Consider the following 44,048-nt stretch of genomic DNA (forward strand, 5'->3'; position numbering starts at 1 on the left):
TATCAAAGAGATCGTTGAGCTTGCTTTGATGGCACGGCGGGACGGATTGCTCTCTTTGGAGAAAAAAGTGGCCGAACTCGACAATGCCTTTCTAAAGCAGGGACTTAGCATGGCGGTAGACGGAAACGAGATCGAAACGATCGAAGCAACCCTTGAGGCCGTTATCGAAGAGACGGAAGAGTATTGGCACGGTTGCGCCCATTATTGGATACTCGCTGGGGAGACTTCCCCCGTTATGGGGCTTGTCGGGGCCGTTTTGGGGCTTATTTTAGCCCTTCAAAAGTTGGACAACCCTGCTGAAATGGCACAGGGTATCGCCGGTGCGTTTACCGCAACCGTAACGGGGATTTTCGGTGCATACGTTCTTATCGGGCCGATGGGAAATAAAATGAAGGCGAAATCGCATCACATTGTCAAAGAACAAAAGTTGATGCTAGAGGGGATTATCGGAATTGTTCATGGGGATAATCCCCGTACCCTTGAGGCTAAACTCCTTAATTTTCTTTCGCCTGCGGAAGAAAAACATAGCCAATTTACATAATGGTCGGTTGAATGGGCAAGAAAAAATGCAAAAAATGTCCAGAGTGCCCGGCAGGGGAAAAATGGGCAGTCCCTACCGCTGACTTTTTCAGTTTGCTTCTGGCCTTGTTTATTGCCCTGTATGCACTTGCTTCAGTCAATAAAGAGAAGTTGCAGTCGGTCAAAGAGGAATTTGTTAAAATTTACGATTACGCCCCGGCTCCGGAGACTATTTCTCCGGTCGTGAAGATGGAGAGTGAATCCAAACCGACACCGGAAGCGACCGGGGCCCCGAGCGGACAAGCTCCGGTTGCGGATGGGGGGGCACTTTTGGTAGGGGCACCTCCTACTCCGAGCGCCCCCGCCGGTGCCATCACTAAAATACAGCAGGATATGCAAGATGCCTCGATGGGTGAGGGACCTTTGGATCAGAGCCTGGAAGGGGTATTGTTAAAACTTCCGGCAACGATTCAGTTTCGAGGTGCCAATACGACGATTGATGATGAAAATATGCATCTGTTTATTAAGCGGATAGCGGATATCATCAATACCCTTCCTCCGAGCGTCGATATTTCGGTGCGCGGATACACCGACGATCTTCCGACCCGAAGCGCTCCGTACCGGGATAATATGGAACTCTCAAGTGCCCGTGCCGCGACGGTTGTTCGAGAATTGATCAAAAACGGTGTTTCTCCTGAACGGTTGTCTTCTGCCGGATTCGGTTCATCCAAGCCGATTGTATCGAATACGAATGAATCCAATCGTGAAAAAAATCGGCGCGTAGAGTTTTACATGTTTGTTTCAAACGATAAGCCGCTGGATACGAAAAAGCAGCAAAACATTCTGGATGCCCTCTCTAAAATGACAAAATGATTTTTTTAACTGATGTTACGCACTTTCTGGGCAAAGCCCATAAAGTGGCAGGGACAGATGTCCCTACAACCCCCTAAAGCTACCCGTATCTTTCGGATACGGGAGATTGACTCCCCTTGAAGTACCCGTTAAGGCAAGACGCGTAAGGTCAGTTTGTAACTGATGTTACGCACTTTCTGGGCGAAGCCCAGAAAGTGGCAGGGGATAGTTTAACCCCCAAAACAAGCGAAGCGCTCCCGAAGGGATGTTTCCTGAAACGCTACCCGTATCTTTCGGATACGGGAGATTGACTCCCCTTGAAGTACCCGTTAAGGCAAGACGCGTAAGATCAGTTTTCAAGATAGGCTGAGGTTTTGATAAGGGCAATGAGGGAGTCTGGATTCTAGGTTTGCCTCAAATGAGGCAAAATTTAGGGGAGAAGTGTTGCTTTAATGATTTTTTGTGTCTGAAGAGGGCGGTCTCCGCCGTTTTGACCGTTGGTTGGAACTTTATTCAGTTTTGCCAATACGCCCATTCCCGATACGACACGTCCAAAGATCGTATGGTATCCGTTTAGCCACGGTGTCGCGGCCGTAGTGATAAAAAATTGGCTTCCGTTGGTGCGAGGCCCTGCATTGGCCATGGCCAAAATCCCTTCCTGATCAAAAACAACTCCCGATTTGAATTCGTCTTTAAACGGTTTTTTCCAGATGGATTCGCCGCCGGCACCGGTACCGGTCGGATCGCCCCCTTGAATCATGAAATTTTTGATAATACGATGGAAGGTCAGTCCGTCATAATAGCCGTTTTTGACATGGGTAGTAAAGTTTTCTACCGCTAAAGGGGCTACATCTTCGTACAATTCAAGGGTAAGATCCCCTTGCGTTGTTTGAAGGGTGACACGCGGATGGGAAGCCGCAAAACTAAGAACGGATGTTAAAAGCAACGTGATGAGGTAACGCATTAAGACTCCTGATTTCGTGGTGTAAAGATGAGACAAACGGAATTGATGCAATAGCGAAGCCCTGTCGGAGGAGGACCATCCGTAAAGAGATGTCCCAGATGGGCATCACAGGCTGCACACAGCACTTCGACACGAATCATACCATGTGTAGCGTCACGTTTCTCTTCAAGCGCTGAAACCGATACCGGAGAATAAAAACTTGGCCATCCTGTTTCGGAATCAAACTTTGTCGCAGAATCGAATAGCGGGGTGCCGCAGCATACGCATTGATAAACACCGTCTTCTTTGAATGAGGCATATTGACCGCTAAAGGGGGGCTCTGTACCGTGTTGTCGTGTTACCCGATACGCGTCGGGAGCAAGGAGCTCCTGCCACTCTTGGTCAGTTTTCGTAATTTTCATCGGATATATCCTTGCGGATTGAATTTTTATCGGTGATTATAGTAAGGGATTCTGATGCACGGCTTAGTGCGATAGAATAGTTGGGATCCATCGGATCGCATCCAAGCAAGAGGACATGTTCTCTGCAAAGGGGGGCAATCGCGTCCGTAGTCGCGATAATAATGGAATCGAGGTCTTGGTATTGCAAACTGGACGAAAGGGTAATCGGACGGCAGTTAAGATGAAAATAGGTATCAATCGCCTCTTTTACGGTGTTTAATACTTCCTGTGAAGGAACGATAATCAAGAGTTCCGAGGGGATCGAAGAGAGCAGTTGCCGTCGCACATGTATGAGCAAGGTGAGGAGTAAACGGCTCTCTTTGGAATAAATGAGCTTCGGGGTAATTAAATGGCGAAAATGATCCGAAAGGGTAAATGCCGTTTCGTTTAGAACCGGCAGAATTGTGCTCATCAATAGCCACCGCTTTGTCTGATGGTGCTGAAGTTTTTGAAGTAGATGTGCTTCAAGAAGATGGCTGTCGTCGCATAAAATAATGGAAGCATCCTGAAAACCTTTTAGATCTTCGATCCGATTATTGTTGTCTGCATTGCTGCAATAAGGGGTATAAAAAGAGAGGGCTCCGATATCGATACGAACCGCTCCGTATTCAAGAAGGGAGATGAGTTCATTTCGCAAGAGCTCTCCTCCCAACCGAGTCGGCGTAATAATCATTATTCTCTCTTGCGGATTTGCAAGGAGAAGGGAGAGCGCTTTTCGAATCAACAGGGTACTTTTCCCGCTTCCCTCACCTCCGGAAAGGGTTGTAACTCCTTGAAACCGGGATGCAAGAAAGAGGTTTTGCTGAGGGGTAAGGAGCGCTCCGGAGGGATTAAGCGGTGAGGGGAGGATGAGGGTATGGGAATTTAAAGCGCCGATGATTTTCAGAAAGGAGTAGGGCTCAGATTGATAGTCGCCGATAGCATACACTTTTGTCTGAACGGATTCGGGTGTCTCATCGCTGAAGAGCAGATGGCTTTTGGGTAAAAATTGATGAAACGAGGGGTCGAGAGTATCAAACTCTTTTTCAGTGATGTTCTGCAGCCAGATAAAACGGTAAATCGGGGTTGTGTCAAAAGAGAGAACATCTTCAAGTTTGCGTCGGACCCGGGATTCGATGGCTTCAAAACGGGTCGCGGAGGGGCGTTTGATTTGTCGTGACGCACGCTGTACGGTCGCATTTTTTAATTCTGAAGGGTGCCAGGAGATTCTTTCCCCTAAAAAAATACCAAAATTCGGAAGAAAAATCAACAGATGAATGGGGGTGATATTGTTGTTATGAAAAAGGTGAAAATCCGAATAGATTTCTCCCCCTTCATTACGGACAAATGTTTCCAACACAAGATTGGCGGCCGTTTCGGGCTGATGGTGTTGTTGCGGTTGTGAAGAGGTTAATCGAGTAAAAAAAGAGGACAACACCCATGTAGCCTTTAGACGCTATTATAGTTTATTGCGTTAATTATAGCGAAGGGGAGATAAAGATCAATGAAAAAAGGCCGAGGAAATCCTCGGACTTCAAGGGGAAAGATTAGTGACCGGCAGCGATACTGTCTTTAAGACTTTTGCCCGGCTTGAATTTAGGAACCATTTTGTCTTCAGTACTGTATGTTTTACTGGTTCCCGGAACTTTACCGCTTTTCCCTTTTTGAAGAGATGCCGCAAAACTTCCAAACCCTACCAATGAAACTTCTTCTTTAGCGACAAGAGCCGTTGTTACTGCATCGGTGAAAGCTTTGATAGCCGCTTCAGCTTCCACTTTTGTTTTGTAATTGCCACTTTTTTGAACCAATTCGACGAATTGTGCTTTATTCATTTAATTCCCTTACGATTATATGCGAAGTACACCCAAACCTCTCGTTCTCGATAAGTTTAGAGGGGTATAAGTTCAGCCAAGAATACTTTAATATCTCTTAGCTTAATTTTTTCTTCTTTTTTGTGTTTTAATGAACTGTTTAGTCGTTTTAGGACTATTTAGGCCACTATTCACCTCTATACGGGTTTTTGAAGGGGTTGCGAAAATGGCGTTGATTAAGAATGATGAGAAAAAACGATGGCAGCTGCCCAATCGTCGAAACATATTTCTGGATTGAGATATGGATAAAAAAGCTTCTTCAAGACCGATACGTTCCTGCTCTGTCAAACTACTCATGGTTTCTCTCATCTAAGGTATTTATTTTACGAACGACTCTAACGATTTCATCATCTTCAAGCATTCCAAGCATCTGAATGACCGCTTTAGCCGCTTGAGGTTTGGCATTTCCAAGCTTCCAATCCTGATAGGTACGCATGGAGATTCCTAATGTTTGAGCGAGCTCTTTTTGGGAAATCTTCTTACCGTTATTTTGTGCCTCAACGGCATTGTGCAGAAGATTAAAGAGATCACTCATTTCCATTGCTCCATTGTAATATTCATTTCTTGATATAAACATTAAAGTGTATAAAATATACGTAATTAATAGTAAAATATAAACAAATATGTATAGTTTGTAAACAAAAATGTATAAAGCATTATTTGTACCAGTATTTATATCTAATAATATGTATGTAATATACAGAATACCGTATATATTATTTTGAAATAGTTGTTGAATAGGAAAATGGGGTGGGAAGCTTCAGGGGGGTGCAGGGGACAAATTGTCCCCTGCCACTTTACGGGCTTTGCCCGTAAAGTGTGTAACATTAAATCGGTTATTTCTCACGCATCCGAAAGATGTGGGAAGCTTCAGGGGGGTGCAGGGGACAAATTGTCCCCGCCACTTTACGGGCTTTGCCCGGAAAGTGTGTAACATCAAAGCGTTATACTAAAAGATCGGTGTAGTCGTATTTGGCGAGGTCAACAAAAAATTCTCCCTCTTTTTGGATGATGCGGACATCCTCACCGAAGGCAGCTTCAAAACGGCGTTTGACCTCTTTTCTTTGGTAAGAATCCATACCGATAAACTTGAGATAACGTTTAAGCTCAATGATTCCACTGGCGAGGGTGGTTATCGGATTTGCTTCAGTAGTTGTGACGTCAACGTCATGAATTTTCTGATCATTCGAGAGGAGGAGTTTGGTGTTGATGACTTCAAGGATATTTTTGAGCTGTTCGTCTTTGGCAAGATAAATCGCTTCAACCCGTTGACGTTCGGCAATCAGCATTTGCTCTTTATCGTGGACCAAGGAGTCTACTTTGGCTTCAAGCTCTTTAATTTTTAATTTGAGATGGTGATTCTCTTTTTGATAGAGGGAGATGATCATCCCCACCGTCGATTTCGGGCTTTGAGTTGCCGGAGCGGACGGGGTGAGATTTTTTTTGGCTTCATCGGCGAGCTCTTTGCGTTTCTCTTCGTCCAATGAGCTTCGGGGGACGATAATATAGGTGACTCCCCCTTCTATAATATAATTGAGCCGTTTGGTCCGAATTTTATTCTGAATCATCTCTTTTGACATTTTAAATGTTTTTGCATATTCATCAATACTAAAACGCATCCATTTTTCTCCTCTGAAAGTTCATTCGTTCCGGTTTCGGAGGGGGGATAATCCCCCCCTTGCGCATCCATATCAGATAACCGTGGCGTTCGATATGGTGTTTGTCTTGAAAGGTGTGCAGCGAACTGTGCCGAAGCTCACATTTATGAAGCAACTCTTCAAAATCGGGGTAAAGCTGTAAAAATGAGTTGAGCGATTCGAATGCTTTGTCGGAAATAATAACCGTGCTGATAATAAGATTTTTAATTTCAATGTAGCGGGCACACTCATTGAGACCGTCTCCGACAAAATTTTCATTTCCCAGAATATCTTCAAAGCGGTGTACCCTTCCGGTATGGACCGCAACACGGATTCCCCGAAAATAAGGGTACTCTTTTGCGATTAAATCGGAAAAATGGATAAAAGAGAGCCCCAGTATCGGACCGAAACCGCGTAAATTCGGATGTAAAATACAATAAAAACCGTCTCCCGTCGGGATGATTCCACGCAGCATTTCATTCATCGGAATACCTGAAGTTTTAAGCATTTTATGGATCATTTTTTTATAGGTAACGGAGAGATAGGTAATGATCTCAAGTTGTTCATCCATTGCAAGGCGTGAAAAGTCGATCACATCGATTAATACGATATCGGTTTCGATGACTTGATTCATACGTGAATGGACTCCCTTGCAGAATATAGTTCCATATTGTATACGAGATGAACTCTGAAAAGACTGAGGTGATTAAAATATCTTACGTAAACGGTTTAAAAACAGAACGAAACTGTGTTAGTATTTCCGAAAATAATGAGTGTGCACTATACTACGCATAGAGGATGAGAATATGCAAAAACGGACCAAAATTTTAGCTACCGTAGGGCCTGCATCCGACAGTATTGAAATATTATCGTCGATGATCCAAGCCGGAGTGAACGTGTTTCGACTCAATTTTAGCCATGGGACACACGAGTATCATGCAGAAGTACTTGCCAATATCCGCGCCGCAATGGGCAAAACAGGATTGCTTGTCGGAGTATTACAAGATATCTGCGGTCCCAAAATTCGTATCGGGAAACTGAAAGAGGATTTTGATCTTGAGACCGGCGATCGGCTTGATTTTGTTTATGACGCGATAGAGGGGGAAAAGATTGCGGAGGGACATTATCGCCTCTCTCTTAACCAAAGCACGATATTAAAACTTCTAAACGTCGGAGATGCGGTTTATCTGCATGACGGCAATATCTGTGCTCGGATTGTAGCATCCGATCCTACGGCGGTTCAGGCAGTGATTGAAAATAATGGAAAATTGACGTCCAATAAAGGGGTTAATTTCCCCAATACCCGGTTGGGAATTGACGTATTAACCCCTAAAGATAAAGAAGATATGGCGTGGGGAGTTGCACATGGAGTTGATTTTATGGCCATCTCCTTTGTCCAAAACGGCAACGATATGATTCAGGCTCGCGAGGTTATCCGTGCATACGGCGGAGAGGTTCAGTTGTATGCCAAAATTGAAAAATTTGATGCGGTTGAGAATATTGACGAAATTTTACGTAATTCGGACGGTATTATGGTTGCACGGGGGGACTTGGGGATAGAAATTCCTTATTACCGGGTTCCTACCATTCAAAAAATGTTGATCCAAAAAGCGAATGAACACTCCAAACCGGTTATTACAGCGACGCAAATGCTATTGTCAATGACCGAAAAAGAGCACGCGACGCGTGCGGAGATCAGCGATGTGGCCAATGCCGTATTGGACGGCACCGACGCGGTGATGCTTTCCGAAGAGAGTGCCGTCGGACATAACCCGGTATTGGTGGTGGAGACGATGGTCAATACGATTCAGGCGATTGAGGAGATTTATCCTTTCGGTAAATTTACCGAATTCGGCTACGACGATACGATGGATGTCGTCAATGAATCGGCTGTACGGTTGGGAGATTCGCTTCAGGCTGAGGGGATTATCGCCATGACCACCTCCGGAGCATCGGCGAAAAAGCTTTCACGCTACCGCCCCAGAATGACGATTTATGCCGCTACTCATGAAGAACGGATCGCACGTCTTCTTACCATGTCATGGGGGGTCGTCCCGGCCTATCTCGTTAAAAAAGGGCGTCTTGAAGAGATGTTGAGCGATATTATCCACAGTGGACTCAGACGTCGTATTATGGATCCGAAGCGAACCTATATTTTTACGGCGGGATATCCGATCGGGACCCCGGGAACTACCAATGTGATCCGTATTTTGCGTGAAAATGAGATGGCTTTTTTTGGTGAAACAAAACCGCAAACCGCAAAAAGTAAAAAAAACGAGGAACAAGTCCCCACTTTATTCTAAAAATGGACCGAAAAATGCTTATTAAGCGGTGAGAGATCGTGTGTTTATTGTTTTGTCGCATTAAACCTCTCTCAACTCTTCTCCTTTACGCTACAATTTCACCATGATGACCGATACCGTATTTACCAAACCGATTTCCAAGCAGTTCGAATTTGATGCCGAAGTAGCGGCTGTTTTTGATGATATGCTAATCCGTTCCGTCCCTTTCTATAAAGAATCGCAGGCGTTGACGCGACGATTTGCCCTTAATGCCCTTCACAGCGGGGGGAGTGTTTATGATCTTGGATGTTCTACGGCTTCATTGTTGCTTGAAATCGAACGTGCTCTGGATAAGCGCGAAGATATTAAATTGATCGGAATTGATAACTCATCCGCCATGATTGAGCATGCCCGAAAAAAAATTGAGGCGTATGGGTCCCGTATTGAATTGGTCGAGGGGGATATCCTTACGTTTCCCTATACAAAAGCGGAAGTTTTTGTCAGTAATTATACGTTGCAGTTTATCCGACCGATTGTTCGGGATACGTTGGTCCGGACAATATCGGAGGCTCTGGAAGAGGGAGGGGTGTTCATTTTTAGCGAGAAAGTGGTGTGTGAAGATCCAAAATTAAGTAAAGAATTGATTGACTGCTATTACGACTTTAAAAAAGAGCAGGGGTACAGCGAGTATGAAATCGTACAAAAACGCGAAGCCCTCGAAAATGTTCTCGTCCCCTATACGATGAACGAAAATATCCAAATGGCAAAAAACAGCGGGTTCAAAACGTGTGACGTCCTCTTCCGGTGGGCGAATTTTGCAACGTTCATAGCCCTAAAATAGCCTTTTTACCATACCTGACCGTAATTCGCGTTTTGAGGCGGCTGAATACTCTCTTTGATCTCTTTATAATCGACAAGGTTCTTATCGCATTTCTTGTGATAATATCCTTGTATATCATAATACTCTTCACAATTGTTATAGTAACGGAGACTGACGCCCCGATCATTGAAGCATCCGCTTAAGAAGATTGGCAAGAGGGTGAGGAGGATTTTTGTCTTCATTAGGAGATTGTAGCTTATCTGGGTTTAAAGCTCTCCGTAGTTTTGCAAAAGAGTTTTAAAAAACACTCCGTTTCACATTTTGGATTTTTGGCCGTACAGATATAGCGTCCGAAGAGGACCAGCCCTTGATGGAGTTGATGGAGATTGGTTTTGAATTTTTTAACCAATGTCGCTTCGGTTGCCGTGGCACTCAGATCATCGCTAAGGCCAAGACGATGACTGACCCGGAAAACATGAGTATCAACTGCCATGAGATTGGCTTGTGTATACTCGATCAAAACGACGTGCGCGGTTTTTTGTCCTACCCCGGCGAGGGTCGTGAGCTCTTTTTCATTGAGGGGGACTTCCCCCCCGTATACGTCTACAATCCGTTTAGCCATCGCAATCAGATTAATCGCTTTGTTATTGAAAAATGAACAGCTTTGAATGTGCCGTTTTACCGCTTCAAGATCGGCTTTGGCCATGGCTTCGGGTGTAGGATAGGCCGCGAAGAGAGAGGGGGTGATGAGGTTGACCCGTTTATCGGTGCATTGTGCGGAGAGGGCAACCGCAACAACCAGCTCATACACGTTGGTATAGTGCAGCTCGGTAACGGCTTCGCTATAGCGTTCCAAAAACATAGACTTAATCGCTTCAATCTCGGTTTTGGTTGTTTTTTTCATACAAAAGCTCATCTTTTTAATTCGTATTGTATCATTAAGCGGTATAAAGATTAGATTATGAAATATGTGATACAATAGCCTATTTTTAAACTGAAGTAGTTATTTTAAGTGTGGGAGTTTGGCGTGGGGTTAAAAAGTATTATTAAAAAGTTATTCGGTGCAAAAGATGAACATTTTGCTCAGGAGAGTGAGCAAAGTATTAATAAAGAACTTTTTTATAAAGTACTTGATACCGATCCTTCAGCCCTTTTGTTTTTTACCAAAGAGAATGGGTGGATCGGTGCCAATAAAGCTTTTTTCAATTTGGTTCCGCTTCAAAATATTGAGCAGTTGCGTACACAGCATGAAAGTATTCGTGAACTGTTCGATCACGAAGATGAAGAAGTTTTTACCGAAATGGATAAGAGCTGGCTTGATTATATCCGTACCCACTGTCCGAATGGGTACGGTCTTGGAATCCTTGATCCGCAGGGGAAAATGCATTCCCTAATGGCAACCTGCACCATTCTGAATCAGGGGGGAAGTGATCTCTACCTGCTTCGGCTGGAGGATCAGAGCAAATTGGTAGCATTAAAAGCCGAAGTGGTTCAGGTAGAAGAGTTTAAGAGCAAATTTTTGGCCAATATCGGACATGAATTTCGCACTCCGATGAACGGTATCTTAGGGTTTCTCGGACTCCTTTCCAAAACATCGCCGACCGATACGCAGATGGAATACATCAATTCGGTCCAAGGTTCGGCCCGAAATTTAATGTCCAATATCGAAAATTTGCTGGATTTGGCACAAATGCAAAACGGCCGCCTCACCATCAGTAAATCTGAATTTAATATTGTAACCGAGATGGAAGAACAGGCCCGAGGATGTGTCTCTTTAGGAAATGATAAAGGGGTCGGGGTACTGTTCTTTATTGATCCCAAGCTCCCTACCAATATTACCGGAGATATCCGTAAGATTAAACAGGTAATCAACAACCTCTACAGCAATGCGTTAAAATTCACTGAACACGGCGGACGGATTACCATTGAAGTAAAACTTCTCAAGCGTAATACGATAGGGACGTGTAATATCGGTTTTACGGTCAAAGATACCGGAAAAGGGATCAGCAAATCGGAACTGAGCTATATCACCCGTCCGTTTGTCTCCGGAGATCATGCAGATAATCGCCTGGGGGTCGGATTAAGCCTTTCGCATGGTTTGATAGCTTTGATGGGTGGAGAGCTTAAAATTACAAGCGATGAGGGGAAAGGGTCCTCGTTTAGTTTCGCATTAACGTTGGAAGGCTCTTCGGATCAGGCCATGCGGATGATTAACGCGCATGTCGTTAAAGTCATATTGCTGGATGATAAGCGATTGGATGATGCGAACCATCTTACCAACTATCTCCGAAGTTTCGGTGTCAATGTAACCAAAACGCAGACGGTTGATGAATCGATTTTCTTGGATACAGAGGTCGTTTATCTGATTGCGTCTCAAGACAAACCGGATTGGATAACGCAACTTGCATCGATGAAACGTACGTGTAAAACCGTGTTGTTATTGGAGCAAAACGAGCGGCTGCAGGCGCGAATGCTTCATGTGGTTGATTCGGCACTTTCAAAACCGTTGTTGCCTACCCCGTTGTTGAATCATTTGATTGAAATGTTTGATTTAACGAAAGAGCCGGATACGCTTGCACCGAAATTACAGGGTAACATTAGTGCCTTGGTCGTTGAAGACAATCTGATCAATCAACGGCTTATTAACATATTGCTTAAAGAGTACGGTATCCATGTAACGGCCGTCTCTAACGGAAATGAAGCGGTTGAAATGTGCCGTACGGATAATTTTGATATTGTTTTTATGGATATCGATATGCCGATTAAAGACGGTATACTTGCTACCCAAGAGATTAAAGCGGAAGAGGGTCCTTTACGTGTAGGACGGATGCCGATTATTGCGTTAACGGCATTGGCGATGGAAGGGGATCGGGAATATATTTTAGGAAGAGGATTGGATGATTATCTTTCAAAGCCTTTAACACGCGAAAAGCTTGAATATGTCCTTCATAAATATTTGCAAGTACCATTATAGGGGGCGAAAATGCTCTATCTGGAAAGTTTTGAGAAACATGTTTCACCCATAGCGGGCTTACTCACCTCCTGTGCTAATCTGCACAGTGATCCGATGATGTATGCGGAGAAAAACGGAAACATCGTCGGATGCAATGAGCAGCTTCTGGAACTGTTTAATGTCACTTCACTCCTTGAGATGGACCCTTTAACAGTATGGTTCAGTACTCAGGAGGTTGAACTGCCGTTTTTATTGACCCATCCCGGTACCTATCAGGGGAAAATACGTAGCGGTGAGAAGGAATATGACGTAGCGGTCAAATCCGAACTTTTGGGATGGGAAGAGCAATCGTTTATTGCCTTGGTTTTTCGGGATAACTCGGAAATTGAACGTGCACGCGCGGCTGAGCGTTATTTTGAACTCTTGAAAAAGAAATTTTTAACCAACATATCGCATGAATTTCGTACGCCGATGAATGCCATTATCGGATTTAGCGATTTGCTTAAAAGTACTCCGTTGAATGTTTCACAGGAAGAGTACGTTGAAATGACCAGCCGAAGCGCCGTATCGATGATGCGCAATATTGAAAATCTTTTGGAATTGATGCAAGTGGAGAGTGGCAGTGTCCACACCAATGCGACACTGTTTAATCCGTTGGAAATTTATGAAGATATGTCGATCCAATTTGAAGATTTTGCACGAAGCAAAGAGATCGGATTGATGTTTTTAATTGATCCGCATCTCCCTAAAACCATGATGGGAGATCAGGATAAAATTATTGCCGTATTGCGTAATCTTATCCAAAACGGGATCAAATTCACCGAGGAAAAAGGGCGGGTTCTTGTCGAAATCCTGATTGTTCATGAAGAAGGAAATTTTGTCGAGGTTGAATATGCGGTGAGTGACACGGGCATCGGCATTGAAAGTGAACGGGTCAAAACGCTTCTTCGTCCCTTCGCATCAGCGTGGGAAAACCAGCGTGCAGGCAAAGATGGGCTTGGAATCGGGCTGAGTCTCAGTCACAAATACGTCGATATGATGGATTCGCATCTGATGCTGGCTTCCGAATACGGTAAAGGGTCCCGTTTTTCCTTTCGAATTGTCCATCAGATTAATGAAGGGTGCCAATTTGAATTTATACAAGGAAAGCGGGCCGCCATTTACAGCGAGGGGAATCTTCTTTCATCGCAAGGGGCGTTGCTGCAAAAATATCTTGAAATATTTCAGATGAAACCTTTTGTGACCCATAACTTAACCGATACGGCTTTATACGAATGTGACCTTCTTTTTTTGGATACCCGTCACAGTTCCGATGCACAAATAGAATCCTTACACTCAACGTACTCAAATCTATTGATTGTCCCGATTCTGGAAGGGGATGAGGATATCAGTGCTGCAGATGCTACGATACAATTACCTATTTTGCCAGGGAAACTTTATAAAACGCTTTCTATTTTTCGTCATCAAACACTCAAAGAGGGTACTGTTGCTTCGCCGGTAGTGGTGCGGTTTGCACGGCAAGAAAATGTCAAGATTTTGGTTGCCGAGGATAATTTGATAAATCTGAAACTTCTGGAGACGATTTTACTGCAGCAACATTTTCGTGTTATTTCGGTTGAAAACGGTCAACAGGCGGTTGATGCCTATCTGAAAGAGCCTTTCGATCTTGTATTGATGGATATTGATATGCCGGTGATGGACGGATTGATGGCCAATCGTCTTATCAAAGAGATCGATAAGCGGGCGGATCGCGGTTACGTACCGGTCATTGCGCTGACGGCACATGCCTTGATCGGCGATCGGGAACGGATTGTTGCGGCAGGATTGGACGGTCATCTTGCGAAACCGATTGATAAAAACTTTTTGTTGCAGACGATTGACCGCTATTTGAAAATTGCCCAGCAAAAACGGCAGCAACCTTCTATTTAATTTCTATTATTTATTGCGTACTATACTCACAATTATATTATAATGCCGAATTCAAAATCCCCTTGAAACGGGGAAACATATAAGGAATGCAATGAAGCAACAATTTACCGCTTGGGTTTTAGGTCTGTTATTGAGTGCTCCAATAGTTTCAGCGGCTGTATTGGCAACGGTAAACGGCGATGAGATCACCTCTGAAGAGGTGACAAAAGTATTAATGGAAGGGACTCAGGGACGCTTTGATTCACTTCCGGCAGATAAACAAAATGAATTGCGGCAGCGGATTATCGAAGGGATGATCTCTCAAGAGCTTGTCTATGATGATGCACAGCGCAGCGGTGTGTTGGAGTCCAAAGAGTACAAGCAGGAGCTTCAACTTTTGATGGATCGAATGAAAGTACAGCTTGCAGCAAAAGTGTGGGAGCAAAACCAATTTGAAGCAATTAAAGTTGATCTGAAAGAGGTTAAGGCCTATTACGATACCAATACGGACGAATTTGTAGACAAGGAAAAAATTCATGCGCGTCATATTCTGGTAAAAACTGAAGCTGAAGCAGATGCAATTATCAAAAGCATGAAAGCGCTTAGCGGTGAAAAACTAAAAAATGAATTTATCGCTCAGGCAAAATCCAAATCAACGGGTCCGAGTGCAGCAAAAGGGGGTGATCTTGGGTATTTCCCGCGCGGACAGATGGTTCCCTCCTTTAATGATGCGGCATTTGCGATGAAAGAGGGGACCATCTCTTCTGCTCCGGTCCAAAGCCAATTCGGATACCATGTTATTTATGTAGAGGATAAAAAAGCGGCCAAAAAACTCGGATTTGATGAAGTTAAAAACTTTATTGAACAGCGTTTGAAAATGGATAAGTTTAAAGCATACATGGAAAAGAAAATGAACGATCTCCGTTCCCATGCAAAAATCACGTATACGAATAAATAATTTTTCTTCTTTCCCGCATTGAGCGGGAGTTCCCTCTCGCATTATTTTTTTAGCACTTTCACGCCACGAATTGATATTTTCCCCCATTCCCAACGTTGGGAATGCGTACTACCCATTCATGCACTACGCCTGCAAAGAAGGCTATTCACAGCATGTAATAGCTGTATGTCTGGGATTTTCTCAGCCTTATATCTATAAAATCGTTAAGAAGAGGGGAGATAGTGAGTTATAGGTATCACCTGACCCCCATGCAGTAGACACTTGTAAATTCGTTAATTTTGTCGATAATAATTGACTTTAAAATACAATTAGAGGTATAATTATCCATATAATTATCGGATAAGGTGTTGTGATGAATAAATATGTCAATGTAACCAAAATGAGTATCACCCTCGATAACAGCGTTGCAGATGAGTTGAATGCAATAGCAAAAGAGCTTAATGAGAAAAAGAGTCATTTGATAGAAAATGCCCTTATGCTCTATTTCGATATGTTGGATGAGAAACTTTCTGACAAACGATTGCGAGAGGCAGAGGAGGGTTCTGTAGCGCCGATCAGTGCCGAAGAGGTATGGAAAGAACTGGGAATATAAACAATGTATGCGATTGAATTTTTGCCCTCTGCAAAAAAAGAGCTTTCGCAATTGGATCGTGTCATCCAAAAACAACTCAAAGAAAAAATTATTTTACTCGCAACGGATCCCGATAAGCTCAAAAATAATATCAAAGCATTAAAAGGGGAATACAGCGGCAAATTTCGCTTGCGGGTGCGGGATTATCGGGTGATTTTTCGGATTACGGAAGAAAAAATTCTCATTACGATCATCCGTATCGGACATCGCAAAGAGATTTATTAGAATTCTAAATTAATTTCTATCAATTGCATTCAAATCGCTGAATGCAGTTTTGACACGTGCTACAAGGGTTTTCTGTCCGTCACGGAGCCATTTTCTCGGATCGTAGTATTTTTTATTCGGTTTGTCTTCCCCCTCAGGGTTTCCGATCTGACCTTGGAGATAGTCTTTGTACTTTTCGTAATACTCTTTGACCCCTTCCCATGTTGCCCATTGGGTGTCGGTATCGATATTCATTTTAATGACACCGTATCCGATTGCCTCTCGGATCTCATCGAGGCTTGAACCTGATCCGCCGTGGAAAACAAAGTTGACCGGCTTGGCCGATGCGGTGTTGAACTTTTGCTGAATGTAGTGTTGGGAATTATTTAAGATGATCGGGGTAAGAACGACATTCCCCGGTTTGTACACGCCGTGGACGTTTCCGAACGATGCGGCAATCGTAAAGCGGCTGCTTACTTCGGAGAGTTTTTCATAAGCGTAAGCGACCTCTTCGGGTTGTGTATACAACAGCGCGTTGTCGACATTGGTATTGTCGACACCATCCTCTTCGCCTCCCGTAACACCCAGTTCGATCTCCAGCGTCATTCCTATTTTGTCCATCCGTTTCAGGTACTCTACACAGGTCGCCACGTTTTCTTCCAGAGACTCTTCGGAAAGATCAAGCATATGAGAGCTAAAAAGAGGTTTGCCATGCGTCTTGAAATGTTTTTCCCCGGCATCGAGCAGTGCGTCAATCCACGGGAGAAACTCGCGTCCCGCATGGTCGGTATGAAGAATGACGGGAATACCGTAGGCTTCCGCCATCATATGGACGTGATGGGCTCCGCTGATCGCTCCGGCAATGGCCGCTTTTTCATTGTCGTTGCTCAACCCTTTTCCTGCATAATAGCTGGCACCGCCGTTTGAAAATTGGATAACGACCGGAGAATTGACCAGTTTTGCCGCTTCAAGAACGCCGTTGATGGAGTCGGTCCCGACTACATTGACTGCGGGAAGAGCATATCCCTCTTCTTTAGCAATATCAAAAAGTTTTTGGACATCGTCTCCGAACAAGACACCGGGTTTCATCACTTCTAAAATGCGTTTGGACATAGTTTACCCCACAGTTGAAATTGCCGATATTATATCCTTAGAGCAATAATGATAGAATTAAACGGCTATAAAAAGAGGGAGAAGAGACTCATTGTTACGAATAGCGTTAATCGTATCGTTTGTCGTTAGTACGCTTTTGTGTGCGCCGCTAGATCTGCCTTTTCAAACACTGGCGGAACCGTTACAAAAAAGTGCGGAATCGATCGAACGATTGCGTCATCAACCCATCATGCAACCGAATGAGGAGATATTAAAAAGTTTTTTAAACGGGGTTGATAGTATGCGCAGTACTGCCGGTGAATTGGCGAAAGGGGAGAGGGTGTATAAAAAGCGTTTAAAGCTTTATCTTCACGATCTACGCGAACTTTCTCAGCAAAAAGAGGCGATCGAAGCTATGTACCGTCAGTCACTCTCTCTGGCAATGAACAAAGCAGATAAAAAAAATTTTGAAGCATTGGTTTCGATTCCGTTGGAGTCGTTGCATCAGCCTCGGGTCCGTTCCGAAGTGATTGCGTTTTACCAAAAAAACTATCCGCTTCACACCATTAACCGGGTGGATGCGTTATGTGATGAAGCGGAATTGGAAACCAAAAGCATGCAGCTTGCGATTGAACAGGAGCAGGCATATGAAGAGCATTTGCGTACCCTCAAACGTTCGGAAGCAAAAACGATTAAACGAGATGCCAAAATCGGTTCTCGCAACAGCGTTATTGTAGTAAAAGAGAAATTGGCAAACGGTCAGATCGTTTTTGATGTAGAAAACCTGAACCCCTATATGGTGACGTTAGCCCTTGATTTTGAAAAACTTGTCAATTTAAAACCCGATCACCCTCTCCCTTTATATGTCGAATTATCGGGAAAAAGTAAAAAAGAGGTTTTAACGCTCACCCCCATCGATACATCCGCAGTAACGGATGAAGCATCATCGTATGGTTGGGTCAAAGGGTCTGCCTTTGCGAAGCACGATGACGATTACGTCTATCGTCTCCCTTTTTCAGGCGGGAAATGCGTAGAGGTGTCCCAAGGTTACAACGGAGCCGTTTCGCATAAAGGGTTGTCCGCGTATGCGGTCGATTTCGCTATTCCGATCGGAACGCCGATTTATGCTGCCCGAGAAGGGGAGATTGTTGGGGTGGATGTCAGTCATGATTTGGGCGGGGCAAGTCCCGAATACCGTCCCTATATGAACTACATCAACATAAAGCATTCAGACGGAACCCTTGGAAATTATTTTCATCTAAAACTAAACGGTTCGGTTGTTAAAATCGGTCAGAAAATCAAACGGGGCGATCTCATCGGCTATTCGGGAAGTACGGGATATTGTACCGCACCGCACCTCCATTTTAGCGTGAGCACGGTAGATCCGGTTTCGATGCGTCGACCGATGAATCTTCCGATAAAAATGCAAACGCTCAACGGAATCGTCATGGCACCCCGTAAAGGGGACCGCTATACCGTTCAATAAGGGCAGCTGTTGTACGCAGTACCGGCTGGGTCGTCCCTGCCACTTTACGGGCTATGAGCGGAAAGTGCATAACATCAGAATGATAATTTCTCCCGCATCCGAAAGATACGGGTAGCTTCAGGGGGCTGTAGGGACTTTAGTCCCTGCCACTTTACGGGCTATGAGCGGAAAGTGCGTAACATCAGCTGAAAATAGCAATCCATAATGCGTCATTGCTTGTGGAGAGGACACGATGGGGGGTATGACGGGGAATAAAAAGGAAATCTCCCTTTTGAAGGCGACGGAGTTCTCCGTCCATTTCCAGTTGAGCCGCCCCCTCTAATAAGATCACCCATTCATCCTCTTGCTGAAAGTATTCAATACCCGGGCGCGTGAGATGTGAGCGTATCCCCTCAATTTTGAGGGATCCGGTCTGATAAAAAGTGACAAACGTTTCTCTATCGCTTTCAGGCTTGGCAAGATCATAAATATTCATGGGGATACTCCTAAGTTTATGCGTGATATGATTCCATATATTATAGAAATTAAAGTGTACTGTTTATGAAAAATATTGTTTTGATCGGTTTTATGGGGGTAGGAAAGGGTTCTATCGCCCGTGAAGTTGTAAAAAAATCGAGTTTTGTGGCTCTGGATACGGATGATATCATCGAAAGTATGGAGAACCGGAAAATAAAAACTATTTTTGCGGAAGAGGGGGAAAAATATTTTCGATCCCTTGAACGTAAGGTGGCCCGGTGGCTCAAAAAAAATGTAGAGGGGACTCTTATATCGACGGGTGGGGGATTTTATAAAGTCCCGAACATTAAAAAAATCGGTACCGTGGTATTATTGCATGCTCCGTTTGAAACCATATACAACCGTATTCTAGAACATCCGGAAGCGGATAAAAAACTGGCAAAGCGCCCTTTGTTCCAAGACATCGAGAAGGCCAGAGCGTTGTATGAAGAGAGGCTTCCCTTATATTTGAAAGCGGCAGATATCGTCATCGACGTACGTGACAAGAATGTCCCAAAAATTGCTAATGAAATCTTAAAAAAGGTGAAAAGATGAAACGTATTCTTGTTATGTTGTTGATTGGTTGTACGGTTGCCATGGCTGCCGGAATTAAATGGGAAAAAGATTACGCAACTGCGGTGAAGCAGTCTAAAACCCTTAATAAGCCGATGATGTTTGTCATTTCGAATCATAATTGCCGTTTTTGTGTTCAATTTGACAACACAACATTAAAAAATCCGAAAGTAGTACAAAAGCTCAATGCCGAGTATGTTAATTTATTGGTATACGTAGATGAAAACCCCGTATTTCCGCGTGAATTACTGGCGGGCGGGACTCCGGCGACATGGTTTTTGAAAGACAATACCCCGATGTTTCAGCCTGTGATGGGTGCAGTTGATCCGGAGACCTTTTTAAATGCGCTTACTATCGTAAAAAAAGAGTATGCCGCACAGACACAAAAAAAGTAATTGAAGGAACAAAATGACGATCGTCCGCAGTAGTGATGTTAATTTTAAAGAAGTTTTTGATGAACTTCTCGGACGCGGTAAGATGGATATGGAACACGTATCTCAAACCGTCAAAGGGATTATTGATGAGATCAGAGGGGAAAAAGAGAGTGCTTTGATCCGCCACATTGCAAAATTTGACCGTTGGAATCCTTCAAGCGGTAGTGAACTTCGTATCGATCCGGCGGATATGGAAGCAGCGTATGATCTTCTTGACCCGAAACTTAAAGCGGCTTTGCACCTAGCGTATGCCCGGATACGCGCGTACCATGAAAAGCAGCTTCCAAAAAGCTGGTTTGAAACCGAAGCGAACGGAACCATCCTCGGGCAGAAAGTGACTCCGGTAGATCGGGCAGGTCTTTACATCCCGGGAGGGAAAGCGGCATATCCGAGCTCATTGCTGATGAATGTCATTCCTGCACAAGTCGCCGGTGTCAAAGAGATTATTGTAACCACCCCTACTCCGGACAATGAGCCCAATTCCCTGTTGTTGGCTGCATGTCATTTGTGCGGTGTAGAGAATGTTTTCAAAGTAGGCGGTGCGAGTGCAATCGCGGCAATGGCATATGGGACGGAGAGTATCCCCAAAGTGGATGTTATTACGGGACCGGGTAACATTTTTGTCGCAACGGCAAAAAAAATGGTTTTCGGTGAAGTCAACATCGATATGATTGCCGGTCCCAGTGAGATCGGTGTCTTGGCGGATGATTCGGCAAATCCCAAACACATTGCGATTGATCTGCTTTCGCAAGCGGAACATGATGAGATGGCAAGCTCTATTTTAATTACCCCTTCGCAGCAATTTGCGGATGCGTGCGCCATTGAGATCGAAGCGTGGTTGAAGCAGCTTCCGCGTGAAGAGATTGCCCGTAAATCGATAGAGGAGAGAGCTGCGATTATTGTCACCGAAACGATGGAAGAGGCGGTAGCTTTGATGAACGAGATCGCCCCGGAACATCTCGAAGTGGCGACCGACAATCCGTTTGCCCTTCTCCCCTCGATCAAACATGCCGGGGCAATATTTTTGGGGCACTACACCCCTGAGGCAATCGGTGACTATGTTGCGGGGCCGAATCACACTTTGCCGACGGGAGGAACGGCGAAGTTTTACTCCCCTTTGGGTGTAGAGAACTTTATGAAAAAATCCTCTATCATCTCATTTTCCCGCCAAGCGATCAATGAAATAGGTGAAGCATGTGCCCTTATCGCCCATACGGAAGGGCTGGGCGCACATGAAGCATCGGTCCGCTGCCGATTAGATTAATGTAATGCACTGTAGGAACAAAGTCCCTACAGTGGCGGGGGCAAATGTCCCTTGCAACCCCCAAAACAAGCGAAGCGCTCCCCGTATCTTTCGGCTACGGGAGAAGTTCATAAACTCTTCAATTTTATTTTTATCCCCTGTGCGGGAAAGATTTCCAAATGGTTACATATCAAAAAGTTATAGCAAAATAGGGTTGCCTTTTAGTTTTTGTTAAACCTAATTTGGCTACTATCAACCCAGCAGAAATGCCGTCAAATGCCTGAAATCACGGCATCAAATTAAGATTATTCATGTTGCTTATGACATGAATGGCGCTCACGTGAATCAGAATAAGGAGAATATATGCAATTAGGGTTCTTGGTAGACCTTCGCCTTTGTATGGGGTGTAAGGGCTGTGAGATTGCATGTAAAGTGGAAAACGAAGTTCCACTTAGTACATGGCGTCTTCGTGTTAAATATGTTGATGTAGGTACGTTTCCCGAAACGAAACGTACGTTTACTCCGCTTCGTTGTAACCATTGTGCCAATGCACCGTGTGAACGTATCTGCCCGGTAAGCGCATTGCACTATATTGAAAACGGTATCGTTAATATTGACAAAGAGCGCTGCATCGGATGTGCGGGATGTGTTATGGCGTGTCCGTATGGAGCGATCTACATCGATCCTCAAACACAAACAGCCGATAAATGTACCTATTGTGCCCACCGTATCGCCAGTTCGATGATGCCATCGTGCGTTGTTGCCTGTCCGGTAGAGGCCAATATATTCGGTGATTTGGATGACCCGACTTCAAATATCAGCAAATACATCATGTCCCATCAAGGAAACGTTCAGGTCCGTAAACCGGAAAAAGGGACGGAACCGCATCACTTTTATGTAGGCGGCGGCAATATCCAATTGAATCCGTTGGCATCGTTCCGTGGTGAAGGTCACAATTTATTCAATAATTTAACGCATCTACCTGTAGGAGGGCACCACTAATGGTACATGAAGCAATTGCGGCAACCAATGCGGTTGTGACTCTCGACGTAGCCCTTCCTGGAATCGTATGGGGTTGGATTATCACGATGAATATGTGGGCAAAGAGTGTGGGGACGGGTATTATCTTTTTGGCCTTTTTCCTATTGAAAAAATATCCGAATGAGACGGGGTTTATCCGATTCCCGGTGGTGGCGATTTCGATCGTCTTTATCCATATTTTCTTATTTTTTACGGTTATCGATTTGCACCAGATGTTTCGGTTCTGGCATATCTTTTTTCACCCGCATTGGACATCGGCTATTACCGTCGGTGCATGGATGGCAACCGGTTTTGTCGGACTACTTTTCGGAATGGCGTATGCGGTTTACATGAAAAAAGACGTAGTCTTGTACGATAAATTACTGGGATACACGACATTGCTGGCTATTCCGGTTACCTTGTACACAGCGGGATTAATGGCGGAATCAACCGCGCGTGAGTTGTGGCAGATGCCTACCGAATCGGCGCAAATGATTTTAGCGGCATTGCTGGCAGGAACCTCCGCAATGATTTTGATGGGCGGTAATAAATTTTCCGATTCGATTAACAAAGATCTTGGACTCGTATTGGGCTTAAGTGCATTTGCGGCATTTATCCTTTATATGTCGGAATATATTTTTGGTGGCATGAAAGCGGAAGAGGTAGCGGCTACATTGGAATTTGTCAAAGGGGGCGAGTATACGGTAATGTTCTGGATCGGTCAGGTTATGGCCTTCTTGGTTCCTATGGCATTGGTATCTCTCAGCTTGAAAAACAAAAGTTTTTATCTTTTGAAAATTGCTGCGGTTTCGGCCTTGGTCGGTCTATGGGTAAGTAAGCACGTTTGGTTGGTTATTCCACAACTGTTAAACATGAGTTAAAGAGGTAGATGATGTATTTAGAAAGCAGAAGAACATTTTTAAAAGGGACTGCAATTACGGTTGCAGGTGCCGCAATCGCCAAAGGGGTCTTTACAGTAGACGCAGCGGCCGAATCGGTAGCAAACAGCAAATTTACCAATACGCCGGACACCCTCTCTTTTTATCCGCCGTTGGATCAATGGAACCATTTCCAAGAACTTAGTGGTGTGGATTGGAAACGGGGCGGTATCGATCGTCACGGTGTCCAAAGCGAAGAGAATCAGGACGGTATCTATGTCAATGATTTCATGATCGTTCCGACAGCGTGTTCGAACTGTGAAGCGTCATGCGGTTTGACGGCGTGGATCGATAAGAAAACCTTTACCGTTAAAAAATACATGGGGAATCCGTTACATCCGGGTTCACGCGGACGCAACTGTGCCAAAGGGTACGCGGTTCAATCGCAAATGTACGATCCTGACCGTATCCCGTTCCCGTTGAAACGTGCTCCGGGTTCTAAGCGGGGCGAGGGTAAATGGATCCGTACGACGTGGGATGAGGCGATGTCCACCATCGGTAAAAAAATGGGCGATACAATCCGTAAAGGGGATCTCCTCTCTCGCAAATCGGTGATGTATCACGTCGGCCGCCCGAATGAAAACGGTTTCGTACCGCAAGTATGGGAAACATTGGGGCTTGACTCTTACAATTCGCATACGAACATCTGTTCGGCAAACGGGCGTACACCGACCATTTGGACAGCCAATGATGACCGTACCAGTCCGGACTGGGCGAATGCGAAACTCATTTTCCTGAACTCGTCGCATGCGGCCGATGCAGGGCACTATTTTGCCCAATCAGCAGCTTTCATCGCCGATGCCCGCAAAAAAGGGGCAAAGATGGTCGTTATGGATCCGCGTATGTCCAACTCTGCGGGAATGTCGGATCTATGGATCGCGGCATGGCCGGGGACCGAAGCGGCGATTTATCTCTATTTGGCTAACCGTATTTTGAATGAAAATATGGTCGATAAAAAATTCGTCAAAAAATGGTTCAACTGGGAAACCTTGATGAACGATCCCGTGCATTTGAGCTTTATGCTTGAAAAAGGGCAAATTAGCAAGCTCCCTGCCGGAAGTGATTTTGAGAGCTATCTTGAGCTTCTCAAAGATATGTATTCACCCTATACCCTTGAATATGCGGTCAAAGAGACCCATGTTCCGGCGTATAAACTTGAACAGCTGTATGATATGTTTATCTGGGCAGGGGATGCGATCTCTACATATATCTGGCGTGCAACGGCTGCGGGTAACCGTGGCGGATGGATGTCCGGGCGTGCGGCCTATTTTGCTATCGGTCTTCGCGGTGCTATCGGTACGGAAGGGGGGACCTTCTTCCACCACTGGCATGTTATTTCCGTATCCGGAAAGGGTGGAAGTGCAACTGTAGGTCAAGGAGTTTCCGGTGCGGATGTACCGAAAGTACAAGCTTATAATGAGCTTACTTGGCCGCCGGAATGGCCGTTGTCCACGTATGAACTCTCCTACTTGCTTCCTCACCTTTTGAGTGATAAAGCGTGGCAGAAAAAATGGAACGATCGCGGATTGCAAGTACCGAGTAAGCTTGCCGTCTATATCCCGCGTATGTACAATCCGGTGTGGATCAATCCGGACGGATTCCGTTGGATTGAGGTGTTGAAAAATGAAGAGATTATGGAACTGACCATGAACCTCTCTCCGGTTTGGTCTGAAACAAACTGGTACATGGACTATGTTCTGCCGGTAGGGCTTGCCGGTGAGCGTCATGACCAACACTCTGAAGCGACATTTCCGGCACGTTGGACAACCTTCCGTCAGCCGGTCTTGCGCGTAGCATTGGAAAAATCGGGATGGAAACCTAAAAATCCTGCCCGTGCGACCCTCGAAGCGCACATCAAAGCAGGTCTGGGCGAAGTGTGGGAAGAGAATGAGTTCTGGTTCCAGTTGTGTACCGATTACATCGATCCAGACGGTAGTCTCGGCATCAAAAAAATGTGGGAATCCAAACGTCATCCGGGCAAACCGGTGACCATCTCTGAGTGGTACGATGCCGCATTTGGCGATAACCTTCCGAAACTCAAAGAGACGGCTACTAATGATCCGCGTTATATGAACGATGAGTTTCCGGTTTATTCGTATCTTCGTGATCACGGCGTATGGATGGAAGAGGATAAAATCTACCATGCGATGGAACGTGAACTCAAATTTGAAGAGGGTGAAGTAATTTCACACGGTCATAAATTTGATGCCGGTTCTATGAGTGTCGGTGCGGACGGGGTTATTTCCGCAATGGATCACCACGGTAAAGAGAAAAAAATCGGCATTGAGATTGACGGGAAGAAAATGGAAGGGTTTGCAACCCTGACGAAAAAACTCGAATTTTTTACTCAGTGGGCTACGGATTGGAAGTGGAGAGAGTACGCGATGCCGTTTTATCCGCGTAACGACAAAGAGAAAGGGGAAATGGTTCACCTCGTGTCGCATGTTAACCACATCTACATGAAAGAAGAGAACTCGTTTGCTCTCAATACGGTTTTCCGTTTGCCGTACAACATCCATACCCGTTCGGCTAACTCGAAACATTTGATGGAGATCAGTCAAAACCATGACCCTATCTGGATTTCGACCAAAGATGCTCAGCGTCTTGGATTCAAACGCGGAGATGCTATCCGTGTAAAAATCGTTGATACGGTTTCAGGACTTGAGAGCGGCCATTTCGTTGCGATGGCAGTCCCTACGGAGGGTGTTCTTCCGGGGACATTGGCCTGTTCGCACCATGGCGGACGTTGGAAATTGACCAATGCGGTTACGATCCCTAACGGTGTCAGTGACGGTAAAGTAGCTCCTGGCGTAGCGCCTCGTGATTTAGGCAACAAAGAGTTCCTCAAAGAATCTCCGCTCAATGTCGGTAAAGAGGGCGCTCAAAGTATCATTGACGATTACGAAGGGACAACGGGGCTCAATAGCTTCGGAGTTCCGGTTGCCGAGATCCAAATGGACGGGAAAGTGGGCAAACTTAAATACGTGGAGGGGATCAAACCTTTCCATACGGAACGTTTCGGTGAGTATAATCGAGATTCCGGTAATATCTGGTGGGACGGTTTGAGCGGTTCATGGCAAAATGCCGTTGCGGCGCCTCATCCGGATCCGGTTTCGGGTATGCACTGCTGGCACCATAAAGTTCTTCTTGAGCCGGCGCAAGCGGGCGATAAGATCGGGGATATTTTCGTCAATTATGACAATAATTTCAAAGTCTATCAGGCATGGAGAGACGACTTGTCTCGAGGTTTGGATGCAGATTCAACCCTTCGACGTCCTCGCCACATCAAACGCCCATGGGTCAACCTCGATCCTTCGGTATACGATGTCAGTATCAAGCCATAAGGCTTGATACCCCCTATAACCTACTCTCCTTATCCGCTTTTCAGCCGTATAAGCTACAATCACGCTACTTTATTAAAGGTTTTACGAATGGATGAAATTATCGCACGCAGTAATTTATATGCGTTATTATCACGAATATTACTCCAAGAGTTGGATGTGGAGCGTTTAGAGATACTCCGAAGTGATGAAACAGTTTTAGAGTTTATGCCGCACTGGAGAGACTGGGAACCACGTAAAGGGACGGAAGCACAAAAGCTTTTGGAAGAGTATTTAAATCCCGATTTTACGAATCTATCATTGCTCCATCTGGTACCGTATGAGACCTTTTATACCCGCAGTGATCAGATGATCGAAACGGGCGGAGCCAATCCGGTGACGGACATCTACAGTGCGTACGATTTTCTCGTCGATTATGAAGTCGCTCGAGTGGTTTCAGCCGATCATATCGGCATCGAATTGGAGTTTATGCACCATTTATGCGAAGCACAGATCAAAGCGACGGAAGAGGGGGATCATGAAGCGGTACAAGAGCTGATCAATGTTCAGTACAACTTTCTAAATTCTCATTTATTGAAATGGGCGCCGATGTATCTCATCAATATGAAATACGAATCGCGTACCCCTCTTTATTACGATACGGCGGAGATGGCGTTGGAATTTATCCTCTCCGACAATGAAACGTTGAGCGCATCGGTCCAATGAGTCTGTTGCTCCTCTCACCCGCACAATGTGTACGCGCTTTGAGTGTCAACTCAGTGTGCACCCACTGCGGTGAGTCTTGTCCGACGGGGGCGATCACGCTCTCAGGGCGCCTCCCCTCCATCAACCAATCGCTGTGTGTCGGTTGTGCCGGGTGCGTGGCGGTGTGTCCGAGTGAAGCGTTGGCGGTGGATGATTTTAGTCCGACCGAATTTTTCTTTTCATTTATTTCAGATGAAGAGAGTATTGTTTCGTGTCAAAAAAATGTCCCCTGCATTGCGGCACTCTCCTCAGAGCATTTGCTATCGCTGTGCGCGCTGAAAAAAGGGTTGATCCTCGATATCGGTCATTGCGGCGGATGCGAAATCGGCGAGAAAACCGTTGAATCGATGAAAGAGAGGATTGAGAGTGCCAATTATCTCCTTGAAGCCATAGAGGTTGATAGCAGGGTAGAGTGTGAAGCAATCGGTTACACTAACTCTGAGGTAGATGAACCTAAAGATCGTAGGGATTTTTTCAAAACCTTTCATCTGCGTGGGATTGCAAAAGCCAAGCACGATTTTGAAAAAGAGGTAGAAAGCACGACCGATGAGTTTGTCGAAGTGAGTATTGACAGCTCTCATACCCAAGAGCTTAGGGCGAAAAAAATCACCGATCGGCGGAAGCTCTTTTTTACGGCACTGAAAAGGGTAGAAAAACCATCCCGCTTTCATGTCGTCGATGGCTCTATGATCGCTTTTACCTCCCAAAAAATCATGGATGAGAGCAAATGCACCGCGTGTCAGATGTGTTATCGTATCTGCCCTACGGCGGCACTCACGTCGGATATGCGTAATTCTAAAATCGATTTTGATCCGTTTCTATGTGTCAAATGCCATCTCTGTCATGATGTATGTGAAAGTGATGCGATTAGTGTTTCAACGTCGTATAATCTCAAAGAGTGGTTTGAGCCGAAAGTACAGAATCTTATCACCTATTCGGTGCGTCGATGCGATGAGTGTGACGCTCTTTTTAGCTCAGTCGGAGAGGAAAAAATTTGTCGCCGTTGTCAGCTTGAAGAGGAAGAAGCATTAGAATTATGGGGATTGAATCAATGATGAACAACGATAACTCGATTACAGTAATGACAAAACTTTATGGATACATTGCGGAAAATGCCCATAGCAGTCGCTTTTCAGTCACACTGAATAAGCTTTACAAAGAGAACGGGATGGATGCAATAATGATCCCGATGAATATTCGGAGCGATGATGTCGCTTTTACGATATCTCAAATGCGTAACTCTAAACTCAACGGTGCGATAATCGGAAGTGAATACCAAGAAGAGGCTCTCTCTTTGGTCGATGAAGCATCGGATGAGGCAGATCAAAACGGCTATTGCGACTGTATTATGATACGTGAGGGAAAATTGATCGGGGATTTGATTATGCCTAATGCATTAGAACGTTATGCGGATCGAGACGATTTTCACGATGAAATAGCTATGCGTTCCATGTGTCACTATTTTTATGATTTAACTACAGGAGAAAGAAGATGAAAGCAAACGATTTTAGCGATTTAAAGGCTGAGTTTGATGAATTTGTACGGGGAAAATGTGATAGCGGAAGCTGTGAGACATCAGCAGAAGAAAATGATCCCGACAATGAACCGGTTCCGAGTTTCGTCGATGAATTATCTGATAAATTGCTAGCACCGTATCATAGCGGCGTCTATTTTTCACGTCTGGATATCAAACGTGTCGCCGAAGCGATCGACGAATCGATCCCGATCAAAGAGCGCAAAAAAATGATCAAAGCCCTTTTCCGCCATACGACCTCTAAGGGGTATTTGCAAGGGGCTTTTGATGAGTTCAACCGCCATTTCGGGGGGAGAATCCTGATTTACCAAGAGCTTTCGGAAGCGTTTCCCGCGTCTAAAATATTTTTTGATGAGAACATCGAAAAAATACGAAAAACACAAAAAATGTTGGATCAGATCGTAATGGATTTCGAAGAGATTGAACCGACAGATGAGCCGATGATGGTATAAGCGTATTTCAAAAAAAGTAGTATTTAGCCAATAAACCGATACCCTATACCGGTTTCGGTTTGTATCCATTTCGGTCGCGCCGGATCGGTTTCGATTTTTTGGCGCAATTGATTGATAAAAACACGTAAATAATGGGTCTCGTGTTGATACCCGACTCCCCAGATCGCTTTTAATAACCATGCATGCGTCAGTGCTTTTCCCTGATTCTCCATAAAAATACGGAGAAGTTTAAACTCTTTGGGTGTTAATTTAATTAATTCGTCCTCTATGCTCACAATCCGGTTGGCAATATCCATACGCATTTTTCCGACGATTAAAATCGGGGAGGTCGCTTGTGCGGGCGGGACACGGCGTAAGTTTGCGTTGATGCGGGCGATAAGTTCATCGGTGTTAAACGGTTTGGTGACATAATCATCCGCTCCGGCATTGAGGGCGGCTATTTTATCAGACTCGTCATGGATCGCCGAGACGACAATGACGGGAGTTTGTTCATCCACTCTATAGTGCTCCAAAAATTTCACTCCGCTCATGTCCGGTAATCCCAAATCGAGTAAAATCAAATGAAAATGCTCATCGGCCCCTTTTTTAAGCCCCTCTTTTGCCGTTGAAGCACCCTCTGTTATAAAACCTGCAAAGGCTAAGGTCATTGCTAATAAACGACGGATAGAGGCATCATCATCCACGATTAAAATGCGCGGCGTCATGATTCACTCCGAAGCGTTACATGAGCGCAAAATCGGTCATTTTCCAACGTGATAGTTAACGTTCCTCCATGCACTTCGATAATCTTTTTTGAAAGCCGCAATCCGATCCCTGATCCCGGTTTCCCCTCGGAATTATCAAGCCGACCGGGGAGATTGCCAAGAGTAGTAATGGTATCGGCAGAGGGGAGATCGCCGTTGTTACAGATAAGCAAAGTGATTTCATTAAATGCGGAAGTGATTTCGACACTCACCTCGTCACCGTATTTAAAGGCGTTATCGAGCAGATTGCCGATAGCAAGATGAAGCAGTGCAATATCGGCGTTGAGAGGTGGCACATCCGGTGAAAATGAGAGTTTCGCCTGTCGTTTCCAATCATTCTCCGCTATGGAGAGTGCAGAAGAGACGACATCATCCACTCTAAGCATCGTTTTATTGAGAGGTGTTTTTCCTTCACGAAAACGGGCATTGACCAGCAGATTATCGATCACTTTTTCCATACGGCGTGACCCCTCGACGATGGTTTGAACCATCTCCTCTTTATCCTTCTCTGCGAGGGTGAATTGCGGATTGGATAAATTACCGGCGGCTCCCCGTATGAGGGTGAGTGGGGTTCGCAGTTCGTGAGAGAGGAGATCGATCAAACTTTTCTGCATCGTTTCGACGACTTTGTTCTCTTTGAATCCACGGGTGATGAGATTCAGAAACGGTCCGGTCATGATGGTGGTTGCCAGTGCCATGACGACAAACATCGTAAAAAGCTCCGTAGAGAGTATCCCCATCTCATATCCGATATTAAGAACGACCAGCTCCATGAGTCCCCGCGTGTTCATCAGTATCCCCAGAGCAAACGAATCACGCCAGCTAAATCCCATGTATTTGGAAGCAAGGGCGCTTCCGAACAGTTTTCCGAACACCGCAATGACGATGATCCCTCCGCAGATCAGCCACGCATCCACACTGTTCAGTAAACCGATCTCACTGCGTAATCCCGTCAGGGCGAAAAAGAGGGGCAATAATACCAAAAGGCTGACGTATTCCAAACGCGGTGCGATGAGTTCTTTGAGCCTCGATACTGCCGATGAGGGCATCATCGCCCCCGCCATAAAGGCTCCGAACAGCGCATGAACTCCTATCGCTTCGGTGGCGAGAGAGGAGAGGAGGAGCAAGACAATAATAATTGACATTCCGTTCATACTGAGCCGTTCACTTTGAGAGTGTCCGATTTTGGCAAGGAGGGGACGTATCACATAAAACATGACGATCACGTACAAGGCGATCAGGAGTAGTAAAATGAAGGAAGAGGCGATCGATCCTGAAATGGAGAAGGCGATAATCAGAGCCAATATATACCACGCCGTAACATCATCGGCAGCGGCGCAAGTGATTGCCATGGAGCCGTAACGGGTATCACCGATATTTTTCTCTTTGATAATCCGAGCCAGAACGGGAAATGCGGTGATACTCATCGCGATCCCGATGAAAAGGGCAAAAGGGATAAAGGTGATGTTTTTGGGTGCGAAGATCGGATAGAGCCAATAGGTCAATGCCACCCCCAAGAAAAAAGGGAAGATGATACTGACATGACTGATAAAGACCGAAGCACTTGACTGTTTTTTAATCTTATCGAAATCCAGCTCCATCCCCACGACAAACATAAAAAAGATCAATCCAAGTTGACTGATGAGATGGAGATTGCCGAGGGACTCTTTGGGAAAGAGAGAGATAAACATATCGGGAAACAACGCTCCCAACAAAGAGGGTCCGAGGATAATCCCCGCCAAGATTTCCCCCACGACGGTGGGCTGAGCGACAAAAGAGACCAGATAGCCAAAGAGCCGTGTGACGATCATGATGACGATAAACTGGATCAGCAACAATGGGAGCGGATGGTGGAGCTGTTTAAGAAACGTATCACCAATCGTCGTCGGTAGCGAAGCCGCAGGGGCTATGACTTCAGAGAAGAGAGGATTCTCTAAAAACGTTCCGTAATGGAGGATTAGGGCAATGGCGATCCCGAAGAAAAGGATCAATGCCATATAGATTAATAGTGTCTTTTTCATGGGGGAAGTGTAGCGCAGATCGTGTCAGGAAAGTATCAATATACAAAAGTATCGATCTTTCCGAAAAAGGGGGAAGGGGATATTCGCTAGTGGATTAATCCACTTTTTAATATAACCTGCCAAAGTATCGCCGAGCTGATGCCGGCGGCGAATCCGGCGATGATATCGTCACCCATGACACCGATACCCCCCTGCGCTTCACGATCTATTCTGCCGATAACGGAGGGTTTTTTGATATCGTAAAATCGAAAAAAAAGGAAACTTAAAACGATTTGGAGTGCAATACCGTTATTCCAAACTCCTAAATCACCGGTTGCAAACATCACCCCCGGAGCAATGGAGAGGGCAAGCCATATTCCGACTAATTCGTCGATTACAATCCGTTTGTCATCGTGGCTATGGGTATCCGCTTCAAAACGGTTGATCTGTTTAATCGCAATCAGCGTGATCAGGATTGCCGCTAAAAAGAGTGTTTGCGGACCAAGGTACATTAAAATGAGAACCCCAAGGGGGAGGGAAACGAGAGTCCCAACCGTACCGGGTGCCTTGGGTGAGAGGCCGCTGTAGCCTACAGTGAGAAAAAACCAATTCATTTTTGTCCTTTTATGTAAAATCAAAGTGCGGTTTCACTGCACGTGAGCACTCTGCTGAAGTGAACTCAGCGTTAGCGTAGGCATACCGGCTTTGCTGGTGTGCCGTTATGTCAATGACGTGGTTTGATACAGACGCATCAATTCAACGTAAAAATCTTTTTCACTGTGCTCTTCGAGCAAACCGTTGACCGGCATAATGTCATAATAGAGTTTGGCAAGATTTTTGAACCGGTTCGGATAAAGTGAAGCGACAATCATTGCCGAAATCTCTTTTCGCACGAGGACTGCCGGAGGGAGCAATCCTTGCTGCATCAGTTCTAAGATGGATTCGGCATGGTAGGAGATGTGGTGGTGGTGCCCGTGCGGGCAGGTCTGGATACTGACAAGGGTTTTGCATTGATTGCAGTAGACGTATTCGCTGGCAATTCTCACATCGATATCAATCCCGATGAGCCGGTCGATGATCGATTTGTTGGCATTACGATCATAATACATTCCGATGCCGGCATGATTTTGCCCGATCATAAGACGGTTACATCCGTAATTTTTGGCGACGATTGCATCTAGGATTACTTCATTGCCTCCGGCAAAAAGGTAGCTGCTCTCAAGGGGGACAACGACGACTCGATTGCGGGGGAGGAAGTTCTCGATAAAATATTCGACTGTTTTGTGTCGAAGCTCATAGGTGAGGTTGGAGTTATGATACGGTTTCAGGAGAAAAATCACAATCAAATCGGTTCGCTCAAGGCTTTGGCGTATCAGCCGTTCATGGGCACGGTGAAGCGGATTTGCCGCCATAAAAATAGCGCTCATGTGCTGCGCACCGATTTGTTCTTTAGCCTGAGCAATGGTGTTTCGAATCGCCTCTACTGAGCTTAGATCGATGGAATAGGGGCCGCAAATAGCAAATTTACCCAGCCGTTTATAGGTAGCATTAACTCCGGGATGGGAAAGATCTTCGGTGCCGTAAATTTGGCGTAACCGTTCGTGAGGATCAATTTTATAAACTTCCTCGACACACAGCTCACCGACAAAAGTATTGTCGCAAATTAAGTCGAGAATTTCCCCTTTTTTGGCTGTGATCAGAATGGTTTCATTGATTTTACCGTTAGGGGAGAGGATGAGGGGAAACGGAAAGGTTTTACCTTTGAACATTCCGCTGTTGAGGACTTCTTTGCTTTGGGCTTCATTCATTAATTCGGTTACGGGAGCCAACAATCCCGATTTGAGGAGAGTGAGAGCCGAGACGGCCTCTTGATCGATGTATAGGGCTCTATTTTTTCTTGACAATGCTATATTTCTTTCTCTTTTCCCATAGACTTTTACGTGAAATTCCCAGTTTTTTTGAGAGTTCGGTATCGGGGAACCGGTTTTGAAAATGGATCATGATGTATTTGACATACTCTTCAATCGGCAAAATTTCCCCTTGGTCAAAAAGGTGGTTGTCACTTTCGATTTCAATAGTCCGGAAAGGGGAATTTTCAACCGGATCGGTCCCCGAGATAATGCAGGGTCTCTCTTGTACCAATTCGTATAACGTTTTGTGTTCGCTTTTTTTCAAATGCTGAAAGTCGGTAATATACAATATGGCGTCATTGCTCAGCGCTGCAATATCGCTAAAGGCTTTTGCGGAGGTAAGGGAGATAAAATGGATTGTTTTATCGTGATGAGCGGCATACCGAAAGGCAAACGCATCGGCATATTTTTGGTAGCTGCTGCAAATAAAGAGCGGTAGTTCGGTTTTATCCAGATCTTCATTAACATTGATCGAATTAAACGTATGGGTGAGGTAACGCTCATAGGTCTGATTTTGACGGCGGAGACGTTCATGATTTTGAAAATGTTGAATCTTACGGATTAACTCTTCAATCATAAAGGGTTTGAGGATGTAATCTTTTGCCCCTGCCGCAAGAGGTTTAGAGACCGTGTCATTACTGATATAACTGACCATTAAAATAACAACCGAATCTTTATACGCTTCGATAACGGGGTAGATATCTTGACCGCTAATATTGGTCGAGAGGAGCACGACATCGTACGGTATTGCTCGCAAACCCTCTTTCGTTGAACTGCTAATATCGCAGTTGTGGCTCAAATCACTGAGTTTTGAGGCGATACTTTGTGCGAGATAGATCTCGTTTTCGATAATGAGTATATTCATTAAATTGTCCAATCAAAATAGTGTACGGATGCTGTTGCCATTACGGCAACTCCCTCGCTTCGGCCAATAAACCCTAAATGCTCTGTCGTTGTAGCTTTAAGATTGATTCTGGTAATCGGAATCTGTAGGATGGCACTTAAAACTCGGCGCATTTCCCCTTTATAAGGGGAAATTTTCGGTGTTTGGGCAATAATGGTAATATCGGCATGGAGAATGATAAAGCCGAATTGGTGCAGTTTTAATACGCATTGACGTAAAAGCTCTTTGGAATCGATATTTTTATACGCATGGTCCGTATCGGGAAATAACATGCCGATATCGCCCAAGCATGCAGCACCCAGCAATGCGTCGATAAGAGCATGAATAGCGACATCCCCGTCACTGTGCGCTTTGAATCCGACAGGAGACGCAATCGGTACACCGCCAAGTACCATCGGTTTCCCCTCTTCAAAAGGGTGAACATCGAAGCCGTTTCCGGTAAAGGTAGTTTTTGACGGTGGAAAGAGACATTCGAGTGAAGCCATATCCGAAGATTTGGTCAGCTTTTCCGCGCGTGGATCCCCTTCAACAAAATGACGTGTTCCGCCCGATGCGACAATAGCGGAGCTCTCATCGGTATATTCAATATCGGTCTTGAGTGCACGGCGCAAGATATCTGTTTTGGAGAGCTGCGGTGTCTGTACCCGTTTAACGTGTGTCCGGTCGATGGTGTCCGTGCCGTACACAACGGTATCGTGCATGTCCAATACCGGAACGATCGAATCGGCAAGGTGTTTGTGGGCAATAAGCCGTTCAATAAGGGCAGGATCAATGCACGCACGTGCTACGTCACTCACCATGACATACGGTGTTTTTACCGCTTGAAGTGCATTCGACAAGGAGAGCTGCCGGGTTTCACCGCCGCTAATGAGGGTATGGTCGGTCATTGCAGAGAAAAAAGAGATCTCCTCCGGATGGGCGACAATGATGATCGGGGAATCGGGGAGGTTTTTTTTGATACTATTGGTAACATACAGCCATAACGGATCGTGACCGATACGAAGCCATTGTTTTTTTACAGGGACTTTAAAACGGCTGGAATTACCTGCAGCAAGTAAAATAAGCGTCAAATCAGACAAAATGTATCCTATTTTGGAAACTGTTACGAAATTATACACATAAAAAGCTTTTTTTTATCTTGTTTGTGATAAATTCTAGAATAAATCAAGGAGAGGAAGAAATTGTTTTCCTAAATCATCTTGAAGTTTTTAATGTACATTAAAACAGATACGACCCTTTTAGGGGGTCTTATTTATAAGTCTAATCATCGTTTGCAAAAAATATGTAGCATGGAATCTGTGCGTGGGCGAATCGTCGACAATGTAGCTTGTCCGATCGGATCGGACAGGGTATAAATTTATCAATTAGGAGAAAGTCATGAGAACCGCATGGGTTGCCAACAGACAAAACGATACCGTTCGTACTCAGATGTATTATGCCAAACAAGGAATTATTACGGAAGAGATGGCGTATGTCGCCAAAGTAGAGGAGCTTGATCCGGAGTTGGTCCGTTCTGAAGTAGCACGGGGGCGTTTAATCATCCCTGCCAACGTCAATCACAAAAATCTAGAACCGATGGCGATCGGAATCGCGGCACGTTGTAAGATTAATGCCAATATCGGTTCATCGGCAATTGCTTCGGATGTTCAGGGGGAGATTGAGAAAATTCAGGTTTCTCAACATTATAAGGCCGATACGGCTATGGACCTCTCTACCGGAGGTGACTTGGACGAAATCCGCAGAGCCGTTATCGCCAATTCAAAAATTCCGATCGGAACGGTTCCGATTTATCAAATATTGCACGACGTCAATAATAAAATTGAAGATTTAAGCATTGACGTTATGCTCGAAGTGTTGGAGCGTCAAGCGCAGCAAGGGGTGAGTTATTTTACGATCCATGCGGGTTTTTTGTTGGAGACAATGCCGAAAGTCGCCAAACGTAAAATGGGGATCGTCAGTCGCGGCGGATCATTGATGGCGGCATGGATGATGCACTATCATCGCGAGAACCCTTTTTATACGGCGTATGATGAGATTCTCGATATTTGTGCCCGTTATGATGTTTCCCTCTCATTGGGGGATTCACTCCGTCCGGGGTGTCTGGCGGATGCAAGCGATGAAGCGCAGCTGGGGGAGCTGAAAGTTCTTGGCGAGCTGACATTACGCGCATGGGAGAAAAACGTTCAGGTCATGATCGAAGGGCCGGGACACGTTCCGCTCAATCAGATCGAACGTAATATGAAAATCCAGCGCGAATACTGTCATGAAGCGCCGTTTTATATCTTGGGGCCGTTGGTTACCGATATCGCGGCTGGGTATGATCACATTAGTTCGGCGATCGGTGCGGCAGTTGGCGGATGGCACGGGGCTTCAATGCTGTGCTATGTTACGCCGAAAGAGCATTTGGGCCTTCCGAACGCGGAAGATGTCCGTGCGGGGATTATCGCCTATAAAATCGCGGCCCATGCGGCGGATATCGCGCGCGGACGCAAGGGGGCACGGGATATCGACGATGCGATGAGCGATGCGCGGTACGCGTTTGACTGGAACCGTCAGTTTGAACTCGCACTCGATCCGGAGCGGGCACGTGAGTACCACGATGAGACGTTGCCTCAGGATGTCTTTAAAGAGGCGGAGTTTTGCTCCATGTGCGGACCGAAATTCTGCAGTTACAAAATCACACAGCAGATTATGGAAAACCCCGAAGCCATTGCCCAAATTGCTGCGGAAGTGAAGATGGCTGCCGAGGCAAAAACCGCCAGTTAAAAATCGCAAGCGATTTTGAGCTTACTGCTGAAGTAAACGCAGCGTTAGCGTTGCCATAGAGATTTCATTCCTATGGCGTTTAAAATAATAATATAAGGAAATTACTATGACAGAAGAAATTGTAAAATCAGCCCTTTCAAAAGTGACCTATCCGGGATTCACGAAAGATATTGTGACGTTTGGATTTGTTAAAGAGATTAAAATCGACGGTTCCGATGTGAATGTTGTTGTGGATATTACTTCAAGCGCTCCTGAGGTTGCCCATCAAATTACGGTCGAAGCGACGGAAGAGCTTCAACGTGCCGGTGCAGCCAATATTGTGATTAATATTCAAGCGCCTAAAATGCCGCGTGAGAGTTCATCTAAGGGGAAAAACATTGCTCCGCAAGTCAAGAACTTTATTATGGTAAGTTCAGGAAAAGGGGGAGTCGGCAAATCGACGACCTCCGTCAATCTTGCGGTTGCGCTTGCTATGCAAGGGAAAAAAGTGGGGCTTTTGGATGCAGACATATATGGTCCGAATATTCCTCGTATGTTGGGTATCGATGGGATTAAACCCGAAGTAGTCGGCAATAAAGTTCTTCCGATCAAAGCGTATGGACTGGAAGTAATGTCTATGGGTTCACTGATGGAAGAGGGACAATCGCTTATCTGGCGCGGAGCCATGATTATGAAAGCGATTGAGCAGTTCTTGCGTGACATACTATGGTCGGATCTGGATTGTTTGGTCATTGATATGCCTCCGGGTACGGGTGACGCTCAATTAACGTTGGCACAAAGTGTCCCTGTTACGGTCGGTGTTACGGTAACGACTCCGCAGATGGTTTCGTTGGATGACTCACGTCGCAGTTTGGATATGTTTAAAAAATTGAATATCCCTATTGCGGGTGTTGTTGAAAATATGAGCGGATTTATCGCTCCGGATACCGGCGTCGAGTACGATATCTTCGGAAAAGGGACCTCCGAAGCGATGGCAACACAGTTTGATACTACCATTTTGGCTGAGATTCCGATTGAACCTGCAATTCGTACCGGTGGGGATGAAGGGAAACCTGTGACCTATTGTCTGCCTACATCCGAGACGGCTAAACGGTATATGAAAGCGGCAGAAGCGTTGTGGGCTACTATTGAAAAAATTAACGCGGAGGGGGGAGTTGATAATCAGGCGATTCAGCCAAATACCCCTCCGGGTGTATCGGCATGTTCGACTGCGGCAGCTCCTGCACCGAAAGCCACAAGCGGTGAGAGCTGCGGAACAGGCTGCGGCTGTCACTAAGTAACGGATGTTACGCACTTTCCGCTCATAGCCCGGAAAGTGGCAGGGGACAATTTGTCCCCTGCCACCCCCCAAAACAAGCGAAGCGCTCCCGAAGGGATGTTTCCTGAAACGCTTCCCGTATCTTTCGGATGATTATACCGTCTAAAAATTTTCTTCTAAAAGATGATCGAAGCGGATCTCTTTGACATAGCTATCCAAGGAGTCCCCTTTTAGTGCTTTTTGGATTAAATCGGGACGGTATAGGGAGTCATACAATTTATCAAAACGGATAAATCGTGCTTCTTTGTCAGAACCTTGATTGATATGGTACCCCAGATATTTTGCACCTTTGGCGGATGCATCAAAAAAACCCTCTTTCGTCCATGCAATCCATTCATTATCGGTACCGATGAAGAGAGATAGCACGGGCCGTATGGTTTGGTCCTGATGCAATGTAAATCCGAATTTACTCTCATTTTTATCGATTGCAATCGCTGAAATAATCCCTTCGCTCTTAATTTCGAATAGGTATGTTTTTAAAGGTTTGACATAATTTAACAAAGATGCAACGGAGTTAAATGTTCTGCCGTCAATACTAAGAATCTTATCGCCACTCTTTAATCCGGAGTTTTTTGCGATCGAGTTCTCCGCAACTGTTGTAATGATTGTATCTGTTTTATGAATATCGTTTAAATTCCATAGGTTGAGCACCTTGTCGGCACTTCCGCTGATCATCCTATCTCCGTCGATAGCGATATTCCATACTTCGCCCGTGTGTCCGATAAAGTGCGCGATGCTGTTCCCTTTTGAATCAAAAGCATTTAAAATACCGTCACTTCCGCCGCTGAGGATATATTGATCCCATTTTCCGTACGTATTGTGTCCGAATCCGGTGAGTGAATTACGGATAATTTGGATTTTGTTCGGTAGAAGCAGCACGGCATCGGCATATCCATTGTCGCCACCGCAGGTATGCGAGAGTCCGGAAGAGTCAATGATATTAAAATTTGTCAAATGATCCGATACAAGGCTCATTGTCCTTAAGTCAAACTCTTTTTCGATGGGGCCGTATTCGTTTTTACTTTTTTTTGCCCAGCTGTTTCCCCATCCGATGCGATTGCCATGGATTCCGACTCTTACAATACTTTTTCCTTTCCCCTCCATCCGGAGTTTTTCTGCCGAAGTAGCGGCATTCCAGATAATGATCTCATTATTACTTCCGCCGCTGCTTACCGCAGTCGTGTTATCAAGAAAAGAAACGGCTTTTGCAAGGTTGTGATGCTGGTCAAAAGAGACTATTTCTTTAAAACGATCGGTTGTGTCGTATACCATTACCTTATTTGGCAAAGCACTGGTACCCACGAGTAGTTTTGCTCCATCAGGACTAAATGCCAGACCTCTAGGTTCCGTAGGATTTTGGATCGTGAACAGGAGGTTAAGGCGGGTGTCAAAAATCAAGATTTCACTTCCGATTCCGGAAGAAGCGATGTAGCGAGAAGATACGGCGATTGAATCGAGTTTGACGGTGTGTTTGTAGGAGTTGATAACTTTTGTTCCGTTATAGAGATTAATGATATTGTCATATCCCGCTGTCACAAACGAAGTGTTGTCTTTAAGCGGTTGGACGGCCGTGACACTCTGTGAATGGGAATTAAAGCTCACGCGAAGGAGATATATTCCCTGAGGGGCTTCCCATACTTTGACGGTACCGTCGGCACTTGCGCTGTACAGATTGCCGTTTTTATCAAAAGAGAGATCGGTGATAACCCCTTGATGCGATTTTAAAACCTGTATCACTCTTCCCGAAGCGAAATCGTAAAGACGAATGGTCCCTTTTCCCACCGTCAATTCTCCCGCTTTCCCTCCCATATATCCACCGACTGCTAAGAATTTTTCATCAAAACTGAGGGCAACGGCATATATTTTTCCTTCATTCCCTGCTCCGATCTGCCCTAGAATCTTTCGTTCCTCCGCTCCTGTTTTACTATTCCAGATACGAATGGTTTTATCATCCGAGCAGGTGATAATTTTATCGTCACGGGTTATGATGATATCGTTAATCTTTTCTTCATGACCGTGAGTATCCACTCTAAGAAGGGGATCCGAAGCAAAGAGGGCGAGGTTAAAAATGAGGGTAAAAAAAAGCTTTTTCATCCGGTATTTTCTTCTTTAATGGAGGTTACGGTCAAAATCAATGGCAGTGTTTTTTGAATGCAATGAGTACTTTTTTTGATACGTGACTACTTGTTTTTCGGTTATATCAGAATTTTGTACTCTGCATCATCATGATGGGAAAACGGGTTAGAACTGATCGCCCCCATTAAACATTCTCTCTTCAAATTCTATGACCCGATTGCGTCCGGTATGCTTCCCTTCGTAGAGGGCTATGTCGGCAAATTTAATGACTTTCCAGAGGGAGTCGGCATGTAGCGGGAAGTGTGAGATACCGATACTCAGTGTTTTTTGGAGGCTATCGCTTCCAAATTGAAACTTTTTCTCATTGAAAACCGTACGGATTTTCTCTGCAATGGCTAATGCTCCCTCCTGGGTGGTGTTGTGGAGCAGGACAAGGAACTCTTCGCCGCCGTAACGGATCGGAAGATCGGATTTGCGAATACTGTGTTGCAGTATTTCCGCCAATGATTTGATGACGAGATCTCCCGCATCGTGTCCATAGGTGTCATTGACCATTTTGAAGAAATCGATATCGATCATCAAAACAGCATAGCTCACGTTGGACCGAAGGGCCTGAGCAGCACTTCGATCAATAAACTCTTCTAAAAATCGGCGGTTATAAAGACGTGTCGCTCCGTCGCGTAATGAAGAGTCTCTGAGCTTGTCCATAAGGGTACGGCTTTCAATAACCGCTTTTGCCGCTTCAAAATAGTTTTTTATACTGGGAAGGGCAAGATTCATATTTTCGATCTCCTCGATCCCGTTTGCGGAATATGAGAGGATAAGGGAGAGATCATCATTAATGTTAAAAGGGATACACGTATACTCTTTTGTATTGTCACAATGGTTGCATAGATTTGGGAAATCAGTGGAATAGACATCGCTATTGGTGCGGTAGGCGCGACATTCGGTAGGATTGGTATCGGCTGCCGGGAGACAGAAACTTTTATGGTCCGTAATGTAGATCAGTTTACGCTCTTTGACGGTTTTATCAACTTCATAAAGGGCAAAATGGGAAAAATGAAATTTCTCTTGAAGAACATAAATAAATCGGGCATAAATTGCATCTTTGCTACTGTCCAATTCTATTGTTTTTTTAAATTTATAGACATCGGAAAGTTCTTTGATGATTGTCCCCGCAGAATTTAGCGGATCGGTACAAGAAATGTTTGAGCGCGATACAAAGGTATTGAGATTGTGTTTAATACCGCCGAAGGTCTCTTCCATTTTTTCAAAGAGGGTATTCATTTGTTCGGCCACTTCAGAGCCGGCGTCCTTAAGGGTCGTTTTGAAACGAAATGAGAAATCGCCGGTTCGAGCACGCTTAATCCCTTGTTGGAGATTTTCAAAAAGCTGCATATAAGGTTTAAAATAGTGATTGGTTACCCAAAGGGCGATAATTAAAAAGACGAGGTTAATCGCAAATATTTTTCCAATCGTGATAGCACCGGTTTGGCGAATTTCATTTATATTGAATTCCATACTGATAGCACCGAGGACATCACCCTCTTTGGCATTATGGCAGCTCAGACAATTCGGACTGCCGTAGGCGGTAGCAATATAGGGGATGGTTACCCGTAAAACAGCATTCCGGGTGTCTTCTTGAATCTCACGGATAATAACCCCCTCTTTGAGGACTTTTCGGTCGATAGCATCTCGAGGACGTTCATTATCAAGACCCTCGCCGTGTTGATTGACTACTTTGTCTGCACGGACAATCCACAACGCCTGCACATCTTTAATATTGGCGATATTGGAAAGGAAGAACTGACGTTTGTCCATTATACCGTTGACCATATGGGCAGTTAGGCCGTCGCGTACGATTTCAGCGGTCATTTTTGATTTTTCAATCGCATTATTGTATCCGTATTCACGAAAATTGAGGGCTACGTTAGTAATCGTGGCAACGGCTAGCCCGATAAGCATCAAGGCGACAATAAATAAAATTTTTCGATTGGTATTCATGAAGTAGTGTCCCTCGGAAGTTAGGTGTTTTACAGATATAAAATAACACTGAGAATAGCTTAATGTTTTTTAAAAAAATATGAAAGCAAAAGAATTTGCCTTCAAAAAGAGCATTTACCCTTTAAATTTTCGTTTATTCGACCGTAACACTTTTAGCAAGGTTGCGCGGCATGTCAACATCGTTGCCCAGACGGATGGCGATTTCCATCGAGAGGAGCTGAAGGACGACCATCATCTCAAAGAATTCAAGCAGGTAATCCTCAGCCGGCTGCGTACGGATATGATCATCGGCTTTGTCAAACTCCAGAGGGCTGATCGAACAGATGGTAGAATCACGGGCACTGAGCTCTTCGATATTGCTCTTGGTCTTGTCGTAAAGCTTATGCTGCGGAAGCAGGGCGATCGTAAAGAGCTCCGGATCGGCCAGAGCGATGGGACCGTGCTTCATCTCTCCGCTGGGATACCCTTCGGCATGCAGATAGGTGATCTCTTTGAGCTTTAGTGCCCCCTCAAGTGCGAGAGGGTAAAACACATCCCGTCCGATAAAGAAGAATCCGTGCCCGTGAAGATACCGCTTGGAGAGGCGGCGAAGCTGTTCGTGGATGTCGTTATCAACCTTCGTCGTTGCCGGAAGGAGACGAAGCAGCTGAATCTGGCGTTTGATTTCGTCCGTAGGGAGAGTTTTGCGCTCACCGGCAAGAAAAAGGGAGAGCATCCAGAGGACACTTACCTGAGTGGCAAACGCTTTGGTCGACGCGACCCCTTTTTCAATTCCGGCACGGGTGAGGAGACTCGCATCGGCAAGACGGACCATCGACGAGTTGTCGACATTACAAATCACCATCGTTTTAAGACCGAAGGCCTTGGCCATCTTAAGACTCTCTAACGTATCGGCCGTTTCACCGCTTTGGCTGATGACGATAAAGAGGGTGTCGGGGGTTAAAAACGGCTCACGAT

General features: G+C 45.2%; 43 protein-coding genes (1 of these 43 only partly in view). 22 read left to right on the forward strand and 21 right to left on the reverse strand.

Going from position 1 to position 44,048, the window contains the following annotated elements:
• Positions 1–541: the 3' portion of a flagellar motor stator protein MotA gene (gene motA / locus M0P91_RS06560; RefSeq protein ID WP_295065865.1), read on the forward strand. 230 nt of this gene lie to the left of the window's left edge; only the last 541 of its 771 coding nucleotides appear in the window; its start codon lies off the left edge, out of view; it ends in the stop codon at positions 539–541.
• 11 nt (positions 542–552) lie between these two features.
• Positions 553–1,392, forward strand: a complete 840-nt coding sequence (motB, locus tag M0P91_RS06565; RefSeq protein WP_295065868.1) for a flagellar motor protein MotB — start codon at positions 553–555, stop codon at positions 1,390–1,392.
• Between the two features lie 409 nt (positions 1,393–1,801).
• On the opposite strand, the gene M0P91_RS06570 is transcribed toward motB, so the two are convergent.
• From M0P91_RS06570 to M0P91_RS06605, 8 genes are all read right to left on the reverse strand, one after another.
• Positions 1,802–2,335, reverse strand: coding sequence for a peptidylprolyl isomerase (locus tag M0P91_RS06570; RefSeq protein ID WP_295065870.1), 534 nt, complete (start codon positions 2,333–2,335; stop codon positions 1,802–1,804).
• The gene (gene msrB, locus M0P91_RS06575) at positions 2,335–2,736 is read right to left on the reverse strand and encodes a peptide-methionine (R)-S-oxide reductase MsrB (protein ID WP_295065872.1); all 402 of its coding nucleotides are present in this window, start codon (positions 2,734–2,736) and stop codon (positions 2,335–2,337) included. Before msrB ends, M0P91_RS06570 begins: the two co-directional genes overlap by 1 nt.
• Positions 2,717–4,192, reverse strand: coding sequence for a hypothetical protein (locus M0P91_RS06580; RefSeq protein WP_295065874.1), 1,476 nt, complete (start codon positions 4,190–4,192; stop codon positions 2,717–2,719). Before M0P91_RS06580 ends, msrB begins: the two co-directional genes overlap by 20 nt.
• 109 nt (positions 4,193–4,301) lie before the next feature.
• Positions 4,302–4,586 carry an HU family DNA-binding protein gene (locus tag M0P91_RS06585; protein WP_295065876.1) on the reverse strand — a complete coding sequence of 95 codons (285 nt, stop codon included), beginning with the start codon at positions 4,584–4,586 and terminating at the stop codon, positions 4,302–4,304.
• A 102-nt stretch (positions 4,587–4,688) separates the two neighbouring features.
• Complete coding sequence (locus tag M0P91_RS06590; protein ID WP_295065878.1) at positions 4,689–4,934, reverse strand: hypothetical protein; 246 nt, start codon at positions 4,932–4,934, stop codon at positions 4,689–4,691.
• Positions 4,915–5,166 carry a helix-turn-helix transcriptional regulator gene (locus M0P91_RS06595; protein WP_295065880.1) on the reverse strand — a complete coding sequence of 84 codons (252 nt, stop codon included), beginning with the start codon at positions 5,164–5,166 and terminating at the stop codon, positions 4,915–4,917. The genes M0P91_RS06590 and M0P91_RS06595 overlap by 20 nt, the downstream gene beginning before the upstream one ends.
• A gap of 403 nt (positions 5,167–5,569) precedes the next feature.
• A complete protein-coding gene (locus M0P91_RS06600; RefSeq protein WP_295065882.1) occupies positions 5,570–6,244 on the reverse strand; it encodes a hypothetical protein in 675 nt (224 codons plus the stop codon).
• The gene (locus M0P91_RS06605; RefSeq protein ID WP_295065884.1) at positions 6,234–6,896 is read right to left on the reverse strand and encodes a hypothetical protein; all 663 of its coding nucleotides are present in this window, start codon (positions 6,894–6,896) and stop codon (positions 6,234–6,236) included. Before M0P91_RS06605 ends, M0P91_RS06600 begins: the two co-directional genes overlap by 11 nt.
• 172 nt (positions 6,897–7,068) lie before the next feature.
• Here M0P91_RS06605 and pyk point away from each other — a divergent pair, with 172 nt between their 5' ends.
• Positions 7,069–8,565, forward strand: a complete 1,497-nt coding sequence (pyk, locus tag M0P91_RS06610) for a pyruvate kinase (RefSeq protein WP_295065887.1) — start codon at positions 7,069–7,071, stop codon at positions 8,563–8,565.
• Positions 8,566–8,671: 106 nt separating this feature from the next.
• Positions 8,672–9,385 carry a carboxy-S-adenosyl-L-methionine synthase CmoA gene (cmoA, locus tag M0P91_RS06615; RefSeq protein WP_295065955.1) on the forward strand — a complete coding sequence of 238 codons (714 nt, stop codon included), beginning with the start codon at positions 8,672–8,674 and terminating at the stop codon, positions 9,383–9,385.
• Positions 9,386–9,390: 5 nt separating this feature from the next.
• Here the strand turns inward: cmoA and M0P91_RS06620 are convergent, their stop codons facing one another.
• Entirely contained in the window at positions 9,391–9,606 is a 216-nt protein-coding gene (locus tag M0P91_RS06620; protein ID WP_295065889.1) for a hypothetical protein, read from the reverse strand.
• A gap of 14 nt (positions 9,607–9,620) precedes the next feature.
• Positions 9,621–10,268, reverse strand: a complete 648-nt coding sequence (nth, locus tag M0P91_RS06625) for an endonuclease III (RefSeq protein WP_295065891.1) — start codon at positions 10,266–10,268, stop codon at positions 9,621–9,623.
• A gap of 123 nt (positions 10,269–10,391) precedes the next feature.
• Here nth and M0P91_RS06630 point away from each other — a divergent pair, with 123 nt between their 5' ends.
• The 5 genes from M0P91_RS06630 (at position 10,392) to M0P91_RS06650 (ending at position 16,039) form a co-directional block, all read left to right on the forward strand.
• Positions 10,392–12,338 carry a response regulator gene (locus tag M0P91_RS06630; RefSeq protein ID WP_295065893.1) on the forward strand — a complete coding sequence of 649 codons (1,947 nt, stop codon included), beginning with the start codon at positions 10,392–10,394 and terminating at the stop codon, positions 12,336–12,338.
• Positions 12,339–12,347: 9 nt separating this feature from the next.
• Positions 12,348–14,246: a response regulator gene (locus tag M0P91_RS06635; RefSeq protein WP_295065895.1), complete on the forward strand. Its 1,899-nt coding sequence runs from the start codon at positions 12,348–12,350 to the stop codon at positions 14,244–14,246.
• A gap of 91 nt (positions 14,247–14,337) precedes the next feature.
• Positions 14,338–15,183 (forward strand): peptidylprolyl isomerase, encoded by an 846-nt coding sequence (locus M0P91_RS06640; RefSeq protein WP_295065897.1) that lies wholly within the window; start codon positions 14,338–14,340, stop codon positions 15,181–15,183.
• A gap of 352 nt (positions 15,184–15,535) precedes the next feature.
• On the forward strand, positions 15,536–15,775 hold the full coding sequence (locus M0P91_RS06645; protein ID WP_295065899.1) for a hypothetical protein: 240 nt from the start codon (positions 15,536–15,538) through the stop codon (positions 15,773–15,775).
• A 3-nt stretch (positions 15,776–15,778) separates the two neighbouring features.
• Positions 15,779–16,039, forward strand: coding sequence for a type II toxin-antitoxin system RelE/ParE family toxin (locus tag M0P91_RS06650; RefSeq protein WP_295065901.1), 261 nt, complete (start codon positions 15,779–15,781; stop codon positions 16,037–16,039).
• Positions 16,040–16,048: 9 nt separating this feature from the next.
• Here the strand turns inward: M0P91_RS06650 and fbaA are convergent, their stop codons facing one another.
• Entirely contained in the window at positions 16,049–17,131 is a 1,083-nt protein-coding gene (gene fbaA / locus M0P91_RS06655; RefSeq protein WP_295065903.1) for a class II fructose-bisphosphate aldolase, read from the reverse strand.
• A 91-nt stretch (positions 17,132–17,222) separates the two neighbouring features.
• Here fbaA and M0P91_RS06660 point away from each other — a divergent pair, with 91 nt between their 5' ends.
• On the forward strand, positions 17,223–18,596 hold the full coding sequence (locus M0P91_RS06660) for a M23 family metallopeptidase (RefSeq protein WP_295065905.1): 1,374 nt from the start codon (positions 17,223–17,225) through the stop codon (positions 18,594–18,596).
• A gap of 181 nt (positions 18,597–18,777) precedes the next feature.
• Here the strand turns inward: M0P91_RS06660 and M0P91_RS06665 are convergent, their stop codons facing one another.
• Complete coding sequence (locus M0P91_RS06665; protein WP_295065907.1) at positions 18,778–19,071, reverse strand: cupin domain-containing protein; 294 nt, start codon at positions 19,069–19,071, stop codon at positions 18,778–18,780.
• Positions 19,072–19,136: 65 nt separating this feature from the next.
• Between M0P91_RS06665 and M0P91_RS06670 the strand changes: the two genes are divergently transcribed.
• The 10 genes from M0P91_RS06670 (at position 19,137) to M0P91_RS06715 (ending at position 29,370) form a co-directional block, all read left to right on the forward strand.
• Positions 19,137–19,646 (forward strand): shikimate kinase, encoded by a 510-nt coding sequence (locus tag M0P91_RS06670; protein ID WP_295065909.1) that lies wholly within the window; start codon positions 19,137–19,139, stop codon positions 19,644–19,646.
• Positions 19,643–20,059 carry a thioredoxin family protein gene (locus M0P91_RS06675; protein ID WP_295065911.1) on the forward strand — a complete coding sequence of 139 codons (417 nt, stop codon included), beginning with the start codon at positions 19,643–19,645 and terminating at the stop codon, positions 20,057–20,059. The genes M0P91_RS06670 and M0P91_RS06675 overlap by 4 nt, the downstream gene beginning before the upstream one ends.
• Positions 20,060–20,072: 13 nt before the next feature.
• The gene (hisD, locus tag M0P91_RS06680) at positions 20,073–21,362 is read left to right on the forward strand and encodes a histidinol dehydrogenase (RefSeq protein WP_295065913.1); all 1,290 of its coding nucleotides are present in this window, start codon (positions 20,073–20,075) and stop codon (positions 21,360–21,362) included.
• A 342-nt stretch (positions 21,363–21,704) separates the two neighbouring features.
• The gene (locus tag M0P91_RS06685; RefSeq protein WP_295065915.1) at positions 21,705–22,343 is read left to right on the forward strand and encodes a 4Fe-4S dicluster domain-containing protein; all 639 of its coding nucleotides are present in this window, start codon (positions 21,705–21,707) and stop codon (positions 22,341–22,343) included.
• Complete coding sequence (gene nrfD / locus M0P91_RS06690; RefSeq protein WP_295065917.1) at positions 22,343–23,242, forward strand: NrfD/PsrC family molybdoenzyme membrane anchor subunit; 900 nt, start codon at positions 22,343–22,345, stop codon at positions 23,240–23,242. The genes M0P91_RS06685 and nrfD overlap by 1 nt, the downstream gene beginning before the upstream one ends.
• Before the next feature lie 11 nt (positions 23,243–23,253).
• Positions 23,254–26,643: a molybdopterin-dependent oxidoreductase gene (locus M0P91_RS06695; protein WP_295065957.1), complete on the forward strand. Its 3,390-nt coding sequence runs from the start codon at positions 23,254–23,256 to the stop codon at positions 26,641–26,643.
• A gap of 87 nt (positions 26,644–26,730) precedes the next feature.
• The gene (locus M0P91_RS06700; RefSeq protein WP_295065919.1) at positions 26,731–27,345 is read left to right on the forward strand and encodes a molecular chaperone TorD family protein; all 615 of its coding nucleotides are present in this window, start codon (positions 26,731–26,733) and stop codon (positions 27,343–27,345) included.
• Positions 27,342–28,439, forward strand: a complete 1,098-nt coding sequence (locus M0P91_RS06705) for a 4Fe-4S binding protein (protein WP_295065921.1) — start codon at positions 27,342–27,344, stop codon at positions 28,437–28,439. The genes M0P91_RS06700 and M0P91_RS06705 overlap by 4 nt, the downstream gene beginning before the upstream one ends.
• Positions 28,421–28,879 (forward strand): hypothetical protein, encoded by a 459-nt coding sequence (locus tag M0P91_RS06710; protein ID WP_295065923.1) that lies wholly within the window; start codon positions 28,421–28,423, stop codon positions 28,877–28,879. Before M0P91_RS06705 ends, M0P91_RS06710 begins: the two co-directional genes overlap by 19 nt.
• The gene (locus M0P91_RS06715; protein WP_295065924.1) at positions 28,876–29,370 is read left to right on the forward strand and encodes a hypothetical protein; all 495 of its coding nucleotides are present in this window, start codon (positions 28,876–28,878) and stop codon (positions 29,368–29,370) included. The genes M0P91_RS06710 and M0P91_RS06715 overlap by 4 nt, the downstream gene beginning before the upstream one ends.
• A 23-nt stretch (positions 29,371–29,393) precedes the next feature.
• Here M0P91_RS06715 and M0P91_RS06720 read toward each other — a convergent pair whose 3' ends face one another.
• The 6 genes from M0P91_RS06720 to M0P91_RS06745 form a co-directional block, all read right to left on the reverse strand.
• Positions 29,394–30,074, reverse strand: coding sequence for a response regulator transcription factor (locus M0P91_RS06720; RefSeq protein ID WP_295065926.1), 681 nt, complete (start codon positions 30,072–30,074; stop codon positions 29,394–29,396).
• On the reverse strand, positions 30,071–32,134 hold the full coding sequence (locus M0P91_RS06725; RefSeq protein ID WP_295065928.1) for a cation:proton antiporter: 2,064 nt from the start codon (positions 32,132–32,134) through the stop codon (positions 30,071–30,073). Before M0P91_RS06725 ends, M0P91_RS06720 begins: the two co-directional genes overlap by 4 nt.
• Positions 32,135–32,220: 86 nt before the next feature.
• Positions 32,221–32,727 (reverse strand): phosphatidylglycerophosphatase A, encoded by a 507-nt coding sequence (locus tag M0P91_RS06730; RefSeq protein WP_295065930.1) that lies wholly within the window; start codon positions 32,725–32,727, stop codon positions 32,221–32,223.
• Positions 32,728–32,832: 105 nt separating this feature from the next.
• Positions 32,833–34,023 carry a sulfate adenylyltransferase gene (locus M0P91_RS06735; RefSeq protein WP_295065959.1) on the reverse strand — a complete coding sequence of 397 codons (1,191 nt, stop codon included), beginning with the start codon at positions 34,021–34,023 and terminating at the stop codon, positions 32,833–32,835.
• A complete protein-coding gene (locus tag M0P91_RS06740) occupies positions 34,001–34,888 on the reverse strand; it encodes a response regulator (RefSeq protein WP_295065932.1) in 888 nt (295 codons plus the stop codon). The genes M0P91_RS06735 and M0P91_RS06740 overlap by 23 nt, the downstream gene beginning before the upstream one ends.
• Positions 34,888–36,006, reverse strand: a complete 1,119-nt coding sequence (locus M0P91_RS06745; protein ID WP_295065934.1) for a bifunctional 2-C-methyl-D-erythritol 4-phosphate cytidylyltransferase/2-C-methyl-D-erythritol 2,4-cyclodiphosphate synthase — start codon at positions 36,004–36,006, stop codon at positions 34,888–34,890. The genes M0P91_RS06740 and M0P91_RS06745 overlap by 1 nt, the downstream gene beginning before the upstream one ends.
• Positions 36,007–36,304: 298 nt before the next feature.
• On the opposite strand from M0P91_RS06745, the gene thiC reads away from it, so the two are divergent.
• The gene (thiC, locus tag M0P91_RS06750; RefSeq protein ID WP_295065937.1) at positions 36,305–37,693 is read left to right on the forward strand and encodes a phosphomethylpyrimidine synthase ThiC; all 1,389 of its coding nucleotides are present in this window, start codon (positions 36,305–36,307) and stop codon (positions 37,691–37,693) included.
• Between the two features lie 106 nt (positions 37,694–37,799).
• The gene (locus M0P91_RS06755) at positions 37,800–38,969 is read left to right on the forward strand and encodes an Mrp/NBP35 family ATP-binding protein (protein ID WP_295065939.1); all 1,170 of its coding nucleotides are present in this window, start codon (positions 37,800–37,802) and stop codon (positions 38,967–38,969) included.
• Positions 38,970–39,113: 144 nt separating this feature from the next.
• Here the strand turns inward: M0P91_RS06755 and M0P91_RS06760 are convergent, their stop codons facing one another.
• From M0P91_RS06760 to M0P91_RS06770, 3 genes are all read right to left on the reverse strand, one after another.
• On the reverse strand, positions 39,114–41,105 hold the full coding sequence (locus M0P91_RS06760) for a WD40 repeat domain-containing protein (RefSeq protein ID WP_295065941.1): 1,992 nt from the start codon (positions 41,103–41,105) through the stop codon (positions 39,114–39,116).
• Between the two features lie 147 nt (positions 41,106–41,252).
• Positions 41,253–43,091, reverse strand: a complete 1,839-nt coding sequence (locus M0P91_RS06765) for a GGDEF domain-containing protein (protein WP_295065943.1) — start codon at positions 43,089–43,091, stop codon at positions 41,253–41,255.
• A gap of 133 nt (positions 43,092–43,224) precedes the next feature.
• On the reverse strand, positions 43,225–44,048 hold an 824-nt coding region (locus tag M0P91_RS06770), incomplete at its 5' end, for an SIS domain-containing protein (RefSeq protein ID WP_295065945.1).

This window comes from Sulfuricurvum sp. (assembly GCF_023229695.1).
Lineage (GTDB): Bacteria > Campylobacterota > Campylobacteria > Campylobacterales > Sulfurimonadaceae > Sulfuricurvum.

Excerpts from the sequence above, each read along its gene's own strand:
- M0P91_RS06635 (WP_295065895.1), top strand. The coding sequence starts at position 12,348 with ATGCTCTATCTGGAAAGTTTTGAGAAACATGTTTCACCCATAGCGGGC.
- msrB (WP_295065872.1), bottom strand. The coding sequence starts at position 2,736 with ATGAAAATTACGAAAACTGACCAAGAGTGGCAGGAGCTCCTTGCTCCC.
- M0P91_RS06595 (WP_295065880.1), bottom strand. The coding sequence starts at position 5,166 with ATGGAAATGAGTGATCTCTTTAATCTTCTGCACAATGCCGTTGAGGCA.
- M0P91_RS06590 (WP_295065878.1), bottom strand. The coding sequence starts at position 4,934 with ATGAGAGAAACCATGAGTAGTTTGACAGAGCAGGAACGTATCGGTCTT.
- M0P91_RS06675 (WP_295065911.1), top strand. The coding sequence starts at position 19,643 with ATGAAACGTATTCTTGTTATGTTGTTGATTGGTTGTACGGTTGCCATG.
- M0P91_RS06570 (WP_295065870.1), bottom strand. The coding sequence starts at position 2,335 with ATGCGTTACCTCATCACGTTGCTTTTAACATCCGTTCTTAGTTTTGCG.
- M0P91_RS06645 (WP_295065899.1), top strand. The coding sequence starts at position 15,536 with ATGAATAAATATGTCAATGTAACCAAAATGAGTATCACCCTCGATAAC.
- M0P91_RS06705 (WP_295065921.1), top strand. The coding sequence starts at position 27,342 with ATGAGTCTGTTGCTCCTCTCACCCGCACAATGTGTACGCGCTTTGAGT.
- pyk (WP_295065887.1), top strand. The coding sequence starts at position 7,069 with ATGCAAAAACGGACCAAAATTTTAGCTACCGTAGGGCCTGCATCCGAC.
- motB (WP_295065868.1), top strand. The coding sequence starts at position 553 with ATGGGCAAGAAAAAATGCAAAAAATGTCCAGAGTGCCCGGCAGGGGAA.
- cmoA (WP_295065955.1), top strand. The coding sequence starts at position 8,672 with ATGACCGATACCGTATTTACCAAACCGATTTCCAAGCAGTTCGAATTT.
- nth (WP_295065891.1), bottom strand. The coding sequence starts at position 10,268 with ATGAAAAAAACAACCAAAACCGAGATTGAAGCGATTAAGTCTATGTTT.
- nrfD (WP_295065917.1), top strand. The coding sequence starts at position 22,343 with ATGGTACATGAAGCAATTGCGGCAACCAATGCGGTTGTGACTCTCGAC.
- M0P91_RS06650 (WP_295065901.1), top strand. The coding sequence starts at position 15,779 with ATGTATGCGATTGAATTTTTGCCCTCTGCAAAAAAAGAGCTTTCGCAA.
- M0P91_RS06700 (WP_295065919.1), top strand. The coding sequence starts at position 26,731 with ATGGATGAAATTATCGCACGCAGTAATTTATATGCGTTATTATCACGA.
- M0P91_RS06685 (WP_295065915.1), top strand. The coding sequence starts at position 21,705 with ATGCAATTAGGGTTCTTGGTAGACCTTCGCCTTTGTATGGGGTGTAAG.
- M0P91_RS06695 (WP_295065957.1), top strand. The coding sequence starts at position 23,254 with ATGTATTTAGAAAGCAGAAGAACATTTTTAAAAGGGACTGCAATTACG.
- M0P91_RS06765 (WP_295065943.1), bottom strand. The coding sequence starts at position 43,091 with ATGAATACCAATCGAAAAATTTTATTTATTGTCGCCTTGATGCTTATC.
- M0P91_RS06640 (WP_295065897.1), top strand. The coding sequence starts at position 14,338 with ATGAAGCAACAATTTACCGCTTGGGTTTTAGGTCTGTTATTGAGTGCT.
- M0P91_RS06665 (WP_295065907.1), bottom strand. The coding sequence starts at position 19,071 with ATGAATATTTATGATCTTGCCAAGCCTGAAAGCGATAGAGAAACGTTT.
- M0P91_RS06710 (WP_295065923.1), top strand. The coding sequence starts at position 28,421 with ATGGGGATTGAATCAATGATGAACAACGATAACTCGATTACAGTAATG.
- M0P91_RS06605 (WP_295065884.1), bottom strand. The coding sequence starts at position 6,896 with ATGAATCAAGTCATCGAAACCGATATCGTATTAATCGATGTGATCGAC.
- M0P91_RS06760 (WP_295065941.1), bottom strand. The coding sequence starts at position 41,105 with ATGAAAAAGCTTTTTTTTACCCTCATTTTTAACCTCGCCCTCTTTGCT.
- M0P91_RS06755 (WP_295065939.1), top strand. The coding sequence starts at position 37,800 with ATGACAGAAGAAATTGTAAAATCAGCCCTTTCAAAAGTGACCTATCCG.
- hisD (WP_295065913.1), top strand. The coding sequence starts at position 20,073 with ATGACGATCGTCCGCAGTAGTGATGTTAATTTTAAAGAAGTTTTTGAT.
- fbaA (WP_295065903.1), bottom strand. The coding sequence starts at position 17,131 with ATGTCCAAACGCATTTTAGAAGTGATGAAACCCGGTGTCTTGTTCGGA.
- M0P91_RS06670 (WP_295065909.1), top strand. The coding sequence starts at position 19,137 with ATGAAAAATATTGTTTTGATCGGTTTTATGGGGGTAGGAAAGGGTTCT.
- thiC (WP_295065937.1), top strand. The coding sequence starts at position 36,305 with ATGAGAACCGCATGGGTTGCCAACAGACAAAACGATACCGTTCGTACT.
- M0P91_RS06600 (WP_295065882.1), bottom strand. The coding sequence starts at position 6,244 with ATGCGTTTTAGTATTGATGAATATGCAAAAACATTTAAAATGTCAAAA.
- M0P91_RS06715 (WP_295065924.1), top strand. The coding sequence starts at position 28,876 with ATGAAAGCAAACGATTTTAGCGATTTAAAGGCTGAGTTTGATGAATTT.
- M0P91_RS06720 (WP_295065926.1), bottom strand. The coding sequence starts at position 30,074 with ATGACGCCGCGCATTTTAATCGTGGATGATGATGCCTCTATCCGTCGT.
- M0P91_RS06585 (WP_295065876.1), bottom strand. The coding sequence starts at position 4,586 with ATGAATAAAGCACAATTCGTCGAATTGGTTCAAAAAAGTGGCAATTAC.
- M0P91_RS06730 (WP_295065930.1), bottom strand. The coding sequence starts at position 32,727 with ATGAATTGGTTTTTTCTCACTGTAGGCTACAGCGGCCTCTCACCCAAG.
- M0P91_RS06725 (WP_295065928.1), bottom strand. The coding sequence starts at position 32,134 with ATGAAAAAGACACTATTAATCTATATGGCATTGATCCTTTTCTTCGGG.
- M0P91_RS06740 (WP_295065932.1), bottom strand. The coding sequence starts at position 34,888 with ATGAATATACTCATTATCGAAAACGAGATCTATCTCGCACAAAGTATC.
- M0P91_RS06620 (WP_295065889.1), bottom strand. The coding sequence starts at position 9,606 with ATGAAGACAAAAATCCTCCTCACCCTCTTGCCAATCTTCTTAAGCGGA.